We start from the raw sequence: 57,671 nt of genomic DNA, 5'->3' as shown, positions 1-57,671 counted from the left end.
TGACGGCGACCGACCGCACCTTCACGTCGGCCAACAGCTTCATCAGCATGTTGGTGAAGCCCAACACGGCGTTGACCGGCGTGCCGTCCGGCCGGTTCAGGGGCGGTAGGGCATGATAGGCCCGGAAGATGAAGCCCGAGCCGTCCACCAGGTACAGCGTCTCTTTCACGGCGCCCATCGGGGCCGGAACGCCGGTGACGGGCGTGGGCGCGTCCGGGGGAACGGGAATGGCGTTGGCGGGCGTATCGGCCATGGCGGGCATCTTCAGCGTGACGGACGGAACGGATGCCGGCACGGGCAGCGGGCATCCCTGGGCCCGCACCATGGCCCATCGGGGCGGGGCTGTCGAGGGGGCCGGCCCGACCGGTGGGCCGGTGCGCATGACGCTTCTTTGCATTGCTGTCCGGGTGCCTTCTAATGGGCGCCATCTGAACGGATGGAACAGGCTTACCCCATGGATCGCGATCGCCAGGACGACGCCCTGTTCCAGCAGGCGACCGGCCACCACGCCGCCGGCCGCCTGGCGCAGGCGGAAGGGCTGTATCGCCAGGTGCTGGCCCTTCAGCCCCGCCATGCCGACGCCCTGCACCTGCTGGGCATGGTGGCCTATCAGGCGGGCCACCTGGACCCGGCGGCCGACCTGATCCGCCAGGCCATCGCGGTCCGGGGCGACGTGGCCGCCTTTTACGCCAATCTGGGCAACATCCTGCATGACCAGCGGCAGCTGGACGGGGCGGCGGCCTGCTTCCGCCGCGCCCTCGGCCTGGATGGCACGGTCGCCGCCGCCCACGCCGGCATGGGCGACGTCCTGCGGGACCAGGGCCGGCCGGCGGAGGCGGCGGACGCCTACCGCCGGGCGGTGGCGCTGAACCCCAACGCCACCAACACGCACAGCAACCTGGGCACGGTCCTGCTGGCCCTGGGCCAGGCGGCCGAGGCGGCGGCCTGTTTCGAACGGGCGATGGCGCTGGCGCCCGGCCGCGCCGCCTTTCCGTTCAACCTGGGCAACGCCTTGCGCGCGGCGGGCCAGCCGGCCCCCGCCGAGGCCGCCTACCGCCAGGCCATCGCCCTGGACCCAGGCCACCGTGACGGCCATTACAACCTGGCCAACCTGCTGCTGGACCAGGGCCGGCCGGCGGCGGCGGAGCCGCATTACCGCCGGGCGCTGGAACTGGCGCCTGGCCACATCGACAGCCTGTCGAACCTGGGCGTGGCCCTGCACGACCTGGATAGGCTGGAGGAGGCGGAGGCCCGCCTGGTCCAGGCCCACACGTTGGCGCCGGACCGGGCCGACGTGCTGAACAATTTGGGCTCCGTCCTGAAGCGGCGCGGCCGGCCGGCGGAGGCCGTGGCCGCCATCCGCCAGGCCCTGGCCCTGCAACCCGACCTGGCCGATGCCCATGCCAACCTGGCGGACGCCCTGGCCGGGCAGAAGGATGTGGAGGGCGCCCTGGACCATGCGGAACAGGCGGTGCGTCTTCGGCCCGACAGCGCCGACGCCCATGTCACCCTGGCCAACGTCCTGCGGACCGCCGGCCGCTTCGAGGCGGCGCTGGACCATTACCGCCAGGCCCTGGCCCTGTCCCCCGGCATGGCCGTGGCCCACGGCAATGCCGGCCTGCTGCTGACCGACCTGGCCCGGCCGGCGGAGGCGCTGGCCCATTACGACCAGGCGCTGGCGTCGGGCGATGCCTCGGCGGATGTGCGCTGGAACATGTCCCTCACCCGGCTGCTGATGGGCGACTACGCCCAAGGCTGGCGAGAGTATGAGGAACGCTGGCGCACCACCCAGATGGGCCATGCCCGGCGCGCCTTTTCCCAGCCGCAATGGCGGGGGGAGGCGGCGGCCGGCCGCACGCTGCTGCTGCACGCCGAACAGGGTTTAGGCGACACGCTGCAATTCTGCCGCTACGCCCCGCTGGCGGTGGCGCGCGGCTTCCGTGTGGTGGTGGAGGCGCACCGGCCGCTGGTGCGCCTGCTGCGCGGCCTGGATGGTGTGGCCCAGGTGGTGGCCGCCGGCGACCCGTTGCCATCCTTTGACCTGCACTGCCCCTTGTTGAGCCTGCCCCTGGCGTTCCAGACCACGCTGGACGCCGTGCCGGCCAACGTCCCCTACCTGGCACCGGACACGGCCGATGTCGCGGCTTGGGCGGCGCGCATGGCGTCCGCCTGCCCCGATGGCCCCCGGCTGCGGGTGGGCCTGGTCTGGGCCGGCAATCCGCACAGCAATGCTCCAGACCGCCGCCGGTCGCTGGACCCGCGCCTGCTGGCGCCGCTGACGGGGGTGCCGGGCGTGTCTTTCTTCAGCCTGCAGAAGGAGGGGACGGCCGCACCGGCGGGGCTGGGCCTGATCGACCTGATGCCGGATGCCACCGATTTCGCCGACACCGCCGCCCTGATCGCCAACCTGGATCTGGTGATCGGTGTCGATACGGCGGTCGTCCATCTGGCCGGCGCCCTGGGGCGGCCTGCCTGGCTGCTGAACCGGTTCGACAGCTGCTGGCGCTGGCTGCTGCACCGCGCCGATTCCCCCTGGTACCCCACGCTGCGCCAGTTCCGCCAGACGACGCCGGGCGACTGGCAGGCACCCATCGCCCAGGCGCGTGCGGCCCTGGCAACCCTGAGGGCCGGTTGATCTGCGATTTCTGAAAGGGGAAAGGTGGCGGACCCGATACGATTCGAACGTACGACCTCTGCCTTCGGAGGGCAGCGCTCTATCCAGCTGAGCTACGGGTCCATGCCGGGCGTCACGCCGGGTTCCCGGCGGCGCGGCGCGCACCATACAGGCAAGGCGGGGGTAATGCAAACCCTATGGTGGGGCCGCGCAACGCCCGGTCCGGGGCGGGCCGTTCAGGCCGGCGGGCCCAGGCGCACGTAGCAGCGTTCCATGCGGGCGGCGTTGAAATAGACGGCCACGGCGAAGCCGGTGGCGGGGTCGGTGAAGCGCTCGCCGGTGTCGTGCCAGCCGGGGCCGGGAAGGGCGGTCAGCAAGGGCTTGTAGCGCACCCGCTCCACGCACGCGGCCACGGCCAGGGCGGCGGTGCCGATCAGGATGCCGATGGGAAAGACGGTAACCATTTCCGCCAGCCAGGCAGCCAGGACCAGGGCGAAGGCCAGGACGCTGGCCAGCAGTAGCCAGGTGCAGGCCGGCTGGCGCGTCGCGGCGGCGCCGGGTCGGCCGGCGGCGCGGGGGGCGAGGTGGAGGTGCAACACGGACATGGGCGCTCAACTCCCTGTCAGGGTCCCCATTCCGGCGGCGGATGTCCCGGAATGTCGGGCGGGACCGCGTTTCATGCTCATCCAGGCGCAGGCGTGCCGGTCTTCTGTTTGTCAGGCGTCTCCGGGTTTCAGGTCACGGGTTCCAGGACGACGGCGGTGCCGTAGGCGACGATCTCACTCATGGTCTGGCCGATTTCCGAGCTGTCGAACCGCATCATGACGATGGCGTTGGCGCCCATGGCGCCGGCATTGGCCACCATGCGGTCGATGGCCTGGCGGCGGCCTTCCTCCAGCATCTGGGTGTATTCGCGGATCTCGCCGCCGATCAGGGTGCGCAGGGCGGCGACGATGTTGCCGGCCAAACCCCGGCTGCGCACCACCACGCCGAACACCTGGCCTTTCACCGCCAGGACGCGATGGCCGGCGACATTCTCCGTCGTCACCACCAGCATGGGTTCTCCGTACATCGGGCCAAGGGCGCCTCCTGTCTCATGACAGAAAGCTTACGCCCGTGTGGGCCGGGGCGCCACGGGTGCGTTGGATCAGAAAGCATATCCTTCACAAGATTGCGCTACCGCAACCGGCGGGGAGCTAATGCGATGCCAGCCAGCTGTCCACCTGGGGCAGGCGGCCGTCGGCGATCTTGGCGCGGAACGCGATCTCGGCGGCTGCCTGGGTGATGCCCTTGCGCGCGTCCGCCGGTACATGGGCCTCGGCATAGGCGTTCAGATCATCCACCCGGGCGGGGTCGTTGGAGCGCTTCGCCACGCTGGCGAAGAACTCATACCGCTGGATGGCGTCCAGCTTGGCCTGGATTGTGTCGGCATGGGCGGCGATGAAGCGCCAGGCCTGGTCCGGGTTGGCGTCGGCCGCCGCCAGGATCAGGTTGGGGGCGGTGGTGGTCGCCACCTCGTCCGTCAGGCTCAGGTTCAAGGCCTTTTCCGCCAGCGCCGGGTCGCGCACCGATCCCAGCAGGATGTACAGCTGCCGGCGGGCCAGCGCGTCGGTGGTGCCGGCGGCCAGGGCGTGCAGCCGGTTGAAGGTGGCGGCGTCGGCGTGCTGCGCCACCACGGTCAGCACCGGCAGGCGGATGCCGGCCGGCAGGGCGGTGGGGTCGCTGGTCTCCGCCGCCAGGCGCCGCTCCGCCTCCGTCAGGGTGTCGGGGTGGTCGAAGGCGCCCAGCGCCAGGATCAGGGCCGCGCGCTCCAGTTCCACCTTGTCGCCCTGGCCCGGCCGGGGGTCCCAGCCGATGCCGGCCAGCACGGGGGCCAGCACGCCGCGGGCGAAGACGCGGAAGGCCGCCTGGCCCGGCCGGCCGGCGTAATAGCCGTCCACCTGGCGCAGGTGATCGGCCGCCTGCTGCCAGACGGTGGCGTCGGCATCCGGGCGCAGGGCGCGGATCAGGGCCAGGCTGTCGGTCATGGCCATCTGCCCGGCCTCGCCCAAGGCGGCGCTGTCGTACATCAGGCCCAACTGGTCGATGGCCGGCAACTGGTCGACGCGGTCCACCAGGGCCTGGAACGCCGCCTCGGAATAGGCGACGCGGAGGTATCCGGTCTGGCCGGCATTGACCAGCAGGGCGCCGCAGCCGGGCACTGCCGCCTGGGCGGTGGCGGCGGACAGCAGGGTGTGCGTCTCGTTGCCCAAGCCGCCGGAGGCGCCGACCGTGGCCAGCGGCACCGGGATGTCCCACAGCCGGTCGTGCAGATGGTACTGGTCGGGGATGGTCACCGGCTCGGTCGCGAAACGTGACTGGCGCAGCGACACCTCGGTCTTGCCGCCGCCGGTGGCCGGTGCGGGAGTGGCGGCCGGGGCCGCCTTCTTGCCCTTGGCGGCCTTGGCGTGGGGCTTCTTCGACGCCGTTGGCGCCGGGGCGGCGGCACCCGCGCCGCAACTGGCGGCGCCGGCACTGACCAGGGGGATGCCGGGCTTGGTGACGAAGTCGGTGGCGATGTGCAGCACGTCCTTGGCGCCCGCCTCCTCCACCGCTTTGAACAGGTCGCGGGTGGTGGCGTTGCCATAGGCGTTGCGCTTGATGTAGCGGCGCACGCCGTCGCGGAACACGGCCTCGCCGGCCGTGGCCTCGATCATGCGGATGACGGCCTGGCCCTTGTCATAGGTGATGTTGTCGAAGGCCTCGTCCGCCTCGGCCACGGAATTGATGGGCTGCACCACCGGGTGGGTGGAGGCGCGGGCGTCCAGGCGCTTGGCCCGTTCCATCGCCGGCATGGCCACCAGCCAGGGCGACCAGTCGGGGTGCAGGGCCGCCATGGCCTTGGCCTCCATCCATGAGGCGAAACCCTCGTTCAGCCACAGGTCGTCCCACCAGGCCATGGTCACCAGGTCACCGAACCATTGGTGCGCCATCTCATGCGCCACCACCTGGAACACGCGCTGGCGGGCGGTCTCGTTGGACAGGCCGGGGTCCAGCAGCAGGTCCTTCTCGAACGCCATGATGGCGCCCCAGTTCTCCATGGCGCCGAAGCCGCCGGCACCGGGGGCGGCGATGAAGTCCAGCTTGGGCAGGGGATAGGGCGTGCCGAAATAGTCGTTGTAGCGCGCCAGGATCTCCACCGCCGTGTCCAGGGCGAAGCGCGCCTTGTCCAGCGATCCGCGCCGCACCACCACGCCTACCTCCACGTCGCCGGCCTGGGCGGTGGCGCGTTCCAGGTCGCCGATGGCCAGGAACAGCAGATAGCTGGACATGCGCGGCGTGGGTTGGAAATGCACCAGGTGGCGGCCGTCGGCCAGGACCTCGTCGGTCTTCACCGGCATGTTGGATATGGCCGCCTGCCCCTGGGGCGCCATCACCGACAGGCTGAAGGTCGCCTTGTCCGACGGTTCGTCCCAGCAGGGCAGGAAGCGGCGGGCGTCGCCGGATTCGAACTGGGTCAGCAGCATGCGGGCGGGCGTGGCCGCCCCCTTGGCATCGGTGCCGCTGTAGTCCAGCGAGAACAGGCCGCGCGCCGTCTGCTCGATCACGCCGCGATAGGCGATATCCACCGTGTGGTGGCCGGGCACCAGCGGGGCGGCGGTGCCCAGGGTGGTCGTCTGGTTCGCCGTATCCGGGGTGATGCTGGTGGCGGGCTGGCCATCGATGGTGACGCGGTCCAGCGTCAGGCTTTCGGTGTTCAGCACCACGGCGGGCGTGGCGGTGGCGACATCGATATCGATATGCACCTCTCCCGCGAAGGTCCGCGCCTCCACATTGGGGATGACGGTCAGGTCATAGTGCAGGGGCGAAATGCTGGCCGGCAGGCGGCCGTCGGCGGCAAGACAAGGTGGGGAGGCGAAACAGAGCGCCGCAGTCGCCGAAAGGGCCGCCGTCAGAACAGTTTTGACAGCACCTCTAAAACCCATCGACGAACACGGCATACGCCCACTCCTACTCTGGTAGTGCCGGCGCCACGCTGGGCGCTTCTCATGCGGTGGGGGAGTGTGCCTGTGCCGCCCCCTCAGTTCAATTGCCGCGTCCGGCGCGATGGTGGGGGCGTCATTATCACGCGTTTGCCGCATTTCGGGGGGGCGCCGGGCCGTTCAGGGCGGTGGTCCCAGGACGGCGGCATGGATAGGCGGCAAGTCAGGCCGATTTATTAATGGCGAAAACTTTACACAAATGGCCGGCGTATCTTGGTTGATACATCAACCTTGGTGCTTTGATTGGATGTTGGTGGACTTTAATTGGGTGGGTGAACCACTTCTTCAATAGAGATGATATCGCGATATCAAGTCATGGTGCGGCAATAACCAATACTTATGTATATGTTTATCGTCTGATTAACCAATTGCCCCGAAGATCGCCCATGTAGTGAAGGAAAGGTTGTTGCCTTGTTAAGGGGCGGATTGTCCTTGCGACGGTCTAATCTTCGAAAATGGCATGCCGAGTCCCCTGGATCTAATTTGAGAGGTTCTATATTTAGGGTGTCATCCAGAAAGATGGGTGTGCGGCGTTCGGCCGCGGGCATCGTGTCCAGGGGGAGCGCCTGGGCAGCTTCGTCTTTTTGTCGTGCCTGCATGCCGACGCCCCTCACGTGTCCCCGCGGTTCGGCGGACTTTGTTTTTTTTGGAGAGTGAAGACCATGTTCCAAGCCCAGTCCGCCGGCCGCGGCACCGCCATCTCCGAAAATGGGAGCGGTACCGCCCGCCGCCTGTTCGACCTGTCGGTTGCCACCCGCATCGCCCTGCTGATCGTGGGTGCGGTGACGCTGCTGACGGTGGTCAGCATGGGCATCAGCCACGTGCTGCTGGCGGGTTTCACCATGGAACTGGCCAAGGATCGGCAGGACGCCAACATGCGCGTCGCCTGGCACGTGCTGGAGGGCTACGGCAAGGGTTATAGCCTGAAGGACGGGCAGCTTTACGCCGGCGACACCGACTTGCAGGGCAACACGGAATCGGTCGATACGGTGAAGCGCCTGGTGGGCGGCACCGCCACCATCTTCGCCGCCAAGGATGGCGAGATGATGCGCATCGCCACCAACGTGATGAAGCCCGATGGCGCCCGCGCGGTGGGCACGCCCCTGGCCCGCGGCGCCGTCTACGACACGGTGGTGGGCAAGGGTGAAGCCTATCGGGGTGAGGCCGACATCCTGGGCGTGCCCTACTACACCGCCTACGACCCCATCAAGGACGGCACCGGCCACACCATCGGCGTGCTGTACACCGGCATCCAGAAGCGCATCTTCGCCGAGGCGGTGGACCGCCTGAAGACCAGCATCCTGGTGGCCAGCGTGGCGCTGGCCGTGGTGCTGGGCCTGGCCGCCTGGTGGCTGGCCAGCCGCTGGGTCGGCCGTCCCACCCTGCTGGTGGCGCGCCTGCTGGAACGCCTGGCCGATAACGACACGACGGTGGAGATCCGCCCCACCCAGCGCCGGGATGAGATCGGGCGCATGCTGCGCGCCGCCGGTGCCCTGCGCGGCGTGGTGGCCGACGTCTTCCGTCTGAAGCAGATGGTGGACGACATGCCGCTGAACGTCCTGCTGGCCGACGCCGCCCAGGACTTCCGCATCACCTATGCCAACGCCGCCAGCGAGGCCGCGCTGAAGACCTTGGGCGCCCCCTTGCCCCGGCCGCTGCCGGGCGGCACGGCGGTGGGCGCCGGCATCGACCTGTTCCATGGCGCGGGTGCCGACATCCGCGCCGTGGTGAAGGACCCCGCCCGCCTGCCGTGGCAGACCCGCCTGGCCCTGAAGGGGGCCGTCGGTGTTGGCGCCGGCGAGGATGAGGAACTGGAACTGCGCCTGGCCGCGGTGCGCGACACCGACGGCCGGTATGTCGGCCCGATGATGACCTGGTCGGTGGTGACGCGGCAGGCCCGCCTGGCCGCCGCGTTCGAGACCGACGTGCAGGGCGTGGCCACGGCCGTCACCAGTGCCGCCCATCACCTGGAAGGCGGCGCCCGTACCCTGACCGACAACACCGGCACCGCCAGCGTCCAGGCGCAGGACGTGCAGGCCGCCGCCAGCCAGACCTCCAACAACGTGCAGACAGTGGCCGCCGCCGCCCAGGAACTGGCGGCCTCGGTGGATGAGGTCGGCCGCCAGGTCGAACGGTCCAAAAGCATCGCCGCCCGCGCGGTGGCGGAGGCCTCGGCCACCGGTGGCACCATGGGCAGCCTGGCCGAGGCGTCGGACCGCATCAGCGCCGTCGTCGGCCTGATCAGCGACATCGCCAGCCAGACCAACCTGCTGGCCCTGAACGCCACCATCGAGGCGGCCAGGGCGGGCGACGCCGGCAAGGGCTTCGCCGTGGTGGCGTCAGAGGTGAAGACCCTGGCCGGCCAGACCGCCAAGGCCACGGAAGAGATCACCCAGTACGTCCAGGACATCAGCCAGCGCACGGGCCAGGGTGTTGAGGCCATGGCCCGCATCGAGGCCACCATCCGCGAGGTGAACGAGGTCGCCGCCGCCATCGCCGCCGCGGTGGAGGAACAGGGGGCCGCCACCCGTGAGATCGCCCGCAACGTGGCGGAGGCGGCCGACGGCACCAGCCATGTTACCCGCACCCTGACCTCACTGACCGCCGCCACCGAAAGTGCCGGCAGTGCCGCGGGCGAGGTGCTGGGCACCGCCGGCGGCCTGAGCCGCGAGGCCGGCCGCCTGAACCAGGCGGTGGAAGGCTTCATGAAGGCGCTGCGGGAGATGTAGCTTTCGTTCGCCTCAGGCGCCGGCGGGCCATCCGGCCCTTGGGCTATCCTCGATTTCCAGTCCGCTCACGCTCCCCAGAAATCTGCGGTGGCCGCGGTCGCGGCCTTGTCGCTACGCTCCAGGTGGAGTAGAGGGCCAGGGTGAGTTTTACCTTGGGGTATGCCTGTCGCCGATGAACACCAAACCCGATCTTGACGACGATGATGAGGACGACCTGCCGCCCCTGCCGGCGGGCGCCAAGAATTATATGACGCCGGAAGGCTTCGCCCGCATGCGGGACGAGCGCCAGCACCTGCTGCGGGTGGAACGGCCCAAGGTGGTGGAGGTGGTGTCCTGGGCCGCCGGCAACGGCGACCGGTCGGAAAACGGCGATTACCTGTACGGCAAGAAACGCCTGCGTGAGATCGATCGCCGCATCCGCTTCCTGACCAAGCGGGTGGAAAGTGCCGAGGTGGTGGACCCGCAGTTGCAGAAGAACCGCTCCCAGGTCTTCTTCGGCGCCACCGTCACTTATGCCGATGAGGACGACCGGCGCATGACCGTCACCATCGTCGGCCGGGACGAGGTCGACATGGACCGCAACCGCATCAGCTGGGTATCGCCGGTGGCGCGCGCCCTGATGAAGGCGAAGGTGGGTGACGTCGTCATCGTGCGCACGCCCAAGGGCCCGGAAGAGGTGGAAATCCTGGAGATACGGTATCCGGACTGAGGTCGCCCGATTGCGCTTGAGGAAAAAGAAAGCCGAGCGCAGCGAGTAGGCCCCGACTGGGGCCGCCGGAGGTTTTCGGGGAGCCGCAGGCGGACTGGAAACCGAGGACAGCCAAGGGCCGGATGGCCCGCCGGCGCCTGAGGAAAACAAAAAAGGCGGCACCCAAAACGGGGCCGCCTTTTTTGTTTTCCTCAGGCCGTTGAGCCCTACATCTCCGGCCGCATGCCGGCCAGGGAACGCCGCGCGATGTCCTTGAGGGCGGCGCGCAGGCGTTCGATCTCCAGGGCGGCGGCCTCGTAATCCTCGATCAGGCCGCCGACCAGGGTGCCGGGGTCGCCGGCATGGTCGGGATAGCGGTCGCGCGCGCGTTCGGCACGGCGGCGCAGGCGGTCGATGATGTCCTCGTTGACCGGCGGGGCCGCACGGTTGGACTCATCGTCCGTCAACATGTCTTCGGTGTTCGGCATGGCGCTCCCCGCGGGCCGGCGTGCAGGCTGACCGGACCCTTAAGGGGCCCGGCCGTGGCAGTGCTTGTACTTCTGGCCGCTGCCGCAGGGGCAGAGGGAATTGCGCGGCGTGTTCATCCACGTCTCCGGATCCTGGCCGCCCACCTTGGTGGACTGCGGCAGGGACACCGCACCATAACTCAGGCCGCTGCTGGCGCGGGCCATGCCGGGGGGCAGGGGCTCGTCGGCCGGCGGCAGGGCCGGTGCCTCGCCACGGCCTTCGCTCATCAGTTGCACGCCGTCACCGGCCGGAAAAACCGGGGCGAATTCCGGCTGCGGCTCGGACATCTGCAGCTGGACGCGCATCAGCACCTGGGTCACCTGCTCACGCAGGCTGTCCAGCAACTCCTCGAACAGGTTGAAGGCTTCGCGCTTGTATTCGTTCAGCGGATCACGCTGGCCATAGGCACGCAGGTTGATGCCCTGGCGCAGGTGGTCCAGCGACAGCAGGTGATCCTTCCACGACTGGTCCAGCAGCTGCAGCAGCAGGCTGCGCTCGATGGAGCGCATGATCTCGGGGCCGTAGCTGGCCTCCTTGGCGGCGTAGGCCTCGGTCGCGGCGGCCATCAGCCGCTGCTCGATCTCGACCTCGGCGATGCCCTCTTCCTTGCCCCATTCCACGATGGGCAGGTCCAGGTTCAGGACGCGCTGCACATCCTCCTGCAGCGCCGGCATGTTCCACTGCTCGGCATAGGCGTTGGCGGGCACGGCCTTGGCCACCAGGGTGTTGATGGTGTCCTGGCGCATGTCCTCGACGGTTTCCTTGATCTCGTCGACGGCCATGATCTCGCGACGCTGTTCATAGACGACCTTGCGCTGGTCGTTCATGACGTTGTCGTACTTCAGCAGGTTCTTGCGGATCTCGAAGTTGTGGGCCTCGACCCGGCTCTGGGCCTTTTCCAGCGCCTTGTTGATCCAGCTGTGGATGATGGCCTCACCCTCCTGCAGGCCCAGGCGCTGCAGCATGGTGTCCATGCGCTGCGACCCGAAGATGCGCATGAGGTCGTCTTCCAGCGACAGGAAGAACTTGGAGGCGCCGGGGTCCCCCTGGCGGCCGGACCGGCCGCGCAGCTGGTTGTCGATGCGGCGGCTTTCGTGCCGTTCCGTGCCCACGACGTACAGGCCGCCGCCGGCCAGCGCCACGTCCTTGGCGGCCGCCACCTCGGCCTCGATCTGGCGGATGCGCTGTTCGCGCTCGGCCGGGTCGGTCACCTCGGTCAGCTCATACTCGATGCGCATCTCGATGTTGCCGCCCAACTTGATGTCGGTGCCGCGGCCGGCCATGTTGGTGGCGATGGTGACGCCGCCGGGGCGGCCGGCCTGCGCCACGATGTAGGCTTCCTGCTCGTGATAGCGGGCGTTCAGCACGTTGTGCGGGATGCCCTGCTTCTTCAGCAGGTCGGACAGCAGTTCCGACTTCTCGATGGAGATGGTGCCGACCAGGACCGGCTGCTGCCGCTCGCGGCACTCCTGCACCAGCTTGACGATGGCGTCGTACTTCTCGCGCGCCGTGCGATAGACCTCGTCATCATAGTCGATGCGGCACACCGGCACGTTGGTCGGGATGTCGACCACGTCCAGGTTATAGATCTCCGCGAATTCCGCGGCTTCCGTCAGGGCGGTGCCGGTCATGCCGGCCAGCTTGGGGTACAGGCGGAAATAGTTCTGGAAGGTGATGGACGCCAACGTCTGGTTCTCACGCTGGATGGTCACATGCTCCTTCGCCTCCAGGGCCTGGTGCAGGCCTTCGGAATAGCGGCGACCGTCCATCATGCGGCCGGTGAACTCATCGATGATGACGACCTTGTCGTCCTTGACGATGTAGTCCACGTCGCGGGTGAACAGCTGGTGGGCGCGCAAGGCCTGGTTCACATGGTGGACCAGGGTGATGTTATGGATGTCGTACAGGTCGCCCTGCTTCAGCAGATCCATCTCCATCAGGATCTGGGAGACCTTCTCCGTGCCGTCTTCCGTCAGGTATGACGGACTTGGCCTTCTCATCCTTCTCATAGTCGCTCTCATCCAGGCGCAGGATGACCGTGTCGACGGCGGCGTAGAGTTCGGAACCGTCGGTGGACGGGCCGGAGATGATCAGGGGGGTGCGGGCCTCGTCGACCAGCACGCTATCGACCTCGTCCACCACGGCGAAGTTGAAGGGCCGCTGGACCATGTCGTCCAGGCGGAACTTCATGTTGTCGCGCAGGTAGTCGAAGCCGAATTCGTTGTTGGTGCCGTAGGTGATGTCGGCGGCGTAGGCGCGGCGGCGCTCGTCATCGTCCAGGCCGTGGACGATACAGTCGGTGGTCAGGCCCAGGAAGCCGTAGACGCGGGCCATGGTGGCGCTGTCGCGACGGGCCAGGTAGTCGTTCACGGTGATGACGTGGACGCCCTTGCCCTCCAGCGCGTTCAGGTAGACGGCCAGGGTGGCGACCAGGGTCTTGCCTTCGCCGGTGCGCATCTCGGCGATGCGGCCGCGGTGCAGGACCATGCCGCCCATCAGCTGCACGTCGAAGTGGCGCTGGCCCAGGGTGCGCTTGGCCGCCTCACGCACGGTGGCGAAGGCGTCGGGCAGGATGTCGTCCAGGCTTTCGCCCTTGGCCAACCGGTCGCGCAGCCAGTCGGTGCGCATCTTCAGCTCGTCGTCGGACAGCGAGACCAGCTTCGGTTCCAGCGCGTTGATGGCATCGACGTCCTTCCGCAAGCTTTTGACAACGCGCTCGTTTGCGCTGCCGAACAGTTTGCGGGCGATGGAACCGAGCATGAAAACCTCGAAGGAAACGAAAATGACAATACGACCGTTGGGGCTGGCGGTCGGGTCGCCCCGGCCGCCTTTTCCCGAGCGGAGGGGGCCGATCGGAAGGGGCCCGCTTGGGCGGGCCCTCACGCGCGTTCCTGAGATAAGGTGTCCTGGCCCGGCGGTCAATGAAGCCCCGCCGTTTCCGGCGCCGTTCGCGCCCCGGTCCCACCCGCCGCTCAAAAAAAGTCCCCCACACGCGCGGGCTGGGACCATATCATGATCCGCTTGCTTTCCAACCGCTTTGATGCCCGTGGCCGGCCGGTCGTGGGCACGGCCGGTGCGTCAACTGGACACGTTACCGGTGCACCCAACCGTGCGTCCGGCCCTCTCTCTCGCCTTGCGATGGGGACCGCCCCCGTGTTTTATGGCGCGACAGCCGAAGAAGGGCCCGGCAGTGCTACGGCGTGGCCGTCCCTGGTCCCTACCCGTCGCGCCGTTCTTGATGCAGCCCATGTTCGAGGAATTCAGCTCCATGTATGTGAAGATGTTGCGTGCCGCGCTGCTGACCGCGGCTTTTGGTTCCCTGGCCGGTGTGGCCGTGGCCGCCGACGCCCCCAAGGCCGCGGCCCCTGCCGCCGGTGCGCCCGCCCAGGCTGTGGACGACCCCGTGGTCGCCAAGGTCAACGGCAAGGAAATCCATCGCTCGGAAGTGCTGCAGGCCTACCAGCAGCTGCCCGCCCAGACGCAGCAGCAGGTCCACCTGTCCGACGCCTACCCGCGCGTGCTGGACAGCCTGATCACCGCCAAGCTGCTGACCGACGCCGGTTACAAGGACAAGCTGCAGGACAGCAAGGAAGTGAAGGCCGACCTGAAGCGCGCCGAGGAGCGTTTCGTGGAGCAGGCCTACGTGCGCAAGCAGGTCGACGCGCGCATGAACGACGCCCTGCTGAAGAAGAAGTATGACGAGATGGTCAAGGCCCTGCCGGTCGAGGACGAAGTCCGCGCCCGTCACATCCTGGTCAAGACCAAGGAAGAGGCCGACGCGCTGATCAAGCAGATCCAAGGCGGCGCCGATTTCGCCAAGCTGGCTTCCGAGCAGCAGATCGACAAGAACTCCGCCGCCCAGGCCGGTGATCTCGGCTACTTCTCGAAGAGCGAGATGGTGGCCCCGTTCGCCGACGCCGCCTTCGCCATGAAGCCCGGCGAGGTCAGCAAGACCCCGGTGAAGACCGACTTCGGCTGGCACGTGATCAAGGTTGAGGACCGCCGCAAGCGCCAGGCCCCGCCGTTCGAGCAGGTGAAGGAACAGGTCGCCCAGGCCGAGGCCCAGGATCTGGCCGCCCAGGTCGTCGCCGACCTGCGCAAGGGTGCCAAGGTCGAGGCCTTCGACATCACCGGCAAGCAGGCCATCTCCCTGACCCCGCCGGCCCCCGCCGCCGCCCCCGCGGCGCCGGCCAAGCAGTAAGGTCGATCAAGCGCGCCGGCCGGCCCCTCACTCGTGAGGGCCGGCCGGCGTGGATTTCTGGTGAAAAGGGCGCGGGCTTCGCGCCCTTTTTCATGGCCTGAGGGCGGCCCTTTTCGATTAAGAGCAAGATGCGATCACGCGTGATCGCATCTTGCTCTTAAGCTGTTCATGATAGAGCGGATTTACACGATCAGGTGATTCCACCTGATCGCGTTCCGCTCTAATTTGTCACTATTTTCAGCCTATTTTCGGCGCGTTTTGCCGCCTTTTCCGGAGCGATCCCCATGGCCCTCAAGGTCTCCCCCCTGGCGCCCGCCGGTTTCCCCACCCTGTCCCCCGTGGCCGGCGTCCGCCTGGCCGCCTACAACTGCGGCATCCGCTACAAGGGCCGGGACGACCTGATGGTGGCCGAACTGGCGCCCGGCACCACGGTGGCCGGCGTGCTAACCCGCTCCCTGACGGCCAGCGCGCCCGTGCACTGGTGCCGCCGCGGCCTGACGGGCGGCAGCGCCCGCGCCCTGGTGGTGAACTCCGGCAACTCCAACGCCTTCACCGGTGCGGCCGGCGAATCGCTGGTCTCCCAGACGGTGGCCAGGGCCGCCGAACTGGTGGGCTGCAAGCCGGAAGAGGTGTTCGTCGCCTCCACCGGCGTCATCGGCCAGCCCCTGCCGGCCGACAAGATCGCCCAGCACCTGGGTGAGGCCTGGGGCCGGCTGGACGCCGGCGCCTGGGACGCCGCCGCCCGTGCCATCATGACCACCGACACCTTCCCCAAGGGGGCGGTCGCCAGCTGCAAGATCGACGGCAAGACGGTGACCCTGAACGGCTTCGCCAAGGGCAGCGGCATGATCGCACCCGACATGGCGACCATGCTGGGCTTCCTGTTCACCGACGCGGCCATCGCGGCCCCGGTGCTGCAGAAGCTGCTGTCGCGCGCCACCGACCTCAGCTTCAACTGCGTGACGGTGGACGGCGACACCTCCACCAGCGACACGGTGATCCTGGTGGCCACCGGCCAGGCCGGCAACGCCCCCATCACCGACATCAATGACGCGCGCCTGCGCCCCTTCGCCAAGGCGCTGGACGCCGTCTGCCTGGACCTGGCCCAGCAGATCGTGCGCGACGGCGAGGGGGCGACCAAGTTCGTCACCCTGACGGTGACAGGGGCGGTCAGCGCCAAGGCCGCCAAGCGCATCGCCCTGACCGTCGCCAATTCCCCCCTGGTGAAGACGGCGGTGGCGGGCGAGGACGCCAACTGGGGCCGCATCGTCGCCGCCGTGGGCCGCGCCGGTGAGAAGGCCGACCGCGACCGGCTGGTGATCAGCATCGGCGGCGTGCAGATCTGCGCCAACGGGATGGAGGTCCCGGGCTATGACGAGGCGCCGGTGGCCGCCCACATGAAGGGGCAGGAGATCGATATCCAGGTCGACCTGGGGCTGGGCCGGGGCAAGGCCACGGTCTGGACCTGCGACCTGACCCACGGCTATATCGATATTAACGGCAGTTATAGAAGTTAATTGAGGTTCCCTCAGGCGGCGGGCGCGGGCATCCGCCCGCTTGCCTTGTCCTCAGTTTCCAGTCCGCTACGCTCCCCGGAAACTTCCGGCGGATGCGGTCGCATCCTACGGCGGCATGAGGAAAGCCTCATGCCGCGGATTTCAGTTTGGAAAGGGCATACCATGGCGGATGAGATGACCCCCTGCTGGGACGGCAAGGCGGAGCCGGTGGCGCCCGTGCCCACCCTGCTGGTCGCCGCCGTGGCGCTGGTGGATGCCGACGGGCGGGTGTTGCTGGCCCAGCGGCCGCCGGGCAAGTCGCTGGCGGGATTGTGGGAGTTCCCCGGCGGCAAGGTCGATCCGGGTGAGACGCCGGAGGTGGCGTTGGTGCGGGAACTGCGGGAGGAACTGGGCATCGACACCCGGTCCAGCTGCCTGGCGCCCTTCACCTTCGCCAGCCACCGCTATGAGACCTTCCACCTGCTGATGCCGCTCTACGTCTGCCGCGTCTGGCAGGGCACGCCCCAGCCGCTGGAGGGCCAGGTACTGGCCTGGGCGCGGCCGGAACGCCTGGCCGACTATCCCATGCCCCCGGCCGACGTGCCGCTGGTGGCCATGCTGCGCGACCTGCTGTAGGCGTGGTGAAAATCACAACTCGTAGCATATGTGACTGAATAATATAAAACTTTAAGAATTTAAAACCCAGCCGCAGTGTTACTCATAAGGGCAATCCATCCATAACAAATCCCAAAGAGGTTTAGGATGCTGCCCAATTGCGCGTGTTCCCGTTTCGATGTCGTCCAGGTCGCGATGGCCTCCATCGCCAACAAATCGTCCGACGACCTCCGCCAAGACCTGATAGATGCCCTGACGCCGATCCAGCAGGATTACCCCGTGCTGCGAACGGCCCCGGCGCCGGAGCCGCCCGGCGCGCCGGCCCGGCTGTTCCACAACGGCACCATCCGGACCATGCGCAACGATCTGCCCACGGTCGATGCCCTGGTGATCAAGGGCAAGGAAATCCTGGGCGTCGGCACCCTGGAGGCGATGCGTGTCCTGGCGCCCGGTGCGCAGGAGATTGACCTGGCTGGCCGGACCTTGCTGCCGGGCTTCGTCGACCCCCACATGCACGTGGTGGCCAGCGCCCTGCTGGCGCCGGGCCTGGGCTTGGGGCCCGTGCCGGGGGAGGACTACACCTTCAAATCGGTCACGGATAAGTTGCGCCAGGCCATCCAGTCGGCCCCGTCGCTGGACGACTGGATCGTCGCCACCGGTTTCGATTCATCCCGCCTGTCGGACGGCTGGCGCAACATCACGATCAACGACCTGGATGAGTTGTTCGGAACCGACGATCCGGACAAGCAGAACCCGATCTACATCGCGTCGGGATCGGGCCACACCACCTATGCCAACCGCCGGGTCCTGAAGATGGCCGGCATTCCTGCAACCAATCCGCCCCTGCTGAAGGGCGGCAAGATCGCCACCTTCTTCGATGGCGATGTGGATACCGGCCTCACCTCCGGCATCTTCATCGAATACCCGGCCCAGAAATACGTCCTGGCGGCCCTGTCCGCCAACCACACGGGTTTTCCGGAGGATGCGAAGACGCTGGGCCTGAACCTGGCGGAGATCCTGTACACGGCGGTGACCAACGGCAACACCATGGTGAACGAGGCGGCGCTGGGCATCGCCCTGGGCAGCGCCGCCCAGGAAAAGATCGCCATCGAAACGGTGTCTATCTTCACGGCCCGTCCCCGCTTCGCCAGCGCGCTCTATGTCAACCAGTACCAGTTGGGCGATAAGGGCGCGCATGAGGTGCAGTGGGCCGAGCCCGATGTCAGCGACCCCATGTTCCTGCAGCAGGCCATCAAGCTGTTCGCCGATGGATCCAACCAGGGCGTCACCGGCTTGCAGCGCCAGCCTTACACCCAGAAGGCCATCGCGTGGACGGAGCGGGACTATCTGGGCCTGGACACGCGGGGCAACGAGAACCTGCCCGCCAGCGCCCTGTCCGACCTGGTCGCCACCGCCAACGGCCTGGGCTGGCAGGTCATCACCCACGCCAACGGCGACGCGGCGATCGACAACATCCTGACGGCTTATCAGGCATCGAACGACAAGCATCCCGGCAACGATGTCCGCCGCAACCGGGTGGAGCACTGCTCCATCCTGAATAACGACCAGATCACGCGGATGGTGGAGTTGCAGGTGGTGCCGTCCTTCCTCATCCAGCATGTGGCGGAATGGGGCTGGGTGCTCAAGGAACTGCTGGGTGACGCTCGCGCCAATCTGCTGGACCGCTGCAAATCGGTGGAGGAAGCGGGCCTGCGCTTCTCGCTGCACAGCGACTACACCGTCAGCCCGTTGGAGCCGCTGCGCCGGATCCAGACGGCGGTCACCCGCATCATGGACCACGACGGTATGGTGCTGAACGAGACGGAATGCATCACCGTGGAAGCTGCCCTGAAGGCGCAGACCATCGATGCCGCCTGGCAGTGCCATGCCGACCAGTATGTCGGTTCGCTGGAGGCGGGGAAGCTGGCGGACCTGGTGATCCTGGACAGCGACCCTTGCACCCATGAGGAGAAACGCATCGCGGAGATCAAGGTCCTGGAGACCTGGGTCAACGGCGCCCGGGTGTTCCAGGTATCGCCCCAATAGGCACGACGACAGCGGCTTGAGGCTCTACCTCAAGCCGCTGTCGGTGCATGCCAGATCAATTCCTGTCGCGCAGCGGGTTGATCTCTTGCGTGCCCAGGGCATCGGCCAGGCGCAACTGGGCGCTGCCCCGGCGCAGGGGCTGCTGCTGGCTGGCGTCGGGCGCCCAGCCGGCCATGTACAGCACCTGGAAACTGGCGGCGACACCCTGTTCGCCGTCGGGGTACAGGTACTGGTAGCGTTCGGCCGCGTTGGTGAACAGGGCGCTGGGGCTCATGGCGCGGCGGGCGTCGCGCACGGCGTTGGTCTCGCCCATGCCGCGCAGGTCCTGGATCAGGCGGAAGGCGTGGGGATAGCTGACGGTCAGCATGTCGCTGTCCACCACCGGCAGGGCGAAACCGGCGCGTTGCAGCAGGGCGCCGGCGTCGCGCACCTCCGCCATGGGGCTGACGCGGGGCGACAGGCCGCCCAGCAGCGCCATCTCCGCCTCCATCAGGCTGCGGCGCAGTTCGAACAGCGTCTCACCGCCCAGGATGGCGCCCAGGAACAGGCCGTCGGGCTTCAGCGCCCGGCGGATCTGGATCAGGGCGCCGGGCAGGTCGTTCACCCAATGCAGGCTGAGGGCGCTGACCACCAGGTCGAAGCTGCCTTCCGCGAAGGGCAGGAATTCCTCATCCGCTGCCACGGTGGGCAGGCCGGGGGTGCGTTTTGCCGCCTCCGCCGCGAAGCGCGGGGACAGGTCGGTCGCCACCACATGGGCGATGCTGGGGATGGCCGCCAGGGCCTGTGCCACCTCACCGCCGTGGCAGCCCAAATCCAGGGCCACGCGGAAGTCGCGCTTGATGTCGCCCAGCCGGTCCACCAGCCGGGTGACCACTTCCCGCTTCAGGAAATCGAAACCGTCCCAGCCGGCCGCGGCGCGGTCCCGATGGGCCCGCACACGGCGTCGGTCGAAGACGGTCATGCTGTCGGCGTCGCTCATCGGGCCGGTATAGAACGTTCCGTGCCGGTGGCAACAGGAATTTTCCGAAAGCACGGCCCCGCTGGGTTATCATGACGCGCACCTCGGTGGGGATGTACACGCATGGACGGTGAAACCCGATCCGGTCCGGTGACACGGTGGGCGACAGCGGCGCGGGGCGCCGGCGGTCACGTGCTGGGCCAGATGCTGGACCTGGTGCTGCCGCCACGTTGCCTGGGCTGTGGCGGCACGGCCGGCAGCGCCGGCGCGCTGTGCGGCACCTGCTGGCGCGGACTCAGTTTCATCGCCGCCCCCCAATGCGCCTGTTGCGGGCGCCCGTTCCCCCACGACATGGGGCCGGACGCCCTGTGCGCCATCTGCGTGGCGGCCCCGCCGGTGTTCGCCAGCTTGCGCGCCGCGCTGTTGTATGACGACGCCAGCCGCCCCCTGATCCTGGGTTTCAAGCATGGGGACAGGACGGAGGCCACGGGCCTGCTGGCCGGGTGGATGGCGCGGGCGGGGGCCGACATGCTGGCCGATGCCGACGTGATCGTGCCGGTGCCGCTGCACCGCTGGCGCCTGTTCGCCCGCCGCTACAACCAGGCGGCCCTGCTGGCCTTGCGTCTGGGCCGCCTGGCGGGGGTCAGGGCCGTGCCCGACCTGCTGGTGCGCCGCCGCCGCACGCCGACCCAGGGCACGCTGTCGCGTGAGGGACGGGCCCGCAACGTGGCCGGCGCCTTCGCGTTGAGGCCGGGGCGGGTGGTGCGGGATCGCCGGGTGGTGCTGGTGGACGATGTCTACACCACCGGATCCACGGTGGCGGAATGCGCCCGCGTCCTGCTGCGCGCCGGTGCGGCACGGGTGGATGTGCTGACCGTGGCCCGGGTGCTGCGGGCCGAACCGATTTAGAGGCACTCTAAATTCGGGGCTGGGTTGCGCACCCAACCTTGGCGCGCGCGGCCGATTGCGCCAATATCTGAACCATGTCCTTCCCGACCGGTTATGGTCGTCCAAATGTCTTCCAGGGAGTTCGGGTCCATGCCCCGCGTTGAAATCTACAGCAGCCCCTATTGCCCCTACTGCCACCGCGCCAAGCGGCTGCTGGATGCCAAAGGTGTGGCGTATGAGGAGATCGACGTCATCGCCAACCCCGGCCGCAAGCCGGAGATGATCCAGCGCGCCGACGGCCGCACCACCGTGCCGCAGATCTTCGTGGATGATGAAGGCCTGGGCGGTTGCGACGACATCCACGCCTTGGACCGCGCCGGCCGGCTGGATGCCAAGCTGGGCCTGTCCGCCGGCGCGGCCTGACGGCCATGGCGGGGGAAGCCTTCACCGGCACGGTGCGCGCGGCGGTCCTGCAAATGACCGCCGGGCCGGAGATCGCGGCCAACCTGGACGCGGCGGCCGACCTGCTGCGCCAGGCCCGGGACCAGGGCGCGCAACTGGCGACCCTGCCGGAAAACGTGGCCCGCATGGTCCAGGGCCGCGACCGCGTGCTGGCCGGCGCCTATGCCGAGGAAGCGCACCCGGCGCTCACCCGTTTCCGCGAACTGGCGGCCGACACCGGCCTGTGGCTGATGACCGGCACCCTGGCCTGCCTGACGGAGGACGGCCGCGCCGCCAACCGCTGCTTCGTCATCGACCCGGCGGGCCAGGTGCTGGCCCATTACGACAAGCTCCACATGTTCGATGTGGAACTGCCGAATGGGGAGCGGTACCGCGAAAGCGCCACCTTCCGCCCCGGTGACACCGCGCGCGTGGTGGACACGCCCTGGGGCGGCCTGGGCCTGACCGTCTGTTACGATCTGCGTTTCCCCCACCTGTTCCGCGCCCTGGCCAAGGCGGGCACCCGCATCATCACCGTGCCCTCGGCCTTCACCGTGCCCACGGGCCGCGCCCACTGGCACGTCCTGCTGCGCGCCCGCGCCATCGAGACCGGCTGCTGGGTCCTGGCCCCGGCGCAGGTGGGCGTCCACGACGGCGGCCGCGCCACCTATGGCCACGCCCTGATCATCAGCCCCTGGGGCGAGGTGGTGGCCGACGCCGGCGGCGAGGCGCCGGGCGTCCTGGTCGCCGACCTGGACCTGTCCAAGGTGGATGAGGCGCGCGGCATGGTGCCCAGCCTGGATCACGACCGGGCGTTCGAGGGGCCTTAAGCTGACCGGACGGACTGTGTGATGTAACCATTGTGGTTTCGTCACCAAATGGGTTACAGTGACTTCCGGTGATGCGAAATCGCTGGGTGCCGCTGTGATCACGGGCTTCAAGAGCAAAGGCCTGCAAGAGCTGTTCGACACAGGCAGAACGGCCAAGATCGGGCCCCGTTACCACAGCGCCGCCATTCTGATTTTAGATCACCTCGATGCCGCGACCGACCTGAAGGATTTCACTGGCGTGAAGGATTTCCATGAACTGTCAGGCGATAGGCGGGGAACCTACAGCATGCATGTGAATGGCAATTACTGCATTACGTTCAAGTGGAAGCCGCCAGAGGTCTTCGACGTCGATTTTGAGGACTATCACTGACCCACCCAGGGCAGTGACCATGCGTAAGGCGAAGCGCCATGATGGCTAGACGCGAGCGTCGTCCGACCGCGCCGGGGCGTATTCTCCAGGCCCACTATCTGGAGCCCAGGGGAATTAGCATCACGAAATTGGCTGAAGCGACGGGGCTGACCCGGAAGCATGTCAGCAACATCGTGAATGAGAGTGCGAACATAACGCCAGAGACCGCGGTGCGGTTCTCCGTCGCGCTTAATACGACCCCCGAATTCTGGATGAACCTGCAGAATGCGGTGTCGATACATGACGCCCGGGCGGCACTAAAGGACGTACCGATCCAGGAGCTTCAGCTTTCGGCCTGATGCGAACCGGACAAAACAAAAAGGGCGGCACCCGTCGCGGATGTCGCCCTGCGTTTTTCTGCCGGAACAGACTCGTGCCCGGCGCCCCTGATAAACAGGGCATGGAAGTTGCCTGCGCGTGATCACGGCTTGCCGATCAGGGCGGTCGCCTTCCGGCGGATTTCGGACAGTTCCGCCGCGCCGATCTTTCCTTTGAACTGCGCCTGCCGGACCTGCCAATCCAGGCTTTTGACCTGGTCGGCCAACACGGCTTGGGTCCTGTCCGGGCCGAGCACGACCTCGAAGGGATAGCCTTTGATCTGCGTCGTCATCGGGCAACACAGCATCAGGCCCGTTCGCCTGTTATAGCTTGCCGGGCTCAGCACCACGGCCGGGCGGTGGCCGGCCTGTTCGTGCCCCGCCTGCGGGTTGAATTGCAGCCACACCACGTCCCCGGCGTCCGGGACGTAGCTCATTCACAGGGCCTCATTGCCGGTCGCTGGGCCGAAGTCGGCCTCGGCATGAAGGTTTTCCGGGGTGATGCCGGCAACCAGGTCGGCCAGGTCATCCGTGTCCTTGGCGACGGGCTCGATCACGATGCGGTTGCCGTCTTCGCGGATATCGACCGTGGCGTCGATCTCCAGGCCCACCGCCTCCATGATCGCCACCGGGATGCGGACGGACGCGCTGTTGCCCCATTTCTTCACGGTCACACGCACGGGATCGCCTCCTGCCATATCGACTACGATACGTTATCCCCATGGTGGGGCGTGTCAACATTGTCGATACGGCCAGAAAAAAGGGCGGCACCCGCGAGGATGCCGCCCTTGGTCTTTACGCCGACGGCAAAACTTACTCGGCGACCTTCAGCACGCCGCGGCGGATCTGGTCGCGTTCCATGCTGACGAACAGGGCGCGGAAGTTGCCTTCGCCGAAGCCTTCGTCGCCCTTGCGCTGGATGATCTCGAAGAAGATCGGGCCGATGGCGGTCTCGGTGAAGATCTGCAGCAGGTAGCGGTTGTCCTTGCCGTCCAGCAGGATGCCGCGCTTCTTCAACTCATCCACCGGCTGGCCATGGCCGGGCAGGCGCTCTTCCAGCATCTCGTAATAGGTGTCGGGCGGCGGGCTCATGAACTTCACGCCGCCGGCCTTCAGCTTGTCCCAGGTGGCGATGATGTCGTCGGTCAGCAGGGCGATATGCTGGATGCCTTCGCCCTTGTAGGCCTCGATGAATTCCTGGATCTGGTCCAGCTTGTCGGAACCGGCGTCCGACTTCGACTCGTTGATCGGGATGCGGATCTTGCCGCACGGGGCGGTCAGCGCCCGGCTGGTCAGCCCGGTGTATTCGCCCGTGATGTCGAAGTAGCGGATCTGGCGGAAGTTGAAGATGCGGCCGTAGAAATCAGAAATCGGATCCATGTTGCCCTTGCGGACGTTATGGGTCAGGTGGTCGATCACCGTCAGGCCGGCGCCGGCCGGGCGCTGGTCCACGCCCTCGATGGGCACGAAGTCGATGTCGTAGATGTTGGGGCTGTTGTAGCGGTCCACCAGGTACAGCAGGCTGCCGCCGATGCCCTCGATGGCCGGGATGTTCAGTTCCATCGGGCCATTGGTGCCCTTCACCTCGACCGCACCCTGTTCCACGGCGTGCTTCAGGGCCTGGGCGGCGTCCTGCACGCGGAAGGCCATGGCGCAGGCGCTGGGGCCGTGGGCGGTGGCGAAGCGCTGGGCCAGGCTGTCCTTCTCACCGTTGACGATGAAGTTGATGTCGTTCTGGCGGTAGAGCACGACGTTCTTGGAGCGGTGGCGGGCCACCTTGGTGAAGCCCATGCCCTCGAACAGGCGGCCCAGGGCCTCGGTGTCCTCGGCCGTGTATTCCACGAACTCGAAACCATCGGTGCCCAGCGGGTTGTCCCACAGCGCGCCGCCGGCGACAGCCTCGGCGACCGGGGTGGCGGGGGTATCATTGGGGGTGGACATGCGGGTCGCTCTCCCTGTTAGAAGCGTCATTTGCCTCATGATACGCCCGGCGACCCGGCATTTCCTTGCGAAGTCTGCCGCGTTTGGCCAAGATTGAGCAATGTTGTGCTCAGGAATTTATTAAGGCGGCATCACAATGGGTAAATCGTCGCTGGATGCGGCAGATCTGCGCATCCTGGATACGCTGCAGCGCAACGGGCGCCTTTCCAATGTGGATCTGGCGGAGGCGGTGGGCCTGTCGCCGTCCCCCTGTCTGCGCCGGGTGAAGGATCTGGAGGACCAGGGCTACATCCAGGGCTACGCCGCCATCCTGGACCGCCGCCGCCTGGGCCTGGGCGTGGTCGCCTTCGTCGAGGTCAAGATCGACCAGAACGCGGAAGGCGACGCCGTGTTCCGCCGCCTGGTCAGCCAGATACCCGAGGTGGTGTCCTGCTTCGTCATGACCGGCACCATGGATTACCTGGTGCAGGTGGTGGTGACGGACCTGGAGGCCTTCGCCGAGGTGTCGATGAAAAGGCTGCTGCAGATTCCGGGGGTGAAGGACGTGCGCTCCAGCTTCGTGCTGGACGTGGTCAAGCACTCCACCGCCGTGCCGCTGCCGTCCGCCGCCGACCTGGCGCGCGACTGAAACCAGCAGCGCGAGACTTAGTCTCGTGCCGCTGGAGGCCGGCGACGGCTGGCCCCGGAGTGAGCACCGCAGGGCGGAACGAGGATAGCCAAGCTGGCGGATGCCAGCGCCCGGCGATTGAGGGGACCTTTGATCGGTCACGATCAAAGGTCACGCATGTGAATATTTCAGGCGGCATAAGATTGCTGGATCGAGATCCGCTACGGCATGAAGTTGTCAGCGGCTGGGCGCTGTGGGGCATGATCGCAAGAAAATGGTGCCAGTTCGGCGATAAAATGGTTCCCGGATAAGGCCGGTGTTCCCGGCCCCTAAAATCAGGGAGAACCGGGCCCATGAACAGCGCCGTACCCGTCAACACCACCGGCAAGTCCGATACCCCCCTGCGGGGCGATTACAGCGCCATGGCGGCGGACTACACCGTGCCCCAGAACTGGGAAAACCTGACGGCGGAGGAGCACGCCCGCTGGCGGGTGCTGTACGGCCAGCAATCCGCCTTGCTGCCGCGCTATGCCGCGCCGGAGTTCATGGACAGCCTGGCCCGCCTGGACGCCGGCGACGGCATCCCGCGTTTCGACCGCGCCAGCGATGTCCTGTCCCGGGCCACCGGCTGGACCCTGGTGGCGGTGCCGGGCCTGCTGCCCAACGACGTGTTCTTCGGGCACCTGGCCGCCCGGCGCTTTCCCGTCACCAACTGGATCCGCCGCGCGGATGAGATGGACTACCTGGTGGAACCGGACGTGTTCCATGACTTCTTCGGCCATGTGCCGCTGCTGATGCATCCGGTATTCGCCAACTACCTCCAGGCCTACGGCGCCAAGGGGGCCGAGGCCAAGGATGCCGGCGACCTGGAACGCCTGGCGCGGCTGTACTGGTACATGGTGGAATTCGGCCTGATCAACACGGCGTCGGGCCTGCGCGCCTATGGCGCCGGCATGCTGTCGTCACGCGGGGAGACGCAGTATTGCATCGACAGCCCCGAACCCTTGCGCGTCGGTTTCGACCTGGAACGGGTGATGCGCACCCGCTACCGCATCGACGACTACCAGCAGACCTACTTCGTGCTGGACAGCTTCGACCAGCTGTTCCAGGCCACGGCCCAGGACTTCGGCCCCCTCTATGCCAAGCTGGCGACCCTGCCCGACCTGCCGGCCGACCAGGCGCAGCCCGGCGATAGGGTTTTTGAGTAACTGGTTGGGGCGCACCAGCGGCATGAGATACTCATGCCGCTGTAGGACGCGACCGCATCCGCCGGAGATTTCCGGGGAGCGAAGCGGACTGGAAATCGAGGATCAGCCAAGGGCCCGGATGGGCCCGCCCGGCGCCTGAGGGCAAACGTTACGGACTAGGCCGCAGGCATTGGCCGACCATGGCGTAGCCGTCGTCGCTGGCCAGGAAGACGTAGGCCGGCGTGACGTTTTCCCAATCCTCCTCACCGCCCGTGATCCCGTGCGCCGGCACCTGGGCGGGGCTGACGCAGTTGGCGGCGATGTCGTTGTCGCCCAGTTCATGCACCAGGCTGCGGGTGAAACCCAGCAGGGCGGACGCGGCGGCGCCATAGGCCGTCATGCCGCGCGCCCCTTCCATGGCGGCGGTGTCCACCGTGGTGACGATGCGGCCATAGCCCCGCTTCTGCATCAGGGGCAGCAGGTGGCGCACCATCAGGAAGGTGCTGCCCATGTTGGCCGCCATGGTGGCGTCGAACAGTTCCTGCGTCATCTCGTCGAACGGCAGCATCAGGCGGAAGCCGGCGTTGTTCACCAGGATGTCGATGTGATCGAAGGCCGCCACCGCCGCCGCCGCCAGGGTGTAGGCGCCGGAGGATCGGGTGATGTCGGCCTGCACCACCACGCCGGTGCGGCCCAGGGACTGGACCTGGCGCGCGGTTTCCGTCGCGGCGGCGGCCTCGTCGGGCAGCAGATGGTGCAGCACCATGTCGGCACCTTCGCGCGCCAGCGCCACCGCGATGGCGCGGCCCAGGCCGTCCGCGGCACCCGTCACCACCGCCGTCTTGCCCGCCAGGCGTTCCGTCTGCCGTTGTCCCGTCACTTGCCGTCCGCCTTCCTCATGTGCCGATGGCGAGGATAGCATGCCCGCCAAATGTTTGGGCCCCCAGACCAGGGTCTGCGACCAAGCGGGCACCCAGGGTGGTCAGCTTCCCCGCACCAGTTGCGCCGCGGTGGACAGCACCAGGTCGCGCGGCGTCAGCTTTTCCAGGAAGGCGGCGAAACCACCGTCCCCGTTCTGGTTGCCCGCCTCGGCGCCCTGCTCCGTCTCATGGTAGGCGTCGAACAGATCCTCGTACAGGCGCAGGTCCTTCAGGATGGCGGCCTTCTGTTGCAGCGACGCCTGGCTGACCAGGGCCAGGTGCAGCAGCAGCAGGCCATCCGGCGCCCAGTTCGGCTCCCGCATCAGGGGCAGCAACACCGACGTCTCATCGCCGCTGGCGCCGGCCGACAGCATGCCCCGGCCCAGGCGCAGGGCGCGGCGCTTGCCGCCGGTGGCCGCCGCCGGGCTGTCATGGCGCGAGGCCGCCCCCTTGGACCGGCCGCTGCGCTCGGCGGCCAGCAGCAGGGGCGTGCCGTCCGCGCCGTCGCCCGCCAGGCGGTAGCGCACGCCGCCCTCCACCCCGATCACCAGGGTGGACAGGGCGATCAGCAGCTGGCGTTCCGGTTCCGCCAGGTCGGACGGGGCGGCCCCCAGATCGGCCAATGCGGCCAGCAGCAGGGGGCTGATCTCGCGACCCGGGCGGCTGATGCCCACGGTGACGGTCTTGGCCTGGTGGCGGATGGTGTCGATGGGGCGCGACGTCTCCTCGAACACCAGGCGCAGCAGGTCCAGGCCGCGGTTGATGATGGCCGTGCGCTCCTGCTTGCCGCCCGGCGTGTCCAGCATGGGCAGGGCGGAGGTCAGCTTGGCCAGGCGCGCGGTGTAGGAGGCGGGCAATGCCGCGTCCAGCTGGCCGTCGGCGATGCGGTCGATGATGGCCGCCAGGCTGGTGGCCACCGGCGTCACCGGCCGGTTGGGGTCGGCCAGCGCCTGGTCCAGCGTGGCCGCCACTTCCCGGAAGGGGCGGGATTCGGCGTCGATGGCCAGGGCCGCGTGGAAGCCCCAGAGGTGGCCCGCCACCGTCGCCATGATGAAGTCCAGGCCGGCGCCGGCCGAGGGCAGGTGCACCACCGCCTCGGCATAGGGGGCGAAGCAGGTCTCGCCCTTGGCGGCGAAGACGATGGGCTTGCCGTTGTGGGCCTTGAAGATGGCCACTTCCTTGGCGGTGTCCTGCGCCAGCAGCGGCGGCAGGTCGTTGGCCACCACCAGGGTCAAGGGCTCGGTCGACAGGTCGATGTGCTTCTTGTCCTCGGTGTAATCCACCGGGATGGACTTGTAGCAAAGCTCCGACAGCTTGATGCGGATCTCTTCCGCCGCCACCTTGTTGGCGCCGTTGCCCACCACCGCCCAATAGCGGTTGCGCGGGGCGTAGGCCTTGGCGCAGGCGGCGATCGCGCCTTCGTCGTCCAGCACCTCCTGGATGCGCTGGGGCAGGGATTCCAGCGCCACCATCTCGTCATGGATCTGCTGGGGGGGCAGGGTGCCCAGGGCGTCGGCCAGGCAGAGCGCCGTCAGCTTGCCCGCCGCCACCTGGCTGTAGAACGCCTTGGTGGAGGCCACCGCCATCTCGATGTCGCGGCCGTCGCTGGTGAACAGGTGGCTGTCCGACTTGCGCACCAGGGGGCTGTTGCGGCGGTTGACGATGGCGTGGATCCAGGCGCCGGCCGCCCGCGCCAGGTCCACCGTGCGGTTGGTGTCGGTGGTGGTACCGCTCTGGCTGATGGCGATGACCAGGGTGTCGTCCAGCACCTTGCCGTCCAGGTTGGTGGACAGTTCCGACGCCTTGGCGCTGGTGACGGTGACGGACGACCGGTCCAGCGCCAGGCGGATCAGGTGCTCGATACCCATGGCGGCGATGGCGGCCGTACCCTGGCCCGTCACCAGGATGCGGCGGACGGGCGGCTTGGTGGTGTCGACCAGGCGGGCGCGCAGGCCCGCCCAGGGGCCGGTGTCGCCGCCGCTGGCCACCAGGTCGAAACTGACGCGGCGGTCCTGGCGGCGATAGCGGCCGGCCAGGGTCTTGCGCACGCTGGATGGCGCCTCGTGCACCTCTTTCTCGAAGAAATGGTCGTGGCGGCCGCGGAAGATGTCGCGGGAGAAGATCTCGATCGGATCGGCCTTCAGCGGGGCGGTGGTGCCGTCGTCGATCATGCGCGCGGCCAGGGCCGGCTCGCCCTCGGCCACCGACAGGGTGACGGCCAGGCCGCCGCGCTCCACCTGCGCCAGGGGGACGGACCGCCGGGATCGGGGCGCCAGGCCGTAATTCTCCGACGCCACGATCAGGCCATCGGCCACCTCGGCCACGAACAGGCTCTGCCCGCTGCCCTTCTGGCCGATCTGCAGCCGCTCCGGATCGGCCGGGTGCTGCAGGATGACGGCCATGGACCCTTCCAGGCGGCGCATGGTGGTCAGGAAACGGCCGGCGTTGCCGCCGCCCTCGCCCTCCAGGCGGAACAGCACGGGGATGACCTTGGTGTCGGTGGTCACCTCCGCCGGCAGGGTGTGGCCGGTGCCCGCGATGGCGCTTTCGGTCAGCGCCCGGTAATTGTCGATGTCGCCGTTCAGCGCCACCATGATGTCAGCGTCGGGTGCCAAGCTGGTGGCATTGGGACCCGCCGCGGCCTCGTTCGCCAGGCGCGCGTTCATGGGGTGGCAGTTGGGCAGGCTGATGGCCCCGTGCGAGGCCCAGCGGGTATGGGCGATGGCGCTGAAGCCCGCCGCGTGCGCCGCCACGGCCCACAGCACCCCGTCGGCCCGCATGCGGCCGCGCAGGAAGGCGCCGTTGTCGCCCAGGCGGCCGATCAGGGTCGCCACCTTGTAGGTGAAGCGCACGGTGGTGCGGCCGTCGGCCAGGACGTGCAGGGCCAGCCCCTCATGCCGGTCGCCCACGGCCAGGCGCTCGGCGGCTTGCGCGCGCAGGGCCGCCGGCAGGTCGTCCAGGGTGAAGCGGTGGGCTATGGTGATCTGCAGGGCGATGCCGGCGCTGTCGCGGCCGCGCACCTCCAGCCGGTCCAGGTTCTCCAGCACCTGCTCGGCGGCCCAGGCCACGGCCTGCTGCGGCCGGGGGGCCTTGGCACCCTCGGGCAGCAGCGCTAGGGTGCGGCCGATGTTGCCCAGCACCTCCGTCCGCAGCTGCCAGGCATAGTCGCGCAGGCGCTCGGCCGTGCGTTCCACCGCCGCGTCGCGGGCGGCGGCACCGCTGCGCAGGGCCGCCTCCAGCGCGTCGATGCGGTCGGCCACGGTGGTCAGCAATGCCGCGGGCCCCTGCGGCTCCGCCACCACCGCCATGTGGGTGGGGAAAGACATGAGGTCGGTGAAGCGCGCCACCAGGCCGTCCAGCGCCGCATCGATGGCGGTGGGGTCGCTGGGCGGTGCCGCGGCCAGCCCGTCGGCCACGGCCTTCAGCCAGGACAGATCCGCCGTCCGGGTCCAGTTGCGATTACCCAGGAAACCCGCAATGCCGCACATGTCTCACCTCAACACTAACCGATGGCAGTGATAGTCCAGGCCGGGCCCGGGGTGGAAGGACGAAAACGTCACGTTACACTGGGGTTCTGTACCATGCTTGGCGCGGGTATGGCGGCCCCGCTATGGTGGCCGCCGTCTGATCTGAACCGGAACCAAGGCCCCATTATGACCGTCACCCTGTGGCACAACCCGAAATGCTCCACCTCGCGCCGTGCCCTGGCCGACCTTCAGGCCGGCGGGCACGCGGTGACGGTGGTGGAATATCTGAAGACCCCGCCGGACCGTGCCGCCTTGGCGGACATGCTGGCTGCCATGAAGGCGCGTCCCGCCGACATCCTGCGCCGCCGCGGCAATGATGAGCTGCTGGTGGGCGAACCGGCGGGCGGCTTCAGCGACGACGCCCTGCTGGACCTGATGGCAGCCCATCCCATCCTGATCGAGCGCCCCATCGCCCGCAGCCCCAAGGGCGCCGTCCTCTGCCGCCCGGTGGAGCGCCTGGCGGAAGTACTCTGATACGCGCGGTCTTTGATCGTGGCCGATCAAAGACCCCCTCAGGCGCCGGGCGCCGGCATCCGCCGGCTGGGCTGATCCTCGGTTTCCAGTCCGCTTTCGCTCCCCGGAAACCTCCGGTGGCTGCGGTCGCAGCCTACAGCGGCACAAGTCAGAAGCTTGTGCCGCTGGCATATAGCGCGTCAGCGCGGGGCCGCCGCCAGCGGCACGGTGAAGCTGACGGTGGTGCCCAGGCCGGGTGTGCTGTCCAGCGCCAGCACGCCGCCGTGGCGGGCCACCAGGTCGCGCACCAGGGTCAGGCCCAGGCCGGTGCCGACCTCGCCCATCGTGCCGGGGCGGCTGTCCTGCGCCTCGCGCCGGTACAATTGGTCCAGCTGTTCCGGGGCCATGCCGATGCCCCGGTCCGACACCGCGATCTCCAGCCGGTCGCCCAGCGCGCGCGAGGTGATCTGGACGCCCTGGTTGGGGTGGCTGAACTTGATGGCGTTGGCCAGCAGGTTGCGCAGGATGGCCAGCACCATGGTGCGGTCGGCCAGGATGTGGCGGTCGCCCGAGGCGTCCAGCACGCGGATGCCCTTGGCCTCGGCCGTGGGGCCCAAATCGTGGATGGCGGCCGCCACCACCTCGCCCAGCGGCATGACTGACGGGGTGAAGGGCGTGCCCGACATCTGCACCCGCGACCAGTTCAGCAGATTATCCAGCAGGGTGTGGGCGGTCAGCGCGCTCTGGTGGACGGAGGCGGCGAAGTCCGCCACGTCGGCCGGCGCCATGCGGGTGCCGTAGTCCGCCAGTTCCCGGGTCATGCCCAGCAGCACGTTGAACGGCCCGCGCAGATCGTGGGAGATCAGGGAGAAGAAGCGCGTCTTCTCCCGGTTCAGGAAGTCCAGCTCGTCATGGGCGGCGCGCAGTTCGGCCAGGGCGTGTTCGGTGGCCGCACGGGCCTCGCGCTCCGCCGCCGTCGACCGCTCCTGCGAGCGCACCATGCGCCGCACCACGATGTTGAACAAAAGCACCACGGCCAGCAGCACGCTGGAGAACCCGGCCATGGACCCGGCGGTGTGCACCACCAGCGACCAGGTCAGGGCGGCGCGGGGGGTGATGTGCACCAGGCGCCAGGGGGTGTTGGCCAGGGGCCGGGTGGTGATGACGTATCCGGCATGTTCGGTCGTGGCGCGGTTCCGGTTCAACAGGGCCGCCACGCCCGCCGGCGTCGGCCGTCCCTCCTGGAACAGGTCGGCGGGCGGGGTGCCGAAGGCGCGCAGCACCTGGTCGTCCGGCCCCACCAGCAGCCGCGTGCCGGTGTCGGCGGCCTCCGCCGGAGCCTGGTCGGCCCCGGGGAGGGCGGCCAAGGTAAGGTCGAAGGCGATCACCCCCAGGAAGCGGCCCTGGTAATCGATGGGGACGGCCACGGTGGCCGCCGATGGGTCGGTCCAGGTCACGGCCCCCGTCGGGTTGGCCGCCTGGGTGGACAGGCGATAGACCGGCCGTTTGTAGAGGTCGGCCATCAGGTCGTTGGCATTGTCGGCCGCGAACCGGGGCGCCACCACCGCCAGGCCGGAAGAGCCGATGAAATATCCCCGCGACAGCCCGGCTTGCGTCTTCAGGTCCAGGGCCAACTGCTGGGCCAGCCCCAGCGCCATCGCCACGTCCGTCTGCCAGCGGGCGCGGTCGGGGCGGGCCAGGCCCTCATGCACGGCCAGTGCCTGGTCCGGGAAGGCCAGCAACGCCGTGGTCTCCGTGCCGGCCTGGTCCAGCACCACGACGTCGCGGTCCTTGGCCTGGGCCACCGTATTCAGGAAATCGGCGACCGCGGCGGGCGGCGCCCCCGGAATGGCCCCCGGACTTGACGGTTCCTGCAGCACCAGCTGCGCCCAGGCCCGCAGGCGGTTGAGGCGGCCGGCGATGGCGGCGAACTGTTCGTCCAGGGACACAGCCTCCGTGTCCATATGCTGGCTGATCTCGGCCCGGCGGGCGGTCAGGGCGCGGGTGAACTCGGCATGCACGAAGACCAATGACAGGGCGATGCCGGCGGCCAGCGAGATATTGATCAGCCGTCCGGGACCGATGGCTTTCAACCGCTCCGTCAGCCATCTCATCCCCGTATCCCCTTAGGCCCAAAGGTCCATCATGGGTTCATGCCCGTTTGGGACGCTTATCACGCAGGGGGTAGACGTGGCAATTGACGGCCAAGGCAGGTTGTCGCGTTGGTGCAACCGGCAATAGTGCCGGATCGCGCGTGGCGATGGGCATAAAGACACGCAAGGCGTGCCTTTCCCTGGCAGATAGGGCATGGTTGGCGGCGAATTACTGAATCGGGCAAATGATGGGCGCGGCGGGTATTGGCGGTTGGGCCGGGGATGGCGGCGGGGATGGGTGGCGGCCGCCGGCGCTGCTGCGCGCCCTGGCGTTTCTCTGCCTGGCACTGGTCTGCGCGGCCTTTGTTTCGCCGTCCTCCGCCCGGGCTGAAACGGCCGGCCAGGTGGTGGTCGACGGTCCGAACCTGTCCCTGGGCGGCCATCTGGAATTGCTGGAGGATCCCAGCCGGTCGTTGACCCTGGCCGACGTAATGGCCGGGCCGGCGGCCCAGCGCTTCACCCCCGCCACGCGGGAGACGCCCGGCTTCGCCCGCACCCGCTCCGCCTATTGGGCGCGCATCACGTTGGACAACCCCACGGACGCAGCACTCCCGCGCCTGCTGGTTTTCCCTTATCCCTATTACCATGCCCTGGATCTCTATGTGTTCCCGGGCGACGGCCTGTCGCCCGAGGGGCCGGCGGAACAGCGCCACGTGGCGGAGGGGGCGGCCCAGCGCGGCACGGACATCCCCCACCGCTATCCCGTCTTCAGCCTGTCGCTGCCGCCGGGCCGGACGGTCCTGTATGTGCGGGTGGAGCATTACTTCGCCTCCTTCGCCCTGTACCTGCGCACCAGCGACGCCCAGGGCCTGGTCGACCGGCGGGACATCCTGCTGCACGGCCTGACCTTCGGCGTGCTGATCATCGCCGCCGCCTATCAGTTCGCCCTGGTGGTGATGGCGGGGGTGGAGGTGGGCGTGACCCTGCTGTTCTACGCCTTGATCACCCTGGCCTACATCTACGGCCAGCTGGGTTATCCCTGGGAACACCTGCCGGCCGACCTGGCCAGCCATTATTATCGAGAGGTGGTGGGCACCCTGCCGGTGGCCATCGGCCAGGTCTTCGCGGTGCAGTTCCTGGATTTGCGGCGGCGGCAGCCCTGGATCGCCCGGCTGCTGATGCTGTTGACCGGCCTGATGGTGCTGGACACGCCGCTGCATTACGTGGATCCGGTGCGGGGGTCGGGGGTGGCGCAACTGCTGGCCCTGGTGGGGTCGGCGCTGGCCCTGATCGCGGCGGTGCGTGATTTCCGCCGGTCCATCAACGCCCGCTTCTTCCTGCTGGGCTTCCTGCCCATCCTGGGCGTGGCGGTGGTGTGGTCGTTGCGCGCCGCCGGCATCCTGCCGGTCGGCATCTGGACGGAGGCGGCGCTGTACGCCCCCAACTCCGTCGGCCTGGTGCTGCTGACCTTCGGCGTCGCCTACCGCATCGGCAAGGACCGGGAGCAGCGTGAACACGCGCTGCAGGCCAGCGAGGGCGCGCTGCGCCGCGCCAACGACGAACTGGAAGACCGCGTGCGCACCCGCACAGCGGAGCTGAGCGACAGCCTGGACAAGCTGAAGCGGTCGCAGGATGCCCTGGTCCAGGCGGAAAAGCTGGCCTCGCTGGGCCAGCTGGTGGCCGGCGTGGCGCATGAGATCAACACCCCCATCGGCGTCACCCTGACGACGGCGTCGCATGTGTCGGAACGGGTGGCGGCCATGGACCATCTGGTGCGCGACGGGCGCCTGCGCCGCAGCGACCTGGCCGATTTCATGGGCGAGCTGAAGGAATCCGCCCGCCTGATGCTGTCCAACATCGGCCGCGCCGCCAGCCTGATCCAAAGCTTCAAGCAGGTCTCGGCGGACCAGAGTTCCGAGGAACGGCGGCGGGTGGAACTGGGCGCCTATCTGGAAGAGGTGCTGGCCAGCCTGGGGCCCAACCTGCGCCGGCACGGCCACGTGGCGGAGGTGCGCTGCGCCGGTATTGTGGAGCTGGAGACCTATCCCGGGCTGCTGGCCCAGGTGCTGACCAATTTCGTCTCCAACTCCATCCTGCATGCCTTCGATGCCGGCGCCCGCGGCCACATCACCATCACCGTCCGCCGCCTGCACCATGTGGGGGCCCTGCTGGGCCTGGATTCCCCCGACCTGCATGCCGGCGACGGGGCGGAAATCGTCTATCAGGATGACGGGCGCGGCATCCCGGCCAATATCCTGCCCCGCATCTTCGATCCTTTTTTCACCACCCGGCGGGGGGCGGGCGGCACCGGCCTGGGGCTGAACATCGTCTACAACCTGGTCACCCATCGCCTGCGCGGCGCGGTGGCGGCGGCCAGCGATGTGGGCGGCGGCACCCGCTTCACCCTGGTGCTGCCCGACCTGGCCTCGCCGGACGCGGCGACCCACCCGGAGGGCTTACCCCATACGCCTGATACCCTGGCCGTGAGAGAGGCCGCACGCTAAGCTTCGGCAGGACAGCCGTGGACCAGAGGGCAAGTGCGATGCGTATGAAGAAGGAGGTCAACGTCGCGGCGCTGCTGCGGCAACTGGCGGGGTCGCTGGCATCGACCGTGACCACCTTCGAACAGATGTCTGCCCGGCCGGCCCAATCCTTCCCGGATTACAAGAAGGCGCGCAGCGTCTATCACGAAATCCAGGCGATGATTTTCACCATCGGCGACAAGGCCGACAGCAAGCCCAACGACGCCCCGCGTGAGTTGAAATCGTGGCTGACCCGCATGCGCCTGCGCTCCATCGCCGCCTTCACCCGCGTCAGTCTGGCCTTTTTCCGCAACCCGCCGCAGCTGCTGGTGCACGCGCTGGGGGCCTATGAGATCCTGCAGCATGAGCGCGAGGCCTTCACCAAGGTGCTGGCCGACTACGACATGATGCTGTTGGAGGCGGGCATCGACGACAAGACGGCTGACGAGCTGGACCGGGTGCGGGGGGACATGGAAGAGGTGGTGCAGCATCTGGAACATCTGCTGAAGACGGCGCCGCCGCAGCTGACCGTCTTCTGATCGGCCCCCCATCCTGCACACGTGTGCTGCCTGCCGCCACCCGTGTGCCGAATGCGTCGCTCAAAATATTTCATGAAAGCATGATGCCGGGACAACGCCTTAAGCCTTGATCTCCCGCGCTGATTGCTTTTTTGTCGCACCTAAGGCCCGGGATTCCCGGCCGCGGACCTCCGGGGGCATCGGTGGGGTCCGGCAACACGCCTCTCGACATAAGGGGGCTGAAGGGAGAGTGCCCATGGAACACGTTAAGAAGCCTTGGTATTCCGTCCTCTATTTCCAAGTGATCGTCGCGATCATCCTGGGCATCATCGTCGGCTATGTCTGGCCGGCCTTCGGCACGTCATTGAAGCCCCTGGGCGACGGCTTCATCAAGCTGGTGAAGATGATGATCGCGCCCGTCATCTTCTGCACGGTGGTCAGCGGCATCTCCGCCATGACCGACATGAAGAAGGTGGGCCGCGTCGGCGGCAAGGCGCTGCTGTATTTCGAGGTGATCTCCACCTTCGCGCTGATCATCGGCCTGATCGTGGGTGAGGTCATCCGCCCCGGCGATGGCATGAACGTCGACCCCAAGACCCTGGACCCCAAGGCGGTCGCCACATACGTGGACAAGGCCGCCAAGGACAACGTGGCCGACCATATCCTGGGCATCATCCCCGACACCTACCTGAGCGCGCTGTCCGGCGGCGACCTGCTGCAGGTGCTGCTGGTCGCCATCCTCACCGGCTTCGCCATCGCCCACCTGGGTGACTACGGCAAGCCGGCCACGGCGGTCATCGAGCGCCTGTCGAAGATCTTCTTCCGCATCATCCACATGGTGGTGCGCCTGGCCCCCATCGGCGCCTTCGGTGCCATGGCCTTCACCATCGGCAAGTACGGCGTCGCCGCCCTGATCAACCTGGGCATGCTGATCGGCAGCTTCTACCTGACCAGCCTGCTGTTCGTGCTGGTCGTGCTGGGCATCGTCGGCTGGCTGTGCGGCTTCTCCATCCTGCGCTTCCTCAACTACATCAAGGCGGAACTGCTGATCGTGCTCGGCACCTCCTCGTCCGAGACGGTGCTGCCGCAGATGATGGAAAAGATGGAACGCCTGGGCTGCGCCCGTCCGGTGGTGGGCCTGGTCATCCCGTCGGGCTACAGCTTCAACCTGGACGGCACCAACATCTACATGACCCTGGCCACCCTGTTCCTGGCCCAGGCGACCAATACCCACCTGACCTTCACCCACCTGGTCACCATCCTGCTGGTGGCCATGCTGACCTCCAAGGGGGCCAGCGGCGTCACGGGTGCCGGTTTCATCACCCTGGCGGCCACGCTGGCGGTGGTGCCGGACATCCCCATCGTCTCGCTGACCCTGCTGGTGGGCATCGACCGGTTCATGAGCGAATGCCGCGCCCTGACCAATCTGGTGGGCAACGGTGTCGCCACCATCGCCATCAGCAAGTGGGAAAAGGAACTGGACGTGGACAAGATGCGCAGCGAATTGGCGCACGGGCCGACGGCGGCCTGATATCTGCCCCCGTTGTAATGGCGAAGGGCCCCGGATCAGCTGATCCGGGGCCTTTTTGCATGGGCCGATCAAAGTGTCATGGGCCGCCCCGGCGTTTGAGGCGGAAAAAACTCAGTTCCGCACACAGCTTTCCGTGCCGGTGTTTCCGCCCTTGTAGGCTTCCTCGTAGTAGAACTTGTCGAAGCGCACCTTGCCGTCCGCCGTCTTCGTCACGTGGGCGATGCCGGTGCCATAGTCCTGCGTCGCCGGATCCTCGTGCGCGAAGGTGATGGCCATGACGTTGCCGTCGGCCGTCGCCACGCCGCGATAGGTGCCGTAGTTCGGCACCTTCATCCTGAAATGATAGCCGGCGCGGTGCCCGTGGGACTGCGCCTTGTCCCTCTCCAGCGTCACGGTGGAGGTGTAGGCGCCCTCGTGCCCGTCCTTGCCGGTGCAGGCATAGGTGCCGCTGAGGTCGCGGCCGGTGAAGGCCGGAGGGGCATCGGCGCCCCAGGCGGTCGCGGCAAGGCAAACGACCCCGGCCGCCATGGCCGCGCACGCGAAACGACGCATCCCCATCCACTCCCCCTTGGTTGTGGATACGGTTGTCCCATGGCAGGAACGGCGGCGGCAAGCCCGCCTATGGAAGGAGATGATGGAAGGGGCGGGGGCCTATCAGGCCGATACCTTCACGCCCGCCCTTTTACGCCCACTGGCGGACGCGGCCGGTGTCGACGTGGACGAAGTTGGACTTGGGGTAATAACCGACGCCGCCCAGCTTCAGGTCTAGGGCGACCTGGCGGATGCGGGCCAGGGGCTTGTTGGCCAGGTCCAGGTCTATCGCCTTGCCTTCCATGTGCATGCTGTGGGTGGCGACACCCTCGGTGCGGGCGGCCAGCATGGCGTTGGTCTTGGCGCAGCGATAGCCGCAGATGACCTGGATGGGGTCGGTGGTGCGCAACTGCCGCTGCATCTGGAACATCAGGTCCAGCAGCTTGGGGTCCATGGTGGTGGTCTCATTGGTCCGCCAGTCGCGCAGGATGGCGTTGACGTCATGCAGGGCGGTGGGCAGGTACTTGCCATCCGACCAGTAGGTGACGTGCAGCTTCTCACCGGTGTGCAGGTGGGCGAAGGTCAGGGCGCGGCGGTTGTCGGACAGCGGGCGGGCCATGGCGCGCGCCGTCGACATGTCGCCGTGCATCAGGTTGCCGCGATCAGCGCTGTGGCCGTGGCCGACCTTGGCGGCGTGATGCTTGGTGACCGCCTTGGCCAGGGCCGGCAGCGGATCGGCGATGCCGCCGACCAGGGCGGCACCGGCCGCCAGCTTGGCGAAGCCCGCCAGCAGGCCGCGACGGGTGGCAACAGCTGCCGGAACCAGGGAAGGGGTGGTGGTGACGGAAGATGCCTCAGAGGCAGAAACCGCGTCGCGGGCAGGTGCGGGCAATCGCACCGCGTCGTGCCGGTCGTGCATTCCGGATATCCCCATCTACTCAAAACCAACCACAGCCCCGCGTCATTGGCAGGGCTGGGCTGCAGTCTGTGACAACGGGGTATGAATAAGCAAGCCTGAAATGCGGCAAAATCGTGTTTGTCGCAGTGCACCAACCAGGCGGCGCCTAAGCGTTCCGCCTTTGCAACCGGTCCCGAAACGATTACGGGCGCCGCCCTTTGTGACGGCGCCCGTTGACGCGGCGGATGACTCAGCGGTTGGCCGTGTCGGGGGCGGCCGGTGCCGGCGTCTTTGCGGCCGGCGGTTCCTGGTGCGGTGTCGGCGCGCCGGTCGGCGCCGAAGGCGTTGGCGACGCAGCGGGTTTTTCCGCCGCGGTGGCCGGCACCGGGGCGGCGTTGGGTGCGCTGCCGGCGGTGGGGGCTGCGGGCGGCACGGCCGGCGGGGGCGCCGGCGGCTTGTGCGGGCGGGGGCCGTTCAGGGCCGCCAGCACGCGGGCGTCGCGGCCGTAGACGTCGTTACGGAAATCGACGCTGCCGTCGGGGTCGGTGACGGCGGTGATGTAGGTGATGTGCACCGGCAGCCGATTCTTCAGGCGAATCGTCTGGTGCTTCAGGCTGTCGCCGCCGATTTCGGCGCGCAGCTTCTCCTCCGGCCAGCCGGTGGTGTTGGTCAGGGCCAGGATGGCCAGGGCCAGGCCGGGCGGGTCCTGCACCCGGATGCAGCCGTGGCTGAACGATCGTACCGCCCGGTCGAACAGCCGCTTGGACGGCGTGTCGTGCAGATAGACGTCGAACTTGTTGGGGAACATGAACTTGATGCGGCCCAGCGAGTTGTCGTTGCCCGCCTCCTGCCGCACCCGCCAATGGAAGCTGCGTTCCGTCACCGTCGCCCAGTTGATGGTGCTGGGGTCCACGATCACCGCGTCCGACGTCCAGTCCGACAGCAGGGTGTAGTGGCTTTTCACCAGATAGCTGTGGTCCTTCTTCTGCTTGGGCAGAATCTCTTCCTTCGCGATCTTGGTGGGCACGTACCAATAGGGGTTCAGCTCCATATAGCTCATGTTGCCGGTGAAGACCGGCGTGCGGGCGAAGGGCGCGCCCACCACCACGCGCATGGTCTGCAGCACGTCCATGCCGCGCATCAGCGACAGGGTGTAGTCGGCCAAGTTCACCACCAGATAGGGCTGGTCGGCCGGCTCACGCTCCCACCGCCAGCGTTCCATGTTGGCGATGATCTGGTTGATGCGCTGGTCCACCGTGGCGTTCAATTCCACCAGCGTGCGCTTGCCGATGGCGCCGTCGGGCTCCTGCCCCTGGCGCCGCTGGAAGTCCTTCACCGCCGCCGCCAGCGCGTCGTCGTAGACCTCGGGGTTGGTGCCCTTGGGCAGCGGATTGGGCAGGGGCTTCGCCTCCCCGGTCGCGACCAGGCGGGCGCGCAGCGCCGGCACGCGCGGGTCGGTCATGCCGGGCTTCAGGGAATCAGCGGTCTTGTCCGGCGTCTTGGGCGCTGCCGGCGCGCCGTCGGCGGCGGGGGCCGGCGGTGGTGCCGGGGGTGCCTTGGGGGCCGGCGGAATGGTGGGCCAGCCGCCGGCGGCCTTGACCTGGCGGTAATGGGCCAGGCCCGCCTTCAGCGCGGCGTATTCCGGCCGATGGGGCGGAAGCTTGGCCAGCACGTCCGCCACGTCGCCGGCGGTGGCGATGCCCGCCAGCCATTGGGCGCGGTCGAAGTCCGGCCGCTCGATCACCAGTTCGGGATCGGCCAGACCGGGGATGATGCGGCCGACCGACACGTCGCTGGCATAGTGCAGCAGGGCCAGGGTCAGCCCGCCCTCGAACGCCGCCTGCGCGTCGGCATTGTCCAGGTGGGTTGATTGGGTGGTCAGGGCTGCGGCGGTATAGTCGTTGGGGTTCAGGCCGTCCTCATCGGCGTGGGCCAGGGCCGTCAGCGCCGCGCGCGCGCCAGCGTTGGCCTCGCCATGCTCCACCCACAGGGGCTTCTCGCCGCGCCCGCGGTAGAACCGGCCCAGCACCGTCTGGTCGGTGTCGTCGGGATTGGGCTCGGAATGCTCCGGCACCGGGAAGCGGTCCTTCAGCAGGTCGCCCACGTCCCGTGCCTGTGCCGCCAGGGGCGACAGCAGCAGGATGGTGGCCAGCAGCAGGGCGGCGCCCGATGCGCCGGAGCGCATCTCCGGCCGGCCACTGTTCCGTTGGCCGTCATTCTGTCGGGTGGTGGGGGCGATGGCCCCGGTCGACAACCCCATGCAAATCCCCGCGTGGCAAAACAACCCTGTTCCCGGCATTCGGATGCCCGGGACCTTGATAAACGACGGCAAGGGTGCCCCCCTGTGCTGCCGCATCGGAATGCGGTCCGACATGATGTCCGACCGGTTGCGGACTATGCCACCTGTTCGCGGCAAGAAAAGGGCGAAACCGTTGCCTGTGGCGCCCGGGCACCGTCGGAAGGGATATCCGTTGCAAAAACGCCATGCCCCGCGCGGGGGTTCCGCGCGGGGCATGAACGGCACTTGAATATCAGGGCCTATACGCGCGGTCTTTGACCGTGACCGCTCAAATACCGCCCCTCAATCGCCGGGCGCCCGCATCCGCGGGCTTGGGCTTCCTCGCTTTCCAGTCCGCTATGCTCCCCGGAAAGCTGCGGCGGCCGCGGTCGCAGCCTACAGCGGCACGAATCAATAATTCGTGCCGCTGGCGGCGCTCAGGCCAGCCCCTTCTCCACGAAGGTCGCCAGGCGGCGGGCGAAGGCAACCGGATCCGGCAGGGACTCGCCCTCCAGGATGCGGGCCTGGTCCAGCAGCAGCCAGGCGGCGTCGGCCAGGGCCTCTCCTTGCGCACCACCGGCGCCGTTGGTCTTGGCCAGGTCGGCCAGGCGGCGGATCAGCGGGTGGCCGGGGTTGACCTCCAGGATGCGCTTGGCGCTTTCGTCCAGCCGCTTGTGGGCCTTCAGCATGCGCTCCAGGTGGATGTCCATGTCGCCCTCGTCCGCCACCAGGCAGACGGCACTTTCGCGCAGGCGTTCGGACGTGCGCACGTCCTTGACCGCGTCGCCCAGGGTCAGCTTGGCCAGGGCCACCAGGTCGGCGACGCTGTCCTCCGGTGCCTTGGGGGCCTCGTCGGCCTTGTCCTCGGCCTGGATGGCGTTCAGGTCGGCACCGCCGCGGGTGACGGACTTGAAGGCCTTGCCCTGGTATTCGGTGACGGACTGCAGCCAGAACTCATCCACCGCGTCGGTCAGGAACAGCACCTCCACACCCTTGGCGCGGAAGCCTTCCAGGTGCGGGCTGCGGGCCAGGGCGGCCTTGTCCTCGCCGGTGATGTAATAGATGGCGTCCTGGCCCGGCTTCATGCGGCCGACATACTCTTCCAGGCTGACCAGCTCATCGCCCTGCGTGCTGTTGGCGCGCAGCAGCTTCAGCAGGGTGTCGCGCTGCTCGCGTTCCTCATACAGGCCTTCCTTCAGCACGGCGCCGAAGTTCCCCCAGAAGCGGGCGTAGTCAGCCTTGGCTTCCTCATCGCCCGCCTTGCGCGCCAGGTCACCCAGCACGCGCTTGGCGATGCCGGTGCGCATCTTGGCCAGCATGGGGTTGTGCTGCAGCATCTCGCGGCTGACGTTCAGCGGCAGGTCCTCGCTGTCCACCACGCCACGCAGGAAGCGCAGGTAGGGCGGGATCAGGCCTTCCGGTCCCTCGGTGATGAACACGCGACGGACGTACAGCTTCACCTGGTGCTTGCGCTCCGGCTCGAACAGGTCGAAGGGCTTGGTCTCGGGGATGAACAGCAGGCTGGTGTATTCCAGCACGCCTTCCGCCCGCCAGTGCAGGGTCAGCCACGGATCGTCGAAGCCATGGCCGACGTGGTGGTAGAATTCCTTGTACTGCTCCGCCGTGATCTCGTTCTTCGGCCGGGTCCACAGGGCGGAGGCGGCGTTGGCCGGCTTTTCATCATCGCCGACCAGCACCGGGATGCTGATGTGGTCGCTGTACTTCTTGACGATGGTTTGCAGGCGGTAGGTCTGCAGGTAGTCGTCCTCGCCGTCACGCAGGTGCAGGACGATGCGGGTGCCGCGCGCCGGCGCCTGGTCGGTCTCGCCCACGGTGAAGGCGCCCTTGCCGTCCGACGCCCAGCGCCAGCCGGTCGCGTCCCCCGCCTTGCGGGAATAGACCTCGACCTCGCTGGCCACCATGAAGGCGGCATAGAAACCCATGCCGAACTGGCCGATCAGCGACACGTCCTTCTCGCCGGCCTTTTCCGTCTCGGCCTTCTGCGACAAGGCGGCCATGAAGTTGGCGGTACCGGACCGGGCGATGGTGCCCAGGTTCTCGATCAGTTCGTCCCGGTTCATGCCGATGCCGTTGTCGGCGACGGTCAGGGTGCGGGCGGCGGTGTCGGGCGTCAGGGTGATGCGGAAGGCGGCGTCGCCGGCCGTCAGGTCCGCCTGCGTCAGCGCGGCATAGCGCAGCTTGTCGCACGCGTCCGAGGCGTTGGAGATCAATTCCCGCAGGAAGACCTCCTTCTCCGAATACAGCGAGTGCGTGACGATATCCAGCAGCCGTGAAACCTCGGCCTGGAAGCTGAGTTTTTCCTCACTCATGGGCGTGTCCCGTCCTCTTAAGGCATCGCGGCGTCGCCGTCGTTGCGGCGGCCGCTGGGTGATACGACGGGCCGGTCCGACGATGCGGGAACCAGCCGACGCGCCCCGATATGAGGGGCGGGCGCGGCCGACGCAAGCCCCTCCATAGGGGCAGGCACCGGAATCGGGCGGGACGGGGTGCCGGTCAGGGGAACTTGGAAAGCCCGGACATCAGCAGGGTGACGTCGTTGCCGTTCAGCTTCACATGGCCGTCGGGGTGGAAATCCAGGTCGAAGCGGCGGCCCTTCTCATCCGGCGCGCCCAGCGATTGCAGGGCGAAGAAGGCCAGCATGGTGCCGTTGCCCACGCCGGTGGCCGGCAGATGGTCCAGCCCGTGCATCATCAGGGCCAGATTGCCGGTCAGGCCGCGGGGGGTGACGGCGTCGAACACCAGGGCGGCATGGCCCACCAGGGCGGCGTCCGGCGCCTGGAAGTCCAGGCGGTCGATGGTCAGGTGGCTGCCGGCCTGGTCCATGGCCGCGACCGTGCGTTCCTTGATGGCGCGGTTGCGGTGCTTGGCGTCCGGCGGCAGGGTGTTCCAGTCCTGCGCCGCCAGGGTGCGGGCGGGCAGGTCGGTGATCTTCAGGTGCAGGTCGCCCGTCTCCGGGATGGTGTTGGCCTGGCCAGGGGTGCCGGGCTTGGACAGGCCGCGGTGGCTGTAGTCCACCGCCAGGATGCCGTGGTCGCCGTCCATCTTGTCGCCGGTGACGGTCAGGTTCAGGCTTTTCAGGGAATAGGCCTTGCCCTCGTCATCGTGGCCGGCATAGCCGTCCAGGCTGAAGGTGCCCTTCACCCGCGACACCAGGCCGTTGGCGCTGGGCCCTGTCTCCGTGCCGCCGCCGACGCGCAGCAGGGCGCCCTGGGTGACGTCGAAATCGCTCAAATCCACCGACAGCAGGCCGCGCAGCAGGCGGGTGTCCTCCGCCCCGTCGGGTGTCTGGGTCAGCAGCTTGTTGACCTCCAGCCGCACGGGGCCGCTCCAGCGCCCGTGCCCCTCGTCGTCGGGCACGAAATGCACCGTCAGGTTATCCATCTGCACGGCGCCATGGCCGGGGCGGGGGATGAAGCGGATGTCGCCCGCCTTGGCGTCCAGCAGGTCCACCGTCTGGAAGTCGGGCGTCCAGCGGGCGCGCAGGCTTTGGCTGCCCAGCCGCACCTCACCGATGCGCATGCCCTGGTCGTCGAACACGCCCATGGGGCTGGGCAGGGCGCCGGTGGCGTCCCAGTGCCCGTCGGCGGTGGGCGTCACCGCCAGCACCAGGGTGCCCAGGTCCAGCACCGACCCGCTGCCCAGGTGCAGCTGCGCCCCCGGCAGGCTCAGGCGGTAGTGGTCGCCCTCGCGCGCCGCACTGGCGTGGCCGTTCAGGGTCAGGCGCAGGCTGTCGCTCTTGTTGGGGTTGGCCGGCTGGGTCAGATGCTGTTCCGCCAGCCGGGCCAGCCGCTCCGCCCCCTCCTGCGTGACGGGGGCCGCCAGCGCCGTGGCCGACATGAGGGAAAGCGACAGCAGCGACAGGGCGGCGAGGCGGGGGCGGACGGGCATTCCAGATACTCTGCGGCAGAAGACGATGAATGGGGGTGATACGGCATGTGGGACTGGAAACAAGCGGGCCCATCGTCGCAAGCCCGGCTGGGGCGTGCTTGTTCGGACGACGCACTATATAAGGATGCCCCCGCTTTATGTCCTCTCCGCGGCGCGTTTTTTCCAGGGCCGGTCCCGTGCAATCCCGGGGGGCCACTTGCAATGCGACGGGCTTGCCCCAACACTGAATGCCATGAGTGATCGTTCCCGCCCGTCGATGACCCAGCCTGTGCACAGCCCCGTGGCGCAAAAGCGGGCGGCCGACAGCGTGGGCGCCCTGCCCGGCGGCCGGGTGGTGGCGGTGCTGGGCCCCACCAACACCGGCAAGACCTATCTGGCGATGGAGCGCATGCTGGCGCATGCCAGCGGCATGATGGGCTTCCCCCTGCGCCTGCTGGCGCGGGAGAACTACGACAAGGTGGTGCGGTCCAAGGGGGCGGCCCAGGTGGCCCTGGTGACGGGGGAGGAGAAGATCATCCCCCCCGGCGCCCGCTATTGGATCTGCACCGTGGAATCCATGCCGCTGGACCATGTGGTGCAGTTCCTGGCGGTGGATGAGATCCAGCTGGCCGGCGATCCCGAGCGCGGCCACATCTTCACCGACCGCCTGCTGCACGCGCGCGGCACGGAAGAGACGATGTTCCTGGGCTCCGACACCATCCGGCCCCTGCTGCAAAAGCTGATCCCCCGGGCGGAGTTCGTGTCGCGGCCCCGCTTCTCCAGCCTGACCTACAGCGGGCACAAGAAGCTGACCAAGCTGCCGCCCCGCGCTGCCGTGGTGGCGTTCTCCGCATCCGACGTCTACGGCCTGGCGGAACTGCTGCGCCGCACGCGCGGCGGCACGGCGGTGGTGCTGGGCGCCCTCAGCCCCCGTACCCGCAACGCCCAGGTGCAGTTGTACCAGGAAGGGGCGGTGGACTACCTGGTGGCGACCGATGCCATCGGCATGGGCCTGAACATGGATGTGGACCATGTCGCCTTCGCCCGCCTGTCCAAGTTCGACGGCCACCAGCCGCGCCGCCTGCGGGCACCCGAGGTGGCGCAGATTGCCGGTCGCGCCGGCCGCCACCTGACCGACGGCACCTTCGGCACCACGGATGAGGCGCCGACGCTGGATCCCGAACTGATCGACGCGGTGGAAAACCATAAGTTCGAGACGTTGAAGACCCTGATGTGGCGCAACGTCGACCTGGATTTCCGCAGCCCCCAGGCCTTGCTGCGCGCGCTGGAGGAGCGGCCGCCCTCGCCGGTGCTGATCCGCGCGCGCGAGGCGGACGACCACCTGGCCTTGCTGGCCCTGGCCAACGACGCCGACCTCATGCGCCTGGCCAACAACCCGCTGGCCGTGCGCCTGTTGTGGGAGGTGTGCCAGATCCCCGACTTCCGCAAGGTGCTGTCCGACGCCCACACCCGCCTGCTGTCGCAGATCTTCCGTTACCTGCGCGACGGCCCCGCCGGCACCCTGCCGCTGGACTGGGTGGCGGCCCAGGTCAGCCGCCTGGACCGGGGGGAGGGCGACATCGACACCCTGGTGTCGCGCATCGCCCATATCCGCACCTGGACCTACATCTCCCACCGCCCCGGCTGGCTGGACGATGGCCGGCATTGGCAGGAACGCACCCGCGCCATCGAGGACCGGCTGTCCGACGCCCTGCATGAGCGCCTGACCCAGCGCTTCGTCGACAAGCGCTCCGCCGGTTTGGTCAAGCGGCTGGCCGACGGGCGCGACCTGATGGGGGCGGTGGACCGCGACGGCCGCGTGCTGGTGGAAGGCCACCCGGTGGGCAGCCTGCGCGGTGTCACCTTCGAACTGGACGCCGACGTGCCGGCGGCCGACGCCCGGGCCATCACCACCGCCGCCCGTCGTGCTCTCTCCGATGTCATCGCCCAGCGGGTACGCGCGTTCGAGGGCGCGGCCGACGCCGCCATCACCCTGGACGCGGGCGCCGGCACCTTCCATTGGGAGGGCGCGGTCGTCGGCCAGTTGGCGCCCGGCCCCACGCCGCTGGCCCCCCTGGTGCGCCTGGTGGGCGACGATTTCCTGCAGACCGGCCAGCGTGAGCCGGTGCGGGCCCGCCTGGCCCGCTGGGTCGATGCCCATGTCGGCCGCGTGCTGGCCCCGCTCATGGCCTTGCGGGCGGCCGCCCAGGAGGATGGCCTGTCGGGGGCGGCCCGCGGCATCGCCTTCCAGGTGGCCGAGGCGCTGGGTGGCCTGCCGCGCGTGCCGTTGGACCCGCTGATCGCGGCATTGACCAAGGACGACCGGCGCCGCCTGGCCGCCCTGGGCCTGCGCTTAGGCTTCAGCCAAGTGTTCCTGGCGGCCCTGACCCGGCCGGCGGCGGTGGGCTTGCGCGCCCTGCTGTGGTCGGTCGCGCGCGGCGGTGTTCCCGTCGTCGTGCCGCCGCCCGGCCGCGTCTCCGTCCCCGGGACCGGTGCGCCGGCCGATTTCCTGGCCGCCATCGGCTTCATCCCGCTTGGCCCCCGCGCCGTGCGGGTGGACATGGTGGACCGCCTGGAAAAGACGCTGGCGGAACGGGCCAAGGCCGGCCCGCTGACAGCTGTGGATGATCTGGCGCCCGGCCTGGGCTGCCCCCGGGAGGAAATGCCGGGCGTCATGGCCGCCCTGGGCTGGCGCCGCGTCCGCTCCACCCTCAAGCCGCCGCCCGTGCCGGAAGGATCGGACCCGCCGCCCGCCGCCCCGACGCACATCGACCACTGGGTGCGCCGCCGGCCCAAGGTGCGGCCTGAATCCGGCCCCCGGTCGGTGGCGAAAGGCGCCCAGCCGGCGGCACGTCCACCATCACCCGACAACCCGTTCAGCATCCTGAGAACCCTGGTGGAGGCGCCATGAGCGCTAAGGACAACGACCTGAAGGACAGGGACGACGAGGACGCGGCCGACCTGGCCCAGGGCCGCCTGCGCCTGGACAAGTGGCTGTGGTACGCCCGTTTCCTGAAGTCGCGCAGCCTGGCGGCCAAGCTGTGCGGCTCCGGCGCCATCCGCTGCGCCGGCACCGCCATCACCAAGGCGCACCATACCGTGCGGCCGGGCGACGTGCTGACCTTCCCCCTGGGCAACCACATCCGCGTCATCAAGGTGCTGGCGCTGGGCACCCGCCGGGGCCCGGCACCGGAAGCCCAAGCGCTGTATGAAGATCTGGCCCCGCCCACCCCGGAATCACGCCTGCCCAAGGTGCTGTAGCGCCTGTGCAACTGGCCCTGTCCAGGCGGCCCCGCTGCGCGTAAGCTCTTGGTTAATAAACCGGGCATCGGATGGGGCATGGGCATGGGACTTCGGGGCAATGACGGGCTGCGCCGTGGGGCGCTGGCCATGACCGCCGGTGTGGCCGGCGCGCTGCTGCTGTCGGCGGCGGCGCACGCTGCTGACTTCGATCCGGTGGCGGCGACGCAAGCCTATATGGACAGCGTGCCGGCTGAGGCGCGCGCCAAGTCCGACGCCTATTTCGAGGGCGGCTACTGGCTGCAGCTGTGGCAGTTCCTCATGGGCGTGGTGGTGGCGGCCCTGTTCCTGGGCGGTGGATGGGGGCGGCGGCTGCGCGCGGTGGTGGACCGTTTCGGGCGGTTCGCCACGCCGCTGTTCGTCGCCCTCTATTGCATCATCAGTTATGTCCTCAGCCTGCCGCTGACCATCTATGCCGCCTGGTTCCGGGAACGGCAGTACGGGCTGATGAACCAGGGATTCGGCGAGTGGCTCGGGGATCAGATGATCTCGCTCGCCCTCGACACGGTGGCCCTGTCCCTGCTGGCCTGGGGCATCTACCGCCTGGTGCGCGCGGCGGGACAGCGCTGGTGGATATGGGCCACGGCCGTGACCATGGCCGGCATGGCGGTCATCCTCGTGCTGGGGCCGGTGTTCGTCATGCCCCTGTTCAACAAGTACGAAACGATGCGGCCCGGCCCGGTGCGCGAGGCCATCCTGTCCATGGCCCGGTCCAATGAGGTGCCGGCCACTGACGTCTATGAGTTCAACGCCTCGCGCCAGTCCAACAAGATCAGCGCCAACGTCAGCGGCCTGCTGGGCACCACCCGCATCTCCCTGACCGACACCTTGTTGCAGCGCTGCACCCAGGCCGAGGTCAAGGCCGTCATGGGGCATGAGATGGGGCACTACGTGTTGAACCACATGGCCGTCATCCTGGCCTATTTCACGCTCATCATCCTGGTGGGCTACGTCGTGGTCGATTGGGCCTTCGCGCGCCTGACGGCGGGTGGGCGCTGGGGCGTCACCGGCCTTGCCGACGTGACCGGCCTGCCCCTGGTCATGCTGCTGTTTTCCGCCTACTTCTTCGTGTTGACGCCGGTCGTGAACACGGTCACCCGCACGCAGGAGGCGGAGGCCGACGCCTTCGGCCTGAACCTGGCGCGTGAGCCCGACGGTTTCGCCCAGGTGACCTTGAAACTGGCGGAATACCGCAAGCTGAAACCCGCCGCGTGGGAGGAGATCGTCTTCTACGACCATCCCTCCGGCTACAACCGCATCCTGCGCGCCATGCTTTGGAAGGCGGAAAACCCGGCGATGGCACCAGCCGCCCCTGTGCCGGACGCGACCACCGAGGCGCCGAAACCATGACCGCCGACCCCGCCGCCGTCCTTCTGGCGCAAGCCCTGGCCTATCCCGAGGCCTGGGAGGACCAGCCCTGGGGGGAGACGGTGGTGAAGGTCCGGCAGAAGATCTTCGTCTTCCTGGGCCGCGGCCATGGCGACGGTGACGCGGGCGGGGGACGGTTGAGCGTGACGGTGAAGCTGCCCCGCTCCGGCCCCTTCGCCCTGGACATGCCCAACGTCGCCGCCACGGGCTACGGCCTGGGCCGCGCCGGCTGGGTCACCGCCACCTTCGATGCCGGCGACGACGTGCCGCTGGATCTGCTGGCGGCCTGGATGCGGGAAAGCTACCAGGCGGTGGCGCCGAAGAAGTTGGCGGCGCTGCTGGGGGTGTAGCGCCAGCCAAGGCCGCACGTATAGGGGTCAGTGCTCCGCAGGCCTGACGAAGTCGCGCAGGATCTGGTTGAACACCACGATGTTCTTGCCGCCATAGACCTCATGGCCGGACTCCAGCCCCCGCACGGTGGTGCGGTCGCGGGGGACGTCGGCGTGGCTGAGGTTGTATTCCGCCGTATGGAAGGGGGTGGTGATGTCGTACAGCCCACCGGTCAGCAGCAGCCGCAGCTTGGCCTGGGTGTGCATCAGCTTGGAAATCGCGTCCATCGGGCGCCAGTTGAAATCGACGTCGTGCTTGAAGTTGAACAGCATCTTCAGGTTCAGGCCGAAATAGCCCTCGTCGCTTTCATACCCCAGTTCATGGGCCAGGAAGGCCTTCTCGACCTCGTTGGACGCGGGCGATGTCGGTGTGTTGGGCGTGCCCTTGGCGCCCAGGCTCATCGACGGGTCGTCGTAGGGTGGGTTGCGTTTGGCGTACGTTTCCAGATCGCCCTTGGCGCGGGCATCCAACTGGCCGGTGCGCTGCCCTTCCGCCTTCAGCAGGTTCAGCATGAAGTCGTAATTTTCCGGCCGCAAATTGTGCGCCAGGATGAAATCCTTCGGTAGCCCCAGCCGGTCGGCGATCTCGCCCGCCATGGCGTCGCGCTCCTCGGCGGACAAACGGTCGCCCTTGACCAGGGCCGCCAGGTAGGGGCCCTCGGCGAAACGGACGTTGTCGTCGAATACCTGGCGGGCGTCCTTGCCCGCGTCCCGCCCCTTGCCATGGAAGGCGGCGGCGGTGGCGAAGGTGGGGAAGCGCGTGGCCGCGTCCAGGTCTTCGCCGCCCGGGCTGCCGGTGGAGGAAATCAGGACGATGCCATCCAGGTTCAAATCCTCGCCGATCTCGGCGATGTGTCCGGCGCGGGCGGTACCGTAGCTTTCACCGACGATGTAGCGGGGGGAGGTTTCGCGGTGGTGCTCCCGCAGCCAGGTCTGGATGAAATAGCGGACCGACTGCGCGTCGCCCCGCGTGCTCCAGTATTGCTCGACGGGCTTGCCCGACAGCGCGCGGGAAAAGCCCGTGCCGATCGGGTCGATGAACACCAGGTCGACGGCATCCAGTACGCTGTCCGGGTTGTCGATGTACCGGCCTGAATCGATGTCGGACTTGTCGGGAATGCGCGGCGCCAGGCCCCCTTGCAACGGCGTGGATGAGGCGCCGGGGCCGCCATTGAAGATGAAGGCGACGGGCCGGTGGGCGGGGTCGCGCACGCCGTCCCGCACATAGGCGATGGTCACCATCGCCGCTTCGGCGTCCTTATTGTCATCGCCGGGAATGAAGGTCTCGCCCACCGTGGCGGTGTATTGGATGGCTTGCCCGTCGAAGCGGCCCTTGTGCCTGGTGCTGACCACATGGGCCGGGCGGGGGGCGGCGACCGCGACATAGGGCACGGGCGAGGCCGGCTTCAGCGCCATCAGGTCATTGATCGAGAACGGCGGCACCTGGGTCAGTTCCTGCGCGCTGGCGCCCACGGCCCCAATGCCCGTGGCCAGGATGGCCGCGGCCGCCGTCATCATCGCGCCGGCCCAGACCTTGCGCCCATAGCCCGAATGTCTCATGCCCCCGTCCTTCTCATTGCACCCGCCAGTGAACGGGGCGGCGCCGGCTGTTCACGCTTCATAGGGGGCCATCGTAAGGGGCATCAAGGGGAAAAACTTCCCCCAGTTCGCGGCGTGGCCGCGCGGGGCCGCATATATTTCCCATTACCGCCACCCCCGTCGCGCCACCTTGCCGAACCGCCCTCGGCCCGATCCCACACTTGCGTGGGTGCAAGCACGCCTTGCCAAAGGCCAGACCGGCGTCGTGTCCGCCTTGTCTTATGGTGCCGTCCCAAGAACAGCGAACCCAGCAATTGGGAACCCGGCAATTGGAAGGATGATCGTGGGCCATGGACGAGAAAGCGCGGGCCGAAACCAAAGCCGTCTTCCGCAGGGAGGAAGACCTGCATGCTTACGAACAGATGGTGCTGATCCGCCGGTTTGAGGAACGGGCCGGCCAGCTCTACGGCCAGGGCCTCATCGGCGGTTTTTGCCACCTCTATATCGGTCAAGAGGCCGTCGTCGTCGGCATGCAGATGGCGATCGAGACGGGGGACCAGGTCATCACCGCCTACCGTGCCCACGGCCACATGCTGGCCCTGGGCATCGCACCGACCGTCGTCATGGCCGAGTTGACCGGCCGGGCGTCGGGCATATCGGGCGGCAAGGGCGGCTCCATGCACATGTTCGCCGCCGACCTTGGCTTCTATGGTGGCCACGGCATCGTCGGCGCCCAGGTGTCGATCGGCACCGGCCTGGCGTTTGCCAACCGCTATCGCGGAAACGACCGGGTATGCCTGACCTATTTCGGTGACGGGGCGGCGAACCAGGGCCAGGTCTATGAGTCCTTCAACATGGCGAAAATCCACCGCCTGCCGGTGGTCTACGTCATCGAGAACAACCGCTACGGCATGGGCACCAGCGTGGAGCGGGCGTCGGCCACCACCAATCTTTCCGAAAGGGGCGCGTCATTCGGCATTCCCGGCGAGCAGGTGGACGCCATGGACGTGCGCGCGGTCCATGAGGCCGGCAAACGCGCGGTGGATAGGGCGCGCGCCGGCGAGGGGCCGTTCATCCTGGAAATGCTCACCTACCGCTATCGCGGGCACTCGATGTCGGATCCCGCCCAGTACCGGACGAAGGACGAGGTTCAGAAGATGAAGACCAAAAACGATCCCATTGATCGTGTCCTGGCGCGCCTGTTGAACGATTGGTCCGCCCAGGGCGAGGTGAAGGTGATCGACGCGCGTGTGAAGGCGGTCGTCGCGCATGCCGTGGACTTCGCGGTCACCAGCCCTGAGCCGGATCCAGCCCAGCTCTACACCGACGTCTACCGGTGACGGCCGGCCCTCGGGCTCAGGTGTCCAGTACCGTCACTGTGTCGCCCGGCTTTACCGTGCCGCCTTCGATGACACGGGCGTAGACGCCGCAATTGACGTGGCCATAACCGTTCATCAGCGACTTCACCACGGCCATGTCCCGCTCCCCCGTCACCGGGTTCACCTCGGTCGCGGCGCAGCGGCGGATGTTCTTGAACACTTCCAGCCGGGTTTCGCCCACCCGCAGGTGCTTGCCCACCCATTGCGCCTCCGCCCAGGGGGGCAGGTCGGCCAGCAGCAGGTTGCCGCGGAAGCGGCGCGGGTCCACCGGCGCCTGCACCACCCGCTCCAGGTCCTTGGCACTGGCCAGGTTGATCAGCGACACCGCCTTTTCCTCGATGTCGCTGAACATGTGGCCCGGCGCTTCGATCAGCTTGTAGGGCGGCGGCACCGCCGCGTCCTTCATGTAGGCCGCCAGGAACTGTTCGATCAGCAGGCGGCCGGTGGGCGTGTCGATGCGCCCGCGCGACACCGGCTTGGCCCCGCGCAGCAGCATCAGGGCGCAGCTGTCGGGGTCGTAACGGGCGTCCAGGGTGGCCAGCCGCTCATCCCGCACCAGGGCCAGGAAATTGCTTTTGGGCCGCCAGGTGGGGGCCAGCGGGTCAAAGGTGCTGGCGCCGTGGGTGATGGCGAAACGCCGGTCGTGCGGCAGCCCCTGGCCGGGTGTCAGCACCACCGTCTCCAGCCCCTGGGCGGACAGCCCCTTGACGGGGTAATAGTGCAGGATGGAAACGGTGGCGTTCATGGGATCACTGTAAGGGATGGGGCCGGGCCTTTGTCAATGCGGGCCAAGGCCTTACCTCTCGGGCGGGGCCTACGACCATAGTGTCGTCTCCCCCCTTGCGGGGAAAACGCGCCGCCCCCATATCGCTGGTGCATCCTTCGGATCGCACATTGTCGTGGATCATGGCTGGAACGGGCTGCCTGGCGGACGTTACGGCCGACATTAGGGAGCTTTACAGGAATGGACTTCGAGAAGTTCACCGAGCGCAGCCGTGGCTTCGTGCAGGCGGCGCAGACGTTGGCCCTGCGCGGCGGCCACCAGAGCCTGACACCCGATCATCTTCTGAAAGTGCTGCTGGACGACAGCGAAGGCCTGGCGGCCAACCTGCTGCGTTCCTCCGGCGCCGATCCGGCCCGCGCCCTGGCGGGGGTGGAGGCGGCGTTGGCCAAGCAGCCCCAGGTTTCCGGCCCGGGTGCCGGCCAGATCAGCCTCAGCCGCGAATTGGCCAAGGTGTTCGACAGTGCCCTGCAACTGGCCCAGAAGGCCGGCGACAGCTTCGTTACGGCCGAACGCCTGCTGTTGGCGCTGACCATGGCCGAGGGCACCAGCGCCGCCAAGGTGCTGGCCGAGGCGGGCGCCAAGCCGCAGACCCTGAACCAGGCCATCAACGCCCTGCGCAAGGGCCGCACCGCCGACAGCGCGTCGGCGGAGCAGAGCTACGACGCCCTGAAGAAATACGCCCGCGACCTGACCCAGGCGGCGCGCGACGGCAAGCTCGACCCCGTCATCGGCCGGGATGAGGAAATCCGCCGCACCATCCAGGTGCTGGCCCGCCGCACCAAGAACAACCCCGTCCTGATCGGTGAGCCCGGCGTGGGCAAGACCGCCATCGTGGAAGGGTTGGCCCAGCGCATCATCAACGGCGACGTGCCCGAAGGCCTGAAGAACAAGCGCCTGCTGGCGCTGGACCTGGCGGGCCTGGTGGCCGGCGCCAAGTTCCGGGGTGAGTTCGAGGAACGGCTGAAGGCCGTGCTGCAGGAAATCCAGTCCGCGGCGGGTGAGGTCATCGTCTTCGTCGATGAGCTGCACACCCTGGTGGGGGCGGGCAAGGCGGACGGCGCCATGGACGCGTCCAACATGCTGAAACCCGCCCTGGCGCGGGGTGAGCTGCACTGCGTCGGCGCCACCACCCTGGACGAATACCGCAAGTATATCGAGAAGGACGCGGCCCTGGCCCGTCGCTTCCAGCCCGTGTTTGTCTCGGAGCCGACGGTGGAGGACACCATCTCCATCCTGCGCGGCCTGAAGGAGAAGTATGAGCTGCACCACGGCGTGCGCATCACCGACGGCGCCATCGTGGCCGCCGCCACCCTGTCCAACCGCTACATCACCGATCGTTTCCTGCCCGACAAGGCCATCGACCTGGTGGACGAGGCGGCCAGCCGGCTGCGCATGGTGGTGGACAGCAAGCCCGAACAGATTGATGAGCTGGACCGCCAGATCATCCGCCTGAAGATCGAGCGTGAGGCGCTGAAGCGCGAGACCGACCAGGGCTCCAAGGACCGGCTGCTGAAGCTGGAAACCGAACTGGCCGACCTGGAGGAACAGTCCGGCCAGCTGACGGCCCAGTGGCAGGCGGAGAAGGACACCCTGACCGGCGCCCAGAAGCTGAAGGAACAGCTGGAGCACACGCGGGCGGAGCTGGAGCACGCGCAGCGCACCGGCAACTGGGCGCGGGCGGGTGAGTTGACCTACGGCGTCGTGCCCGAGCTGGAACGGCAGCTGAAGGCGGCCGAGGAGGCCGGCGGCAACCGCATGCTGAATGAGGAAGTGCGCGACAGCGACATCGCCAGCGTCGTCAGCCGCTGGACCGGCATCCCCGTGGACAAGATGCTGACCGGTGAGCGCGAGAAGCTGCTGCGCATGGAGGAAAAGCTGCATGGCCGGGTGGTCGGGCAGGATGAGGCGCTGGTCGCCGTCTCCAACGCCGTGCGCCGGGCCCGTGCCGGCTTGCAGGACCCCAACCGCCCCATCGGCAGTTTCCTGTTCCTCGGGCCCACGGGCGTGGGCAAGACGGAACTGACCAAGGCCTTGGCCGAATTCCTGTTCGATGACGAGACGGCGATGGTCCGCCTCGACATGTCGGAATACATGGAGAAGCACTCCGTCGCCCGCATGATCGGCGCCCCCCCGGGTTATGTCGGTTATGAGGAAGGCGGGGCGCTGACCGAGGCGGTGCGCCGCCGGCCCTACCAGGTCGTGCTGTTCGATGAGGTGGAGAAGGCCCACCCCGACGTCTTCAACGTGCTGCTGCAGGTGCTGGACGATGGCCGCCTGACCGACGGCCAGGGCCGCACGGTGGACTTCCGCAACACCCTGATCATCATGACCTCCAACCTGGGGTCTGAGGCCCTGGCCAACCTGCCCGACGGGGCGGATGCCGCGGCCATCGCCACGGCGCACGCCCATGTGCTGGAGGTGGTGCGGGCCTCATTCCGGCCGGAGTTCCTGAACCGGCTGGATGAAATCCTCATCTTCAACCGGCTGTCGCGGCCGCACATGACCGGCATCGTCGATATCCAGCTGGGCCGCCTGCGGCGCATGCTGGCGGACCGGGGCATGACCCTGGAACTGGACGAGGCGGCCTTGCGCTGGCTGGCCGATGCCGGCTACGACCCGGCTTACGGCGCTCGGCCGCTGAAGCGGGTGATCCAGCGGGAACTGCAGAACCCGCTGGCCACCCGCATCCTGGAGGGGCGCATCAATGACGGCCAGACCATCTCGGTCTCCGCCGGACCTGAGGGCCTGGTGCTGAACGGTGAGGTCCTGCAGACCCCGCCCGCCGGCGAAAGCCTGTGGGGCCAGCCGCCCACGGTGCATTGATGATAGTTGTTGGCCTTTGATCGTAACCGATCAAAGGCCACCCTCAGGCGCCGGGCGGCCACATCCGTGGCCTTGGCTTCCTCGCTCCGCCCTGCGGTGCTCGCTCCGGCGGACGCGGTCGCGTCCTACAGCGGCATGAGATGTCTCATGCCGCTGGGGTTCAGTAAAAAAGGGCCGGTGGAGCGATCCGCCGGCCCTTCGTCTATGTGCGATCTGGATAAGCTTCGGAGCGAAGCGACAAGGCCCCGACCGGGGCCGCCGGAAGTTTCCGGGGAGCGTAGCGGACTGGAAACTGAGGATGAGCCAAGTCGGCGGATGCCGGCGCCCGGCGCCTGAGGGAACCATATAAGCCAAGGGCGGCATCCCGTAGGGGATGCCGCCCTTGGCTTATATAATCAGTGCCACTTCACGGC

General features: G+C 68.1%; 44 protein-coding genes, 1 tRNA gene and 2 pseudogenes (2 of these 47 only partly in view). 25 read left to right on the top strand and 22 right to left on the bottom strand.

Features of this window, described 5'->3' with window-relative positions; translation table 11 throughout:
* Positions 1–178, bottom strand: partial view of a DNA polymerase I gene (gene polA / locus PW843_19450; protein MDE1148753.1) — the start only. Its footprint begins 2,726 nt before the window's first position; 178 of the gene's 2,904 nt are visible here — the first part of the coding sequence; the start codon lies at positions 176–178; the stop codon falls past the left edge of the window.
* A gap of 276 nt (positions 179–454) precedes the next feature.
* Between polA and PW843_19445 the strand changes: the two are divergent.
* Together PW843_19445 and PW843_19440 are read left to right on the top strand one after the other, a co-directional pair.
* A pseudogene (locus PW843_19445) lies at positions 455–820 on the top strand (tetratricopeptide repeat protein).
* Positions 821–859: 39 nt separating this feature from the next.
* Positions 860–2,635, top strand: a complete 1,776-nt coding sequence (locus PW843_19440) for a tetratricopeptide repeat protein (GenBank protein ID MDE1148752.1) — start codon at positions 860–862, stop codon at positions 2,633–2,635.
* A gap of 25 nt (positions 2,636–2,660) precedes the next feature.
* Here the strand turns inward: PW843_19440 and PW843_19435 are convergent.
* The 4 genes from PW843_19435 to PW843_19420 all read right to left on the bottom strand — a co-directional run bounded on the left by PW843_19435 (position 2,661) and on the right by PW843_19420 (position 6,594).
* Positions 2,661–2,737: transfer RNA gene (locus tag PW843_19435), tRNA-Arg, on the bottom strand.
* Between the two features lie 113 nt (positions 2,738–2,850).
* Entirely contained in the window at positions 2,851–3,219 is a 369-nt protein-coding gene (locus PW843_19430) for a hypothetical protein (GenBank protein MDE1148751.1), read from the bottom strand.
* 128 nt (positions 3,220–3,347) lie between these two features.
* Positions 3,348–3,686 (bottom strand): heavy metal-binding domain-containing protein, encoded by a 339-nt coding sequence (locus tag PW843_19425; GenBank protein ID MDE1148750.1) that lies wholly within the window; start codon positions 3,684–3,686, stop codon positions 3,348–3,350.
* Positions 3,687–3,810: 124 nt separating this feature from the next.
* On the bottom strand, positions 3,811–6,594 hold the full coding sequence (locus PW843_19420) for a M1 family metallopeptidase (protein ID MDE1148749.1): 2,784 nt from the start codon (positions 6,592–6,594) through the stop codon (positions 3,811–3,813).
* Positions 6,595–7,298: 704 nt separating this feature from the next.
* On the opposite strand from PW843_19420, the gene PW843_19415 reads away from it, so the two are divergent.
* Positions 7,299–9,365: a cache domain-containing protein gene (locus tag PW843_19415; protein MDE1148748.1), complete on the top strand. Its 2,067-nt coding sequence runs from the start codon at positions 7,299–7,301 to the stop codon at positions 9,363–9,365.
* A 172-nt stretch (positions 9,366–9,537) separates the two neighbouring features.
* Positions 9,538–10,074, top strand: coding sequence for a transcription elongation factor GreB (gene greB, locus PW843_19410; protein MDE1148747.1), 537 nt, complete (start codon positions 9,538–9,540; stop codon positions 10,072–10,074).
* 206 nt (positions 10,075–10,280) lie between these two features.
* Here the strand turns inward: greB and PW843_19405 are convergent, their stop codons facing one another.
* The gene (locus tag PW843_19405) at positions 10,281–10,541 is read right to left on the bottom strand and encodes a hypothetical protein (protein MDE1148746.1); all 261 of its coding nucleotides are present in this window, start codon (positions 10,539–10,541) and stop codon (positions 10,281–10,283) included.
* Positions 10,542–10,580: 39 nt separating this feature from the next.
* A pseudogene (secA, locus tag PW843_19400) lies at positions 10,581–13,341 on the bottom strand (preprotein translocase subunit SecA).
* A gap of 487 nt (positions 13,342–13,828) precedes the next feature.
* Between secA and PW843_19395 the strand changes: the two are divergent.
* From PW843_19395 to PW843_19380, 4 genes are all read left to right on the top strand, one after another.
* Entirely contained in the window at positions 13,829–14,782 is a 954-nt protein-coding gene (locus PW843_19395; GenBank protein ID MDE1148745.1) for a peptidylprolyl isomerase, read from the top strand.
* Between the two features lie 284 nt (positions 14,783–15,066).
* Positions 15,067–16,299, top strand: a complete 1,233-nt coding sequence (argJ, locus tag PW843_19390; GenBank protein MDE1148744.1) for a bifunctional glutamate N-acetyltransferase/amino-acid acetyltransferase ArgJ — start codon at positions 15,067–15,069, stop codon at positions 16,297–16,299.
* A gap of 162 nt (positions 16,300–16,461) precedes the next feature.
* On the top strand, positions 16,462–16,914 hold the full coding sequence (locus PW843_19385) for a (deoxy)nucleoside triphosphate pyrophosphohydrolase (protein MDE1148743.1): 453 nt from the start codon (positions 16,462–16,464) through the stop codon (positions 16,912–16,914).
* 126 nt (positions 16,915–17,040) lie between these two features.
* Complete coding sequence (locus PW843_19380) at positions 17,041–18,939, top strand: amidohydrolase (protein MDE1148742.1); 1,899 nt, start codon at positions 17,041–17,043, stop codon at positions 18,937–18,939.
* Positions 18,940–18,994: 55 nt separating this feature from the next.
* Here PW843_19380 and PW843_19375 read toward each other — a convergent pair whose 3' ends face one another.
* Entirely contained in the window at positions 18,995–19,918 is a 924-nt protein-coding gene (locus tag PW843_19375) for a methyltransferase domain-containing protein (GenBank protein MDE1148741.1), read from the bottom strand.
* 183 nt (positions 19,919–20,101) lie between these two features.
* On the opposite strand from PW843_19375, the gene PW843_19370 reads away from it, so the two are divergent.
* The 5 genes from PW843_19370 to PW843_19350 all read left to right on the top strand — a co-directional run bounded on the left by PW843_19370 (position 20,102) and on the right by PW843_19350 (position 22,764).
* Entirely contained in the window at positions 20,102–20,806 is a 705-nt protein-coding gene (locus PW843_19370) for a ComF family protein (GenBank protein MDE1148740.1), read from the top strand.
* 129 nt (positions 20,807–20,935) lie between these two features.
* The gene (gene grxC, locus PW843_19365) at positions 20,936–21,208 is read left to right on the top strand and encodes a glutaredoxin 3 (GenBank protein MDE1148739.1); all 273 of its coding nucleotides are present in this window, start codon (positions 20,936–20,938) and stop codon (positions 21,206–21,208) included.
* Between the two features lie 5 nt (positions 21,209–21,213).
* Positions 21,214–22,056 (top strand): carbon-nitrogen hydrolase family protein, encoded by an 843-nt coding sequence (locus PW843_19360; protein MDE1148738.1) that lies wholly within the window; start codon positions 21,214–21,216, stop codon positions 22,054–22,056.
* A gap of 58 nt (positions 22,057–22,114) precedes the next feature.
* The gene (locus tag PW843_19355; protein ID MDE1148737.1) at positions 22,115–22,426 is read left to right on the top strand and encodes a type II toxin-antitoxin system RelE/ParE family toxin; all 312 of its coding nucleotides are present in this window, start codon (positions 22,115–22,117) and stop codon (positions 22,424–22,426) included.
* A gap of 38 nt (positions 22,427–22,464) precedes the next feature.
* Complete coding sequence (locus PW843_19350) at positions 22,465–22,764, top strand: HigA family addiction module antitoxin (GenBank protein ID MDE1148736.1); 300 nt, start codon at positions 22,465–22,467, stop codon at positions 22,762–22,764.
* 122 nt (positions 22,765–22,886) lie between these two features.
* Here PW843_19350 and mazF read toward each other — a convergent pair whose 3' ends face one another.
* The 3 genes from mazF to hppD form a co-directional block, all read right to left on the bottom strand.
* Positions 22,887–23,219, bottom strand: coding sequence for an endoribonuclease MazF (gene mazF / locus PW843_19345; GenBank protein ID MDE1148735.1), 333 nt, complete (start codon positions 23,217–23,219; stop codon positions 22,887–22,889).
* A complete protein-coding gene (locus tag PW843_19340) occupies positions 23,220–23,462 on the bottom strand; it encodes an AbrB/MazE/SpoVT family DNA-binding domain-containing protein (protein MDE1148734.1) in 243 nt (80 codons plus the stop codon). It abuts the gene before it with no gap.
* A gap of 133 nt (positions 23,463–23,595) precedes the next feature.
* Positions 23,596–24,723: a 4-hydroxyphenylpyruvate dioxygenase gene (gene hppD, locus PW843_19335; GenBank protein MDE1148733.1), complete on the bottom strand. Its 1,128-nt coding sequence runs from the start codon at positions 24,721–24,723 to the stop codon at positions 23,596–23,598.
* A gap of 136 nt (positions 24,724–24,859) precedes the next feature.
* On the opposite strand from hppD, the gene PW843_19330 reads away from it, so the two are divergent.
* Positions 24,860–25,351 carry an Lrp/AsnC family transcriptional regulator gene (locus PW843_19330; protein MDE1148732.1) on the top strand — a complete coding sequence of 164 codons (492 nt, stop codon included), beginning with the start codon at positions 24,860–24,862 and terminating at the stop codon, positions 25,349–25,351.
* A gap of 332 nt (positions 25,352–25,683) precedes the next feature.
* Positions 25,684–26,538: a phenylalanine 4-monooxygenase gene (phhA, locus tag PW843_19325; GenBank protein MDE1148731.1), complete on the top strand. Its 855-nt coding sequence runs from the start codon at positions 25,684–25,686 to the stop codon at positions 26,536–26,538.
* 148 nt (positions 26,539–26,686) lie between these two features.
* Here phhA and PW843_19320 read toward each other — a convergent pair whose 3' ends face one another.
* Complete coding sequence (locus tag PW843_19320; GenBank protein ID MDE1148730.1) at positions 26,687–27,397, bottom strand: SDR family NAD(P)-dependent oxidoreductase; 711 nt, start codon at positions 27,395–27,397, stop codon at positions 26,687–26,689.
* 102 nt (positions 27,398–27,499) lie between these two features.
* Positions 27,500–30,925, bottom strand: coding sequence for an SIS domain-containing protein (locus PW843_19315; GenBank protein MDE1148729.1), 3,426 nt, complete (start codon positions 30,923–30,925; stop codon positions 27,500–27,502).
* Between the two features lie 165 nt (positions 30,926–31,090).
* Here PW843_19315 and PW843_19310 point away from each other — a divergent pair, with 165 nt between their 5' ends.
* Positions 31,091–31,438: an arsenate reductase (glutaredoxin) gene (locus tag PW843_19310; GenBank protein MDE1148728.1), complete on the top strand. Its 348-nt coding sequence runs from the start codon at positions 31,091–31,093 to the stop codon at positions 31,436–31,438.
* Between the two features lie 179 nt (positions 31,439–31,617).
* Here the strand turns inward: PW843_19310 and PW843_19305 are convergent, their stop codons facing one another.
* Positions 31,618–33,531 (bottom strand): ATP-binding protein, encoded by a 1,914-nt coding sequence (locus tag PW843_19305; protein ID MDE1148727.1) that lies wholly within the window; start codon positions 33,529–33,531, stop codon positions 31,618–31,620.
* Between the two features lie 224 nt (positions 33,532–33,755).
* Between PW843_19305 and PW843_19300 the strand changes: the two genes are divergently transcribed.
* The 3 genes from PW843_19300 (at position 33,756) to PW843_19290 (ending at position 38,081) form a co-directional block, all read left to right on the top strand.
* On the top strand, positions 33,756–36,014 hold the full coding sequence (locus tag PW843_19300) for a sensor histidine kinase (GenBank protein ID MDE1148726.1): 2,259 nt from the start codon (positions 33,756–33,758) through the stop codon (positions 36,012–36,014).
* Positions 36,015–36,052: 38 nt separating this feature from the next.
* Positions 36,053–36,571: a hypothetical protein gene (locus tag PW843_19295; protein MDE1148725.1), complete on the top strand. Its 519-nt coding sequence runs from the start codon at positions 36,053–36,055 to the stop codon at positions 36,569–36,571.
* Between the two features lie 235 nt (positions 36,572–36,806).
* Positions 36,807–38,081, top strand: coding sequence for a dicarboxylate/amino acid:cation symporter (locus tag PW843_19290; protein MDE1148724.1), 1,275 nt, complete (start codon positions 36,807–36,809; stop codon positions 38,079–38,081).
* A gap of 111 nt (positions 38,082–38,192) precedes the next feature.
* Here the strand turns inward: PW843_19290 and PW843_19285 are convergent, their stop codons facing one another.
* From PW843_19285 to PW843_19265, 5 genes are all read right to left on the bottom strand, one after another.
* Positions 38,193–38,633 carry a hypothetical protein gene (locus PW843_19285; protein MDE1148723.1) on the bottom strand — a complete coding sequence of 147 codons (441 nt, stop codon included), beginning with the start codon at positions 38,631–38,633 and terminating at the stop codon, positions 38,193–38,195.
* Between the two features lie 130 nt (positions 38,634–38,763).
* Complete coding sequence (locus PW843_19280; protein ID MDE1148722.1) at positions 38,764–39,531, bottom strand: DUF882 domain-containing protein; 768 nt, start codon at positions 39,529–39,531, stop codon at positions 38,764–38,766.
* A 229-nt stretch (positions 39,532–39,760) separates the two neighbouring features.
* Complete coding sequence (locus PW843_19275; GenBank protein ID MDE1148721.1) at positions 39,761–41,770, bottom strand: L,D-transpeptidase family protein; 2,010 nt, start codon at positions 41,768–41,770, stop codon at positions 39,761–39,763.
* Between the two features lie 455 nt (positions 41,771–42,225).
* Positions 42,226–44,118, bottom strand: coding sequence for a molecular chaperone HtpG (gene htpG, locus PW843_19270; GenBank protein MDE1148720.1), 1,893 nt, complete (start codon positions 44,116–44,118; stop codon positions 42,226–42,228).
* A 184-nt stretch (positions 44,119–44,302) separates the two neighbouring features.
* The gene (locus PW843_19265) at positions 44,303–45,697 is read right to left on the bottom strand and encodes a hypothetical protein (protein ID MDE1148719.1); all 1,395 of its coding nucleotides are present in this window, start codon (positions 45,695–45,697) and stop codon (positions 44,303–44,305) included.
* Between the two features lie 232 nt (positions 45,698–45,929).
* Between PW843_19265 and PW843_19260 the strand changes: the two genes are divergently transcribed.
* From PW843_19260 to PW843_19245, 4 genes are all read left to right on the top strand, one after another.
* The gene (locus PW843_19260; GenBank protein ID MDE1148718.1) at positions 45,930–48,587 is read left to right on the top strand and encodes a helicase-related protein; all 2,658 of its coding nucleotides are present in this window, start codon (positions 45,930–45,932) and stop codon (positions 48,585–48,587) included.
* Positions 48,584–48,937 carry an RNA-binding S4 domain-containing protein gene (locus tag PW843_19255; GenBank protein MDE1148717.1) on the top strand — a complete coding sequence of 118 codons (354 nt, stop codon included), beginning with the start codon at positions 48,584–48,586 and terminating at the stop codon, positions 48,935–48,937. The genes PW843_19260 and PW843_19255 overlap by 4 nt, the downstream gene beginning before the upstream one ends.
* A 78-nt stretch (positions 48,938–49,015) precedes the next feature.
* Positions 49,016–50,326, top strand: a complete 1,311-nt coding sequence (locus PW843_19250; protein MDE1148716.1) for a M48 family metallopeptidase — start codon at positions 49,016–49,018, stop codon at positions 50,324–50,326.
* On the top strand, positions 50,323–50,694 hold the full coding sequence (locus tag PW843_19245; GenBank protein ID MDE1148715.1) for an MmcQ/YjbR family DNA-binding protein: 372 nt from the start codon (positions 50,323–50,325) through the stop codon (positions 50,692–50,694). Before PW843_19250 ends, PW843_19245 begins: the two co-directional genes overlap by 4 nt.
* 27 nt (positions 50,695–50,721) lie before the next feature.
* On the opposite strand, the gene PW843_19240 is transcribed toward PW843_19245, so the two are convergent.
* Positions 50,722–52,293, bottom strand: a complete 1,572-nt coding sequence (locus tag PW843_19240) for a hypothetical protein (protein ID MDE1148714.1) — start codon at positions 52,291–52,293, stop codon at positions 50,722–50,724.
* 329 nt (positions 52,294–52,622) lie between these two features.
* Here PW843_19240 and pdhA point away from each other — a divergent pair, with 329 nt between their 5' ends.
* Complete coding sequence (gene pdhA, locus PW843_19235; GenBank protein MDE1148713.1) at positions 52,623–53,612, top strand: pyruvate dehydrogenase (acetyl-transferring) E1 component subunit alpha; 990 nt, start codon at positions 52,623–52,625, stop codon at positions 53,610–53,612.
* 16 nt (positions 53,613–53,628) lie between these two features.
* Here the strand turns inward: pdhA and PW843_19230 are convergent, their stop codons facing one another.
* Entirely contained in the window at positions 53,629–54,396 is a 768-nt protein-coding gene (locus tag PW843_19230) for an MOSC domain-containing protein (GenBank protein MDE1148712.1), read from the bottom strand.
* A 219-nt stretch (positions 54,397–54,615) separates the two neighbouring features.
* Here PW843_19230 and clpB point away from each other — a divergent pair, with 219 nt between their 5' ends.
* On the top strand, positions 54,616–57,258 hold the full coding sequence (gene clpB, locus PW843_19225) for an ATP-dependent chaperone ClpB (GenBank protein ID MDE1148711.1): 2,643 nt from the start codon (positions 54,616–54,618) through the stop codon (positions 57,256–57,258).
* 395 nt (positions 57,259–57,653) lie between these two features.
* Here clpB and PW843_19220 read toward each other — a convergent pair whose 3' ends face one another.
* Positions 57,654–57,671: the 3' portion of a M23 family metallopeptidase gene (locus tag PW843_19220; GenBank protein MDE1148710.1), read on the bottom strand. It continues 1,377 nt past the right edge of the window; the window shows 18 of its 1,395 coding nt (coding positions 1,378–1,395); its start codon lies beyond the right edge, outside the window; it ends in the stop codon at positions 57,654–57,656.

It is taken from the genome of Azospirillaceae bacterium (assembly GCA_028283825.1).
Classification (GTDB): Bacteria; Pseudomonadota; Alphaproteobacteria; order Azospirillales; family Azospirillaceae; genus Nitrospirillum.
This window is presented reverse-complemented; position numbering and strand designations above follow the sequence as displayed.

Coding starts and splice junctions, on each gene's coding strand:
- PW843_19430 (MDE1148751.1), bottom strand. CDS start 3,219: ATGTCCGTGTTGCACCTCCACCTCGCCCCCCGCGCCGCCGGCCGACCC.
- PW843_19425 (MDE1148750.1), bottom strand. CDS start 3,686: ATGTACGGAGAACCCATGCTGGTGGTGACGACGGAGAATGTCGCCGGC.
- PW843_19420 (MDE1148749.1), bottom strand. CDS start 6,594: ATGCCGTGTTCGTCGATGGGTTTTAGAGGTGCTGTCAAAACTGTTCTG.
- PW843_19415 (MDE1148748.1), top strand. CDS start 7,299: ATGTTCCAAGCCCAGTCCGCCGGCCGCGGCACCGCCATCTCCGAAAAT.
- greB (MDE1148747.1), top strand. CDS start 9,538: ATGAACACCAAACCCGATCTTGACGACGATGATGAGGACGACCTGCCG.
- PW843_19405 (MDE1148746.1), bottom strand. CDS start 10,541: ATGCCGAACACCGAAGACATGTTGACGGACGATGAGTCCAACCGTGCG.
- PW843_19395 (MDE1148745.1), top strand. CDS start 13,829: ATGTTCGAGGAATTCAGCTCCATGTATGTGAAGATGTTGCGTGCCGCG.
- argJ (MDE1148744.1), top strand. CDS start 15,067: ATGGCCCTCAAGGTCTCCCCCCTGGCGCCCGCCGGTTTCCCCACCCTG.
- PW843_19385 (MDE1148743.1), top strand. CDS start 16,462: ATGGCGGATGAGATGACCCCCTGCTGGGACGGCAAGGCGGAGCCGGTG.
- PW843_19380 (MDE1148742.1), top strand. CDS start 17,041: ATGCTGCCCAATTGCGCGTGTTCCCGTTTCGATGTCGTCCAGGTCGCG.
- PW843_19375 (MDE1148741.1), bottom strand. CDS start 19,918: ATGAGCGACGCCGACAGCATGACCGTCTTCGACCGACGCCGTGTGCGG.
- PW843_19370 (MDE1148740.1), top strand. CDS start 20,102: ATGCTGGACCTGGTGCTGCCGCCACGTTGCCTGGGCTGTGGCGGCACG.
- grxC (MDE1148739.1), top strand. CDS start 20,936: ATGCCCCGCGTTGAAATCTACAGCAGCCCCTATTGCCCCTACTGCCAC.
- PW843_19360 (MDE1148738.1), top strand. CDS start 21,214: ATGGCGGGGGAAGCCTTCACCGGCACGGTGCGCGCGGCGGTCCTGCAA.
- PW843_19350 (MDE1148736.1), top strand. CDS start 22,465: ATGATGGCTAGACGCGAGCGTCGTCCGACCGCGCCGGGGCGTATTCTC.
- mazF (MDE1148735.1), bottom strand. CDS start 23,219: ATGAGCTACGTCCCGGACGCCGGGGACGTGGTGTGGCTGCAATTCAAC.
- hppD (MDE1148733.1), bottom strand. CDS start 24,723: ATGTCCACCCCCAATGATACCCCCGCCACCCCGGTCGCCGAGGCTGTC.
- PW843_19330 (MDE1148732.1), top strand. CDS start 24,860: ATGGGTAAATCGTCGCTGGATGCGGCAGATCTGCGCATCCTGGATACG.
- phhA (MDE1148731.1), top strand. CDS start 25,684: ATGAACAGCGCCGTACCCGTCAACACCACCGGCAAGTCCGATACCCCC.
- PW843_19315 (MDE1148729.1), bottom strand. CDS start 30,925: ATGTGCGGCATTGCGGGTTTCCTGGGTAATCGCAACTGGACCCGGACG.
- PW843_19310 (MDE1148728.1), top strand. CDS start 31,091: ATGACCGTCACCCTGTGGCACAACCCGAAATGCTCCACCTCGCGCCGT.
- PW843_19305 (MDE1148727.1), bottom strand. CDS start 33,531: ATGAGATGGCTGACGGAGCGGTTGAAAGCCATCGGTCCCGGACGGCTG.
- PW843_19300 (MDE1148726.1), top strand. CDS start 33,756: ATGATGGGCGCGGCGGGTATTGGCGGTTGGGCCGGGGATGGCGGCGGG.
- PW843_19295 (MDE1148725.1), top strand. CDS start 36,053: ATGCGTATGAAGAAGGAGGTCAACGTCGCGGCGCTGCTGCGGCAACTG.
- PW843_19290 (MDE1148724.1), top strand. CDS start 36,807: ATGGAACACGTTAAGAAGCCTTGGTATTCCGTCCTCTATTTCCAAGTG.
- PW843_19285 (MDE1148723.1), bottom strand. CDS start 38,633: ATGCGTCGTTTCGCGTGCGCGGCCATGGCGGCCGGGGTCGTTTGCCTT.
- PW843_19280 (MDE1148722.1), bottom strand. CDS start 39,531: ATGCACGACCGGCACGACGCGGTGCGATTGCCCGCACCTGCCCGCGAC.
- PW843_19275 (MDE1148721.1), bottom strand. CDS start 41,770: ATGGGGTTGTCGACCGGGGCCATCGCCCCCACCACCCGACAGAATGAC.
- htpG (MDE1148720.1), bottom strand. CDS start 44,118: ATGAGTGAGGAAAAACTCAGCTTCCAGGCCGAGGTTTCACGGCTGCTG.
- PW843_19265 (MDE1148719.1), bottom strand. CDS start 45,697: ATGCCCGTCCGCCCCCGCCTCGCCGCCCTGTCGCTGCTGTCGCTTTCC.
- PW843_19260 (MDE1148718.1), top strand. CDS start 45,930: ATGAGTGATCGTTCCCGCCCGTCGATGACCCAGCCTGTGCACAGCCCC.
- PW843_19255 (MDE1148717.1), top strand. CDS start 48,584: ATGAGCGCTAAGGACAACGACCTGAAGGACAGGGACGACGAGGACGCG.
- PW843_19250 (MDE1148716.1), top strand. CDS start 49,016: ATGGGCATGGGACTTCGGGGCAATGACGGGCTGCGCCGTGGGGCGCTG.
- PW843_19245 (MDE1148715.1), top strand. CDS start 50,323: ATGACCGCCGACCCCGCCGCCGTCCTTCTGGCGCAAGCCCTGGCCTAT.
- PW843_19240 (MDE1148714.1), bottom strand. CDS start 52,293: ATGAGACATTCGGGCTATGGGCGCAAGGTCTGGGCCGGCGCGATGATG.
- pdhA (MDE1148713.1), top strand. CDS start 52,623: ATGGACGAGAAAGCGCGGGCCGAAACCAAAGCCGTCTTCCGCAGGGAG.
- PW843_19230 (MDE1148712.1), bottom strand. CDS start 54,396: ATGAACGCCACCGTTTCCATCCTGCACTATTACCCCGTCAAGGGGCTG.
- clpB (MDE1148711.1), top strand. CDS start 54,616: ATGGACTTCGAGAAGTTCACCGAGCGCAGCCGTGGCTTCGTGCAGGCG.